Origin of the sequence: Streptomyces hydrogenans, assembly GCF_014656075.1 — a bacterium.
GTDB lineage: Bacteria > Actinomycetota > Actinomycetes > Streptomycetales > Streptomycetaceae > Streptomyces > Streptomyces hydrogenans.
In genome coordinates this window covers 1-42,013 of sequence record NZ_BNBS01000072.1, presented here as the reverse complement: position 1 = coordinate 42,013, position 42,013 = coordinate 1, and the positions used below count along the sequence as shown (strand labels likewise).

Annotated in this window: 34 protein-coding genes and 3 pseudogenes; 22 read left to right on the top strand and 15 right to left on the bottom strand. The window is 72.9% G+C overall.

Annotated elements, in window-relative coordinates:
- The 3 genes and pseudogenes from IE321_RS26520 to IE321_RS43235 form a co-directional block, all read left to right on the top strand.
- Positions 1-302 (top strand): integrase core domain-containing protein (locus IE321_RS26520; protein ID WP_190224804.1); only part of this gene is annotated, 302 nt, incomplete at its 5' end.
- 36 nt (positions 303-338) lie between these two features.
- Complete coding sequence (locus tag IE321_RS26515) at positions 339-524, top strand: hypothetical protein (RefSeq protein WP_190224803.1); 186 nt, start codon at positions 339-341, stop codon at positions 522-524.
- Between the two features lie 60 nt (positions 525-584).
- Positions 585-695: pseudogene (locus tag IE321_RS43235) on the top strand (IS5/IS1182 family transposase); the annotation flags it as partial.
- Between the two features lie 21 nt (positions 696-716).
- On the opposite strand, the pseudogene IE321_RS26505 reads toward IE321_RS43235, so the two are convergent.
- The 3 genes and pseudogenes from IE321_RS26505 to IE321_RS26495 form a co-directional block, all read right to left on the bottom strand.
- Positions 717-1,316 (bottom strand): annotated as a pseudogene (locus IE321_RS26505) (transposase); the annotation flags it as partial.
- An 83-nt stretch (positions 1,317-1,399) separates the two neighbouring features.
- Positions 1,400-4,165, bottom strand: coding sequence for a serine/threonine-protein kinase (locus tag IE321_RS26500; protein ID WP_190224802.1), 2,766 nt, complete (start codon positions 4,163-4,165; stop codon positions 1,400-1,402).
- Positions 4,166-4,501: 336 nt separating this feature from the next.
- Positions 4,502-4,699, bottom strand: coding sequence for a hypothetical protein (locus tag IE321_RS26495; protein ID WP_190224801.1), 198 nt, complete (start codon positions 4,697-4,699; stop codon positions 4,502-4,504).
- A gap of 91 nt (positions 4,700-4,790) precedes the next feature.
- Here IE321_RS26495 and IE321_RS26490 point away from each other — a divergent pair, with 91 nt between their 5' ends.
- Positions 4,791-7,664, top strand: a complete 2,874-nt coding sequence (locus tag IE321_RS26490) for an SEL1-like repeat protein (protein WP_190224800.1) — start codon at positions 4,791-4,793, stop codon at positions 7,662-7,664.
- Between the two features lie 107 nt (positions 7,665-7,771).
- Positions 7,772-8,122 (top strand): annotated as a pseudogene (locus IE321_RS26485) (MBL fold metallo-hydrolase); the annotation flags it as partial.
- A 163-nt stretch (positions 8,123-8,285) separates the two neighbouring features.
- On the opposite strand, the gene IE321_RS26480 reads toward IE321_RS26485, so the two are convergent.
- Positions 8,286-9,506: a metallophosphoesterase gene (locus IE321_RS26480; RefSeq protein WP_190224799.1), complete on the bottom strand. Its 1,221-nt coding sequence runs from the start codon at positions 9,504-9,506 to the stop codon at positions 8,286-8,288.
- Between the two features lie 230 nt (positions 9,507-9,736).
- Positions 9,737-10,588 (bottom strand): LysR family transcriptional regulator, encoded by an 852-nt coding sequence (locus tag IE321_RS26475; RefSeq protein WP_190224798.1) that lies wholly within the window; start codon positions 10,586-10,588, stop codon positions 9,737-9,739.
- A 95-nt stretch (positions 10,589-10,683) separates the two neighbouring features.
- On the opposite strand from IE321_RS26475, the gene IE321_RS26470 reads away from it, so the two are divergent.
- Together IE321_RS26470 and IE321_RS26465 are read left to right on the top strand one after the other, a co-directional pair.
- On the top strand, positions 10,684-11,415 hold the full coding sequence (locus IE321_RS26470) for an SDR family oxidoreductase (RefSeq protein WP_190224797.1): 732 nt from the start codon (positions 10,684-10,686) through the stop codon (positions 11,413-11,415).
- A gap of 592 nt (positions 11,416-12,007) precedes the next feature.
- Positions 12,008-12,478: an RICIN domain-containing protein gene (locus IE321_RS26465; RefSeq protein WP_051842850.1), complete on the top strand. Its 471-nt coding sequence runs from the start codon at positions 12,008-12,010 to the stop codon at positions 12,476-12,478.
- 76 nt (positions 12,479-12,554) lie between these two features.
- Here IE321_RS26465 and IE321_RS26460 read toward each other — a convergent pair whose 3' ends face one another.
- Positions 12,555-13,103 carry a hypothetical protein gene (locus tag IE321_RS26460; protein ID WP_190224796.1) on the bottom strand — a complete coding sequence of 183 codons (549 nt, stop codon included), beginning with the start codon at positions 13,101-13,103 and terminating at the stop codon, positions 12,555-12,557.
- Positions 13,104-13,408: 305 nt separating this feature from the next.
- Between IE321_RS26460 and IE321_RS26455 the strand changes: the two genes are divergently transcribed.
- From IE321_RS26455 to IE321_RS26445, 3 genes are all read left to right on the top strand, one after another.
- On the top strand, positions 13,409-14,386 hold the full coding sequence (locus tag IE321_RS26455; RefSeq protein WP_190224795.1) for an ROK family protein: 978 nt from the start codon (positions 13,409-13,411) through the stop codon (positions 14,384-14,386).
- A gap of 647 nt (positions 14,387-15,033) precedes the next feature.
- Positions 15,034-16,224: a mannose-6-phosphate isomerase, class I gene (gene manA, locus IE321_RS26450; protein WP_190224794.1), complete on the top strand. Its 1,191-nt coding sequence runs from the start codon at positions 15,034-15,036 to the stop codon at positions 16,222-16,224.
- A 527-nt stretch (positions 16,225-16,751) separates the two neighbouring features.
- Positions 16,752-17,357 (top strand): cadmium resistance transporter, encoded by a 606-nt coding sequence (locus IE321_RS26445; RefSeq protein ID WP_190224793.1) that lies wholly within the window; start codon positions 16,752-16,754, stop codon positions 17,355-17,357.
- 227 nt (positions 17,358-17,584) lie between these two features.
- On the opposite strand, the gene IE321_RS26440 is transcribed toward IE321_RS26445, so the two are convergent.
- Positions 17,585-18,640, bottom strand: coding sequence for a LacI family DNA-binding transcriptional regulator (locus IE321_RS26440; protein WP_043231415.1), 1,056 nt, complete (start codon positions 18,638-18,640; stop codon positions 17,585-17,587).
- A complete protein-coding gene (locus tag IE321_RS26435; protein ID WP_190224792.1) occupies positions 18,637-21,054 on the bottom strand; it encodes a glycoside hydrolase family 2 protein in 2,418 nt (805 codons plus the stop codon). Before IE321_RS26435 ends, IE321_RS26440 begins: the two co-directional genes overlap by 4 nt.
- A gap of 275 nt (positions 21,055-21,329) precedes the next feature.
- On the opposite strand from IE321_RS26435, the gene IE321_RS26430 reads away from it, so the two are divergent.
- From IE321_RS26430 to IE321_RS26420, 3 genes are all read left to right on the top strand, one after another.
- Positions 21,330-22,655 carry an ABC transporter substrate-binding protein gene (locus tag IE321_RS26430; protein ID WP_190224791.1) on the top strand — a complete coding sequence of 442 codons (1,326 nt, stop codon included), beginning with the start codon at positions 21,330-21,332 and terminating at the stop codon, positions 22,653-22,655.
- A 120-nt stretch (positions 22,656-22,775) separates the two neighbouring features.
- Entirely contained in the window at positions 22,776-23,750 is a 975-nt protein-coding gene (locus IE321_RS26425; RefSeq protein WP_372470302.1) for a carbohydrate ABC transporter permease, read from the top strand.
- Positions 23,747-24,625 (top strand): carbohydrate ABC transporter permease, encoded by an 879-nt coding sequence (locus IE321_RS26420; protein WP_190224789.1) that lies wholly within the window; start codon positions 23,747-23,749, stop codon positions 24,623-24,625. Before IE321_RS26425 ends, IE321_RS26420 begins: the two co-directional genes overlap by 4 nt.
- A 78-nt stretch (positions 24,626-24,703) precedes the next feature.
- Here IE321_RS26420 and IE321_RS26415 read toward each other — a convergent pair whose 3' ends face one another.
- Together IE321_RS26415 and IE321_RS26410 are read right to left on the bottom strand one after the other, a co-directional pair.
- Complete coding sequence (locus IE321_RS26415; RefSeq protein WP_043231423.1) at positions 24,704-25,735, bottom strand: LacI family DNA-binding transcriptional regulator; 1,032 nt, start codon at positions 25,733-25,735, stop codon at positions 24,704-24,706.
- 207 nt (positions 25,736-25,942) lie between these two features.
- A complete protein-coding gene (locus IE321_RS26410; RefSeq protein ID WP_190224788.1) occupies positions 25,943-27,241 on the bottom strand; it encodes a cellulase family glycosylhydrolase in 1,299 nt (432 codons plus the stop codon).
- A 588-nt stretch (positions 27,242-27,829) separates the two neighbouring features.
- On the opposite strand from IE321_RS26410, the gene IE321_RS26405 reads away from it, so the two are divergent.
- The 6 genes from IE321_RS26405 (at position 27,830) to IE321_RS26380 (ending at position 32,377) form a co-directional block, all read left to right on the top strand.
- The gene (locus IE321_RS26405) at positions 27,830-28,120 is read left to right on the top strand and encodes a hypothetical protein (protein ID WP_043231429.1); all 291 of its coding nucleotides are present in this window, start codon (positions 27,830-27,832) and stop codon (positions 28,118-28,120) included.
- Between the two features lie 181 nt (positions 28,121-28,301).
- Positions 28,302-29,195: an ABC transporter ATP-binding protein gene (locus IE321_RS26400; RefSeq protein ID WP_043231431.1), complete on the top strand. Its 894-nt coding sequence runs from the start codon at positions 28,302-28,304 to the stop codon at positions 29,193-29,195.
- Positions 29,196-29,287: 92 nt separating this feature from the next.
- Complete coding sequence (locus tag IE321_RS26395) at positions 29,288-30,049, top strand: ABC transporter permease (protein ID WP_190224787.1); 762 nt, start codon at positions 29,288-29,290, stop codon at positions 30,047-30,049.
- A 14-nt stretch (positions 30,050-30,063) separates the two neighbouring features.
- Positions 30,064-31,398 carry a sensor histidine kinase gene (locus IE321_RS26390; RefSeq protein WP_190224786.1) on the top strand — a complete coding sequence of 445 codons (1,335 nt, stop codon included), beginning with the start codon at positions 30,064-30,066 and terminating at the stop codon, positions 31,396-31,398.
- The gene (locus tag IE321_RS26385) at positions 31,391-32,032 is read left to right on the top strand and encodes a response regulator (protein ID WP_190224785.1); all 642 of its coding nucleotides are present in this window, start codon (positions 31,391-31,393) and stop codon (positions 32,030-32,032) included. Before IE321_RS26390 ends, IE321_RS26385 begins: the two co-directional genes overlap by 8 nt.
- Positions 32,033-32,206: 174 nt before the next feature.
- Positions 32,207-32,377, top strand: a complete 171-nt coding sequence (locus IE321_RS26380) for a hypothetical protein (protein ID WP_158983600.1) — start codon at positions 32,207-32,209, stop codon at positions 32,375-32,377.
- A gap of 16 nt (positions 32,378-32,393) precedes the next feature.
- Here the strand turns inward: IE321_RS26380 and IE321_RS26375 are convergent, their stop codons facing one another.
- Positions 32,394-32,906 (bottom strand): GNAT family N-acetyltransferase, encoded by a 513-nt coding sequence (locus IE321_RS26375; protein WP_190224784.1) that lies wholly within the window; start codon positions 32,904-32,906, stop codon positions 32,394-32,396.
- Positions 32,907-32,943: 37 nt separating this feature from the next.
- Positions 32,944-34,029 carry a mechanosensitive ion channel family protein gene (locus IE321_RS26370; RefSeq protein WP_190224783.1) on the bottom strand — a complete coding sequence of 362 codons (1,086 nt, stop codon included), beginning with the start codon at positions 34,027-34,029 and terminating at the stop codon, positions 32,944-32,946.
- Between the two features lie 240 nt (positions 34,030-34,269).
- On the opposite strand from IE321_RS26370, the gene IE321_RS26365 reads away from it, so the two are divergent.
- Both IE321_RS26365 and IE321_RS26360 read left to right on the top strand, forming a co-directional pair.
- Positions 34,270-35,922 carry an alpha/beta fold hydrolase gene (locus IE321_RS26365; protein WP_190224782.1) on the top strand — a complete coding sequence of 551 codons (1,653 nt, stop codon included), beginning with the start codon at positions 34,270-34,272 and terminating at the stop codon, positions 35,920-35,922.
- A 216-nt stretch (positions 35,923-36,138) separates the two neighbouring features.
- Positions 36,139-37,419: a serine hydrolase domain-containing protein gene (locus IE321_RS26360; RefSeq protein WP_229916548.1), complete on the top strand. Its 1,281-nt coding sequence runs from the start codon at positions 36,139-36,141 to the stop codon at positions 37,417-37,419.
- A 96-nt stretch (positions 37,420-37,515) separates the two neighbouring features.
- Here IE321_RS26360 and IE321_RS26355 read toward each other — a convergent pair whose 3' ends face one another.
- Genes IE321_RS26355 through IE321_RS26345 form a run of 3 tightly spaced genes read right to left on the bottom strand, consistent with a single transcriptional unit; the run spans position 37,516 to position 39,948 of the window.
- Complete coding sequence (locus IE321_RS26355; RefSeq protein WP_190224780.1) at positions 37,516-37,923, bottom strand: PIN domain-containing protein; 408 nt, start codon at positions 37,921-37,923, stop codon at positions 37,516-37,518.
- Between the two features lie 35 nt (positions 37,924-37,958).
- Positions 37,959-38,732, bottom strand: a complete 774-nt coding sequence (locus IE321_RS26350) for a hypothetical protein (RefSeq protein ID WP_190224779.1) — start codon at positions 38,730-38,732, stop codon at positions 37,959-37,961.
- A complete protein-coding gene (locus tag IE321_RS26345; protein ID WP_190224778.1) occupies positions 38,716-39,948 on the bottom strand; it encodes a hypothetical protein in 1,233 nt (410 codons plus the stop codon). The genes IE321_RS26350 and IE321_RS26345 overlap by 17 nt, the downstream gene beginning before the upstream one ends.
- 538 nt (positions 39,949-40,486) lie before the next feature.
- On the opposite strand from IE321_RS26345, the gene IE321_RS26340 reads away from it, so the two are divergent.
- Positions 40,487-42,013, top strand: a 1,527-nt coding sequence (locus tag IE321_RS26340) for a sensor histidine kinase (protein ID WP_190224777.1), incomplete at its 3' end; no start/stop codon positions are given.

Genomic DNA, 42,013 nt, shown 5'->3' with positions numbered 1-42,013 from the left:
ACAGAGGATCGCAATTTCGCTCCCGGAAACTCGTCCGGGCCCTCGGCCGCCACCAGATGGTCGGCTCCATAGGAAGAGTCGGGGCGGCCGGCGACAACGCGGCCATGGAGTCCTTCTTCAGCCTGCTGCAGAAGAACGTCCTCGACCGACGCACCTGGTCCACCCGCGAGGAACTGCGGATCGCGATCGTGACCTGGATCGAACGGACCTACCACCGACGCCGCAGACAAGCCGCCCTCGGCCGGCTGACCCCCGTCGAATACGAGACCGTCATGACCACACCGGCCCTACAGGCCGCGTGACTAAACCTGTCACCCAACGCTGCATCAGACCCTCTTGTGCATCCCAAGGAGACACAAGAGCCCGTCTACGGGGTCAAAGGACTGGTCACCGACGCCTGGCTCCTGACCCGCCACTACCTCGCGCTGTTGGTGCTCCGCTCGATCGGCTATCGCGGCTCCTACCAGGACCTCTCCAGGACCAACAGGTGGGTCGGTGAGACCGAGCCCGTCCCATGGGCGTGAGGTCGCAAGCCTTCAGGGGCCGACAGCGCTCTCTCCGGGCTTGGAGGCCCCTGCGGTCGTGGCTTCCGGCGTCTGCGCGTTCGCTGGGAACGACGCGACGACATCCACGAAGCCTTCCTCGGCCTCGCCACCTGCCTCATCACCCACCGACACGTCCAACGCCTTTGGTAGAGGTCGTTTTCGCCCGATTTTTCATCCCTTGATGGGGTGTTCTGTGGTGTTCTTCGGGTCGCGCCAGGAGATGGTGTTCTCGCTGGTGAGGCGGCGGGCCGTGAGGCCGGTCATCGCGAGGTGGATCATGGCTTCGGAGCGGGTGGGCAGGGTTTCGTAGTCGCGGGCCAGGCGCCGGTGGAGCATGAGCCAGCCGTAGGTCCTTTTCACCGTCCACCGCTTCGGGATCGGAGTGAAACCCCTGGTCCCGGGCTTGCGGGTGGTGATCTCCATGTTGATGCCGAGGGTGGCGGCATGCTCGACGAGGTGCTGTCGGTAGCCGCCGTCGACCCACACCTTGCGGACCCGGGGGTGGTCGGCGGCGACCTGGTCGAGCAGCGTGGTGCCGGCCACCGAGTCCTGCACGCCTGCCGCGGTGACCAGTACGGCGAGGAGGAGTCCGAGCGTGTCAGTGACGATGCTCCGCTTCCGACCGACGATCTTCTTGCCGGCATCGATGCCCTGGCTCGAGGCCGGAACGCTGGTGGAGGTCTTGACGCTCTGCGCGTCGATCACACACGCCGAAGGCTCGCCGTTCCGGCCCTCCTTCTCGCGCAGCAGTTGCCGCAGGAGGCCGTTGAGCAGTGCGGGGCCGGTCAGACCGATCAGTGTGTACAGGCAAGCGGCGATGGTCAGGGTGAGGGTCCGGCCGCGTGGGGGTGTGGTCAGTAGCCAATCGCCTGGTTGACGGCGTTGCGGATGGCCATGTCCACGGCGCGTTCGCCCGCGAGTTCGTAGTACGAGCGGGCGCTGTCGGGGTGGTCTCGCAGTACGCCGGCGACGATCCGGGCGGCTTGGCCGCGCAGTCTGCGCAGCCATTTGCGGTTCTCGATCTGCTGGTCGAACTCGTTGGAGGCCTCGTCCCAGGTGCACATGCCACGGGCGGCCTCTTCCAAGAGGTCCCACTGCTGGTCCTCGGCGGCGCGGCGGGCGACGCCGCGAAGCCAGGCGATGGCCCGCTTGCATTCGTTGTAGTGCGGCCAGCCGGTTCCGTCGCCCTGGACGTGCCCGGTCATTGCCTCCACCAGGGTGCGGGTCTGCTCGGGGTGGTCCAGCAGGAGCGGGGCAATCGTCTCCATGTCCAGGCCGGGCAGGACGTCCAGGTAGAGCTCGTAGTCGCCGTTGTGGTCGGCGACCAGGGCCAGCAGCCGGCGGGCGGCGTCGGTGTCCCCGTCCTGGGCGGCCGCCAGAAGTTGGTGGGCCCGTGCGACGGGCAGGCCGATCTGCGGTGTGGTCTCCTGCTCGACCAGGTCGAGGAAGTCGGCGATCGTCTGCGGCCGCTGTCGCGGGTCGCGGTAGGTGCACCTGCGGACGACACCTCGCCAGGGCCCGGGGGGCAGCAGCGGCACGTTCACCTCCGGGGTAAGGCCGGTGAGCAGCCAGCCGATGACCTTGCCCAGGCTGTAGATGTCGCTGGCGGGCGAGGCATTGTGCGGGTCGACAGACAGCTCGGGGGCGCCGAACTCGATGGTTCCGATCTTGGTGCCGGTGCGGTTGGGGTTGGTGGTCTGTCCGCGGGGACGGCGCACGATGCCCCAGTCTCCGAGGACCCAGCGGTCGTCGAGGAACAGGATGTTGGCGGGCTTGATGTCGCGGTGCAGGTAGTCCATGTGGTGGGCGTCGGCCAGGGCGGAGGCGACCGCGTCGACCAGGGCCCGCAGGGCGGTCGGGTCGCGCTGCAGCTCAGGCTGCAGGCGTTCGGCGGTGTTCTGGGCCATCGGCATGACGAACCACTCGGCGCGTGGGCTGAAGTCGAGGACCGGCATCACGTGGCGGTTGGTGCCGAGCTTCTGCGCCACCTCGATCTCGCGTAGCATCCGCGCGGTCAGGTTCTCGCGCAGCGAACGGGGCTTCTTGAAGGCGACAACGGTCCGGGTCGCCTTGTGCACGGCCTCGTGGACGATGCCCATGCCGCCGTTGCCGTCCGGCAGCGGGAACTTCTCCAGCGCGTAGTCGCTCCTGACGCCGGCGGCCAGGCGGCGCACCTCGGCGTAGGCGTCGGCGGACGGCGGCTCGGGGTCCGGGCCAGCCGACGAGGCGGCGGCCGCGTGACCGGTGACCTTTACCAGTACGGGGTGGACGGCGTCGGTGTCGTTCGTCGCCCGCACCCCCAGCAGGTACGCGGGGCCGCCTGCCGGGTTCTGAACGAGCCCGAGGACGTCGCCGAGCTGTACCTCGGCGACCGGGTCGCTGGTGCGGCCGGCCGTGTCGAGGGCGTGCAGTTCCACGCCGACGCCGGAGCCAGCCCGTCCTGCCGCCAGCACGGTGTCGCCGCCGCTGCGCGCGAGATGTCCCGGGTAGGACACCGGAGTGAGCATCCAGTCCTCACGTGTTCCGGCGCTGGTGCTGACGGCGAGGTCGACGACGGCGCTGTGTCCGCCGGCGGCGAGGAGGAAGCGACGCTCGCCGAGCCAGGCGGCCGAGCGGACCGCCGCGTCGAAGTCGAGGGCGAAGCGCTGCTGGTCGCCCACCTGCTCGTCGAGCCGCGTGAGCGCCAGGGTCGAGCCGGTTCGGGTGCCGAGCGTCGCTCCGGACCCGGACAGGACCCACACGCTGGAGTCGGGGCCGAGCAGCAGGCTGGCGTTCGCCTCGAATCCGCCGCCGACCGCCCGCAGCTCGCCGTCGCGCCATCTCACCACGGCCGGCCCGCACAGCACCCACACCGAGCCGTCCGCCGGCACCGCCGCATCGCCGTGGACGCCGGGCAGGGGCAGCCGCCATCTGGTCCCGCCCCGCTGCAGGTCCACTTCCGCGACACCCACCTCGGTGGTGATCAGCGCGCGCTCGGCGGACTCCCAGGCCATCCCGGACGGGCGCACCGGCCAGTACTCGCCGGTCAGGACGACGCAGAGGTCGATCCCCTCCGGCGTCCGGGACGGCACGCTCGACGTTCCGGACGGGCGGGCCGCCAGGGCCAGCACGGGGGCAGGCTCTGCGGGCTCGTGCAGCAGGAGCTCGTGCAGCGGGGTGTGCGGTGGCCGTGGCGGCCGGAAGGCCGAGCGGATCAAGGCGGTGAGCGGGGCGAGGTCGCAGACGGCGGCCTCGAGATGGTTCCGGTCCAGGAGGACGCCCTGCGTCCGCAGGACGGCGCTGACCTCGGCTCCGATCTCCTGGCCTGCGGCCCTCGCGCAAATCAGGACCCATCGCACTCCCGCCCCGAGTTCTCGCTCTCGGGCGGTCACCGCGACGCGGGCCGCGGTCGCTGCCTCCTCTCCCACTGCGGTCGTTACCGTGATCGCGTAGTCGCGTCCGTCGAGCTCGAAGAACACGGCCGGCTCGTAGGGCGAGCGGTAGACGAGCGTCGCATCGGGATCGGTACGCCGGATCAGCGCCGCCACCACGTCGACCAGGAGCCGGTGGCGGTCCGCCTCCGGCAGCTCGTCGCTGTGGACCTGGCCGTACTCGGCCAGCAGTTCCCGTACCTCTTGCATCGTCCCGCCCGTGCGTCGTGCCTGCCCGGGCGCCGTGCCCGCCGGGCGATTGTCCCGTACGACCCGGACTCGACGAGCGGGGACAGCCAAATCAGCGGACGCCCGGTTCCGTTGGGCCCGGAGCGGGTCTGTCAATCGAACGGTGTAACGAGGGTGGTTGGGGTTACTGACGGGCTGCGGAGAGCCGGCCGTCGAAGGTGATGTCGAAGGCGTTCAGGGCAGTTCTCAGCGCAGGGTCCAGCGGGTTTGAAATGGGGTCGACGCCGGTCCGCATCCGGGCCGCGTAGGGGTGGCCGTCGACCGTGAAGACCGACGGCACACGGCGGCGGCCGGGTTTCACAGCACCACGGACAGCGCTGCGGTGATTGCGGCCGCGAGCGTCAGCGTGCCGGCGAAGGCAACGGCGGCCCGGGTCAAAGCAGCAGGGTACGAGGCGCCATCAAGACGGGCGAGTTTGCCCGCGCCGACAGCAGTCAGCAGGGCAAGGATAAGGACCAGTGCGGTGACGAGCAGCACGACGAAAAGGCTGGACATGAGCGCAGCTCCCGGAGAACGGAGGGGCATTGACGTGTCCGAAGGTCGCGGAGGAGATGTTCGCCGTGGTTCAGGCGGTGGATGATGAACAATGTCGAACAAGCGGGGCGAAGGGACACGGCGGGTGGGGGACAGAAGTCGAGAGCGCGATGCCGCGCTCGCCGAGATGCGCAGGCGTCTGGCCAATGGCTTGGCGCGCGCTCGCCTGACGAAGGTTCAGCTTGCGGCCCGGACAGGGCTGGGACGCACTACGGTCCAGCAAGCATTCAACGCCAACGCACCGGTGCCCTCGGCCGACACAGTCGCGGCTCTCGCCCTGGCCCTGGATCTGCCGCTAACCGAGCTGTTGGACCTGCGCCGCACGGCTGCCGGGGAAACGCGTGAGCCTCAGGAGCCGGGCCATGCGCTGGGCAAACCGATCCGGGACTGGAATCCGCACGACCTTGAAGTCCACCCGGCCGGTCCCGAAACGGATGACCGCCACGTGCCCGCGCTCTCCGGCTACGTCTCTCGTGCCCACGACCGGATGTTGGCAGGCGCCGTCAACGCGGCCATGAACGGCCACAGCCGGATGATGGTGCTCGTCGGCGCGTCCTCGACGGGCAAGACCCGAGCGTGTTGGGAGGCTGTGCAGCCCCTGGCGGCGAAGGAGTGGCAGCTGTGGCATCCGTTCAACCCGACGCGGGCGGAAGCTGCGCGTGATGCGCTTGCCCAGGTGGGGCCGAGGACGGTCGTGTGGCTGAACGAGGCCCAGCATTATCTTGGCGACCCCACCCAGGGCGAGCCGATTGCGGCCGCCGTCCACGCGCTGCTCACCACCCCCGAGCGCGGGCCGGTTCTCGTACTGGGAACACTGTGGCCGGAGCACGCGCGCCGGTACACGGCTCCGCAAGCCCCCGGATCGCCGGACCCGCACAGTCAAGTGCGGGAGATTCTCGCCGGCCGACTGGTCACGGTCCCGGACTCCTTCGACGAAAAGGCGCTCAAGGACGCGAGTAAACTTGCGGAGGCAGGGGATTCTCTGCTGGCCGACTCGCTCACCCGATCACGCAACAGTGGGCGGGTGGCCCAGGACCTTGCCGGCGCCCCGGAACTCCTCCATCGCTATCGGACCGCAAGCCCCGGTGCCAAGGCCGTGCTGGAGGCAGCTATGGACGCCCGTCGCCTTGGCGTCGGCCTCCACTTGCCGCAGAAGTTCCTGACCGACGCCGCGATCGACTATCTCAGCGACGACGATTACGACTCGATTCAACAACTGGCTGGCTGGGAACAACAGGCGTTCTCTGAACTCGCGGAGCCGGTTCACGGCAAGCATGCGCCACTGCGCCCTGCGGCGTCCCGCCCGAAGAGTCGTCCGCCCGGCAGCCGACGCACTCTGCCTGTAGAGGAGGAAGCTGGGCAGGCCTTACGCCTCGCTGACTACCTTGAACAGCACGGCCTGAAGACTCGACACCGCTTGTGCCCGCCTGCCTCGTTTTGGAATGCGGCCCACACTCACATTTCCCGCACCGATGACTTGATGAGCCTGTCCAAGGCCGCAAAAGACCGATACCGACTCGAATGGGGCCATCACTTGCATCAACGCGCCATCAATTCCGAGTCTCCCGTTTCTGAAATACGCGGCGACAACAGCGAGCTTCCCGAAGAGGAAAATACCAACGACGCCTCGGACGTTCTCTTCGCATCCGGAATCGCCCGAAGCAAGTCCGGGGATGCGTCAGGCGCCGAGCAACTCTTTCAGCAGGCTGCCGATGCAGGGCACATCAGGTCTTTGGGGGTTCTGGCGCTCCTAAAAGAGGAAGCGGGACAGCATCAGGTCGCCGTGACTCTGGCACGCCGGGCCGCGGAAGCCGGGTATCCCAAACCTCTGCGCTTGCTGGCAAAGCGGCGGGACAAAGCAGGCGACCGGACAGGAGCCGAGGCCCTCGCGCGACAGCTCGCCGAAGCTGGCCATCCCGGGGCACTGTGGTTGATGGTGGAACAGCGCGAGAGGAATGGGGAGAGTGCGAACGCCGACGCCCTGGTGCAACAACTTGCCGACGCCGGATACGTGGATGCGCCGCGCCTACTGGATGAGCAGCGGGCGGACTTGGACGAATCGGCGAGTGCCGAGGCCCTCGCCCAGGCCGGCGCCGACGACGATCAGCGAGCCGACGGTTCCCACCCGAACACGGTGCCTGCTCAACAGGCCGTCGAAGAGGGCCGCCCTGTATCCCCGTGCAGCCAGGCAGTGTTGCGGTTGCGGGCCGGGGACACGAAGGGCGCCGAAGATCTCCTCCGGCTAGCCGTAGATGCTGGGGACGCCGACGCCCTGTGGGTCCTGGTCCTCTTGCAGGAACGGTCGGGCAACCACCTGAGCGCAGAGGAACTGGCACGACAAAGTGCCGCAGCCGGCCGCCCCCAAACCTTGTGCAACTTGGCGGTGTTGAGGGCGAAAGCGGGGGACGTCGCAAGCGCCGAGATCCTTTTCCGCCAGGCTGCCGACGCCGGATACCCCTACGCCCTGCGTGATCTTGCGCGGTGGCTGGACGAGACCGGGGACCGAGCTGGTGCAGAGGCCGTCTCTCGGCGGGCCACCGAAGTCGTTGGCTCACCTGACGGTCTGCGTGCCCTGGCTCGGTGGCGAGAGTGGAACGGCGACGAGAAGCGTGCTGTGTCGATGTACCGCAAGGCCGCAGAAGCCGGTGACAGCTACGCCTTGATGGACCATGCGGCATTGTGCGAGAAGGCGGGCCGGCACAGCGAAGCCGCTGAGCTGTACCGTGCGGCAGCCGACGCCGGGAGTGCCGAGGCTCTGCGCGTCCTCATTTCGCGCCAGGAAGCACAGGGGAACTCGCAGGACGTGGAAGCGCTCTACCGCGAGGTAGCAGACACCGGCCGCTCATGGCTCTTCCGCCTGGAGCTCGAGGCGCGGTGGCCCCATGGACTGGACGCGGATGGGATCCCCAGCGAATCCTGGAAGTGACTGCGTCCCCGGCACGTACCGGGGGCGAGCAGGGTGATCTCGCTAGGGGTGAAGACGCGGAGTGGCGGGCTTTTGGGCTTCTGTTGACTCCAAGAATCAAGAACGGCTTTTGGCCCGACATCCACATGACCCCCGAGGAGGGCGTCCGCGCCCACCTCGACCTCCAGGGCGGCGGCCCGGCCGGCGTGCTGCTGCCGATCCACTGGGGCACCTTCAACCTCGCCCCGCACCCGTGGGCGGAGCCCGGCGAGTGGACGCGCGACGCCGCGGCGGCGGCCGGCCAGGCGGTGGCGCTGCCCCGCCCCGGCCAGCCGTTCGAACCCGCGGGGAAGCTCCCCGTGGACGCCTGGTGGCAGGGGGTGTCCCGGCCCCTCGCCCACCCGTGGCGCCGCCCGGAGCCGGCGCAGCCCTTGGCCGAGACACCCGAGCACGATCTCGACCTGGCCGGCGACCGGTGACGTCGGGCGAGGACCGCGGGGTGCGCGTGACGGACCGCCCGTCCCGGAGGGAGCCTTCGTAGGGCGTCGGTGCCGCGGCGGCGGGCACCGGCTCCTCCGCTCTCTCCGGGGCGCGGGTCCTACGGCCCGCTCCGTCCCGTCGGACGGTCCGGCCCGTTCCGCGCTACGGGCAGGTGGGCGGCTGCGGGGAGCGGAGGACGAGCAGGGTGATCTCGCTGGGGGCGAAGACGCGGAACGGCGGGCCCCAGAAACCGGTGCCGCGGCTGGTGTAGAGCAGGGTGCGCACGCCGTGGCGGCTCAGGCCGGCGAGGGCGGGCTGGTCGATGCGGACCAGGTGGTGGAAGGGCCAGATCTGGCCGCCGTGGGTGTGGCCGGAGAGCTGGAGGTCGATGCCGGCGGCCGCCGCCTGATCGACGAACTTGGGCTGGTGCGCCAGGAGCAGCACGGGCAGGTCGGGGTCGGTGCCGTTCAGGGCTCCGGCGAGGTGGGCGCGGTGGCCCGCGAGACCGGAGGACTCGGCGGTGACGTCGTCCACGCCGGCGACCACGAGGGTGTCGCCTCCGTTTTCGAGCAGCAGGTGGCGGTTGCGGAGCGGCTGCCAGCCCAGCTCGTCCATCAGGTCGACCCAGCCCTGGGCCTCGCTGTAGTACTCGTGGTTGCCGGTGACGTACACCCGGGCCCGGGTCGCCCGCACGGTACCGAGCGGTGCGGCCTGGGCGCGGCGGCGTTCGGCCGTGCCGTCCGCGATGTCACCGGTGTGGCAGACCAGATCGGCCTCCAAGGCGTTCACCGTCTCGCACACCCGTGCCGACCAGCGGGCTCGGTCCAGCGGGCCGTAGTGGGTGTCGGTGACGAGGACGACGCGGAAGCCGTCCAGGCCGGGACCCAGCCGTGGGAGTCGCACCTCGACCCGGCGCACGCGGGGCACGCGGCGCGCCTCGGCGTACCCCCAGCCGAGCAGCACGGCGGTGACGCCGAGGACGGCCCAGGCGACGATCCGGGCCCGGTCCTGGCTCTCGCCGACGCCGGCCGCCGTCAGGACGAGCCGCAGGACGACGCCGAGCAGGACGGACCAGGTGAACAGGACCCAGCTCGCGCCCAGCAGGGTGTCGCCGATGATCGCCGCCCGGTCCTGCTGACGCCGTCCGTGGCCGCGCGCCATCGCGAACGGCATCCCGACGAGCCCGAGGACGAACAGGGCGGTGCCGAGCAGGGTGGCGGGCAGCGGCCAGTTCTGGCCGCCGTACAGGAGCACCCAGCAGGGCACGGCGAACAGGAGGACCGGGGCGATCAGGGGGACGTAACGCATCAGGCGCTGCAGCCGGCTCTGCCGCCGCGCGTCCGCTGGGTCCTCGACGGGATGGGTGTCGCTGGTGTCGGTCACGCTTGCCTCCCCGACCGGGCCGCTGTCTCGCGCACTGTATCCGGTCGTCTCGCGACGGGTCGGACGGGCGTTCACGGGAGTGCGCCCAGGGCGGGGGAGCGCAACGGTGGAGCGGTACGCGCCGACGGGCCATGGGGCCTTTGGTGACTTCGAGCATCGAGAACGGCGTAGGGCCCGGCATCCACGTCACCCCCGGTGCGGCAGACCTACGGGAACCCGGCGCGGCGGATCTACGGGAGTCGGGTCGCCGTGCGGACGAGGTCGGCGACGGCTCGGGACCGGCTGTGCGGGGGCCAGGCGATCACGGTGGTGACGGGCGGCGCGTCCAGCACGGGCACGGCGGCCAGGTCGCCGTGCAGGCGGGTCCGGGAGGAGGCCGGGGAGACCGCGCAGGCCCGGCCGAGCGCCACGAGCTGCAGCAACTGCGCGTGGTCGCGGACCCGCGGCCCGGGGCCGGGCGGGTAGGTGCCGTCGGGGTCGGGCCAGCGGGGCAGGGGCAGGCCCGGCAGCCCGGCGAGGTCGGCCATCGACACGTGGGCCCGGGCGGTGAGCGGATGGCCGGCGGGCAGGACCGCCACCTGGCCCTCCGTGCCGAGCTCCTCGGTGTGCAGCCCGGCCGTCGAGTCGAACGGCCGGTGCAGCAGCGCCACATCGGCCCGGCCCTCGCGCAGGAGCCGCGCCTGCTCGGCCGGGCCGCACAGGATGACGTCGACGGGGACCGCGCCGGGTTCGGCGGCGTACGCGTCGAGGAGCCGCGCCAGCAGGTCGCTGGACGCGCCGGCCTTGGTGACCAGGACGACGCCGGGTCGGCCGGCCGCGGCAAGGGCGGCGCGGCGGGTACGGCGCTCGGCGGCGTCGACCGCGTCCAGGGCCGCCGGGCCCTCGGCCAGCAGCACCGAGCCGGCCGCGGTCAGCGCGACGACGCGGCCGCTCCGGTCCAACAGCGTGGCCCCGAGGCGGCGTTCGAGCTGACGGATCGCCCGCGACAGCGGCGGCTGCGCGATCCCGAGGCGCTGCGCGGCCCGCCCGAAGTGCAACTCCTCGGCGACGGCGACGAAGTAGCGCAGTTCCCGGGTCTCCATCCGGCCACGCTACTCCGGATCGATACCCCAGAGGTATCGGCGCCCACCCAACCGGTCTTGGACGCCCGGCGGCGTCCGGCGGCAGCATGATCCGCATGACGGAACGAACGATCGCGCTGGTCACCGGCGCGAACAAGGGGATCGGCCACGAGATCGCCGCGGGCCTGGGCGCCCTCGGCTGGAGCGTCGGCGTCGGCGCCCGCGACGCCCGGCGCCGGGAGGACGCGGTGGAGAAGCTGCGGGCCGCCGGCGTCGACGCGTTCGGCGTACCGCTGGACGTGACCGACGACGCGAGCGTGGCCGCCGCCGCCCGCCTGGTCGAGGAGCGGGCCGGGCGCCTCGACGTCCTCGTCAACAACGCCGCCGTCGCGGGCGACATGCCTCAGGAGCCCACTCTCACCGACCCCGCCACGGTCCGCGCGGTCGTGGAGACCAACGTGATCGGCGTCATCCGCGTCACCAACGCGATGCTGCCGCTGCTGAGGCGCTCCGCCGCGCCGAGGATCGTGAACATGTCCAGCAGCGTCGGCTCCCTCGCCCGGCAGTCGGCCCCTGACGCCGAGCGGACGGCGGGCCCGGTGGCGGTGGCGTACGCGCCCTCGAAGACGTTCCTGAACGCCGTCACCCTCCAGTACGCCCGCGAACTGAGCGGCACGAAGGTCCTGATCAACGCGGGCTGCCCCGGCTACGTCGCGACCGACCTCAACGGCTTCCGCGGCGTGCGCACCCCCGGACAGGGCGCGGCGATCGCCATCAGGCTGGCCACCCTCCCCGACGACGGCCCGACCGGCGGGTTCTTCGACGACGCGGGCACCGTGCCCTGGTGACGTCGGAGTGCGCGGGCCTCGCTTCCTCGGTGCCGGGTGGCCGGGGGCCGAGCCACCGGGGGAGGCGGGCGCGTGCGGCGCGCCGGTGCGAACCAAGCCGTGACCGGGGTGGTGGCCGCACATCGCAGAGGCGGCCGATCGGCCAGGAGGCCGACCGGAGCACGAGGGACTGGGGGCGTGGATGTGGGCGCGGGTGTCGTCGAAGGCGTTGCCGCCGGGGGAGCGGTTCGACTGGTTCGAGGAGCTCCTCTCCCGGGAGGTGATCCCCACCGACCTGCGGACGGTGCCCGCCGGGACTCCTTCCCGGCGGGCACCGCCGTGTTCCCGTCGTGGTGCTCAAGGGCGGCACACGTACGGACACGTCGGGGCCGGCGGCGTCTCCCGGCCGGGAAGGGTCCCCCGCGGAGGGAGAACGGAACGCGGCGACCGAGCACGACCACCCCACCCGGGCCCGCTGTCACTCCGGATGGTTCCGGGTGCCCCGCCCCCTCCCTCGGCTCCTAGCTTGTGTCCCAGCCAGTCCCACGGACACGTGCGGACGGCCTGCGCACACCCACGGACACGCACGGACGCGAAGGAGACGACGGATCACATGCGCGCCGCGACAACGCTTCTGCTCGGCGGGGCCCTTGCCCTCGCCTCCCTCACCCCGGCGACCGGCGCCCTGGCCGCCACCTCCGGCTCCGCCGGCCCGGCCGGGACGTACGACGCCGTCCAGTCCTTCCGGAACCAGTCCACGAACCGGTGCATGGACGACACCACCAACGGCTTCCGCACCTGGAGCTGCAACGGCTCGAATCCGCAGCTGTGGAACGTGCGCGTCTGGGGCGACGGGACGCGCGAGTTGAGGAACATCAACACCGGCCGCTGCATCGAGGACACCGACAGCGGCTTCCGCACCGCGGTCTGCAACGCCGGCCAGGAGCAGAGCTGGTGGATCACGGTCTGGAACGACGGCACCGTCCGCTTCAAGAACCAGCACACCTCGCGCTGCATCGACGACAGCTCCCTGGGCTTCCGCACCTGGGCGTGCAACAGCCTTCCGTACCAGAGCTGGTTCTGACCCCGCCCGGGGCGACGGGCGTCGAGGGGGCAGGCAGGGGGCGCGGTCGCCGAGGAGGGAGGCGGACGCGCTCCGGCTACGGCGTGTGCACGGTGTCGTCGCAGCCGGGATGAACGCGCCGGGGGTTCTGGTGGGCGATGGCGTCCTTCCAGCGCTTCCGCGCGGCGTCGAGCCGCGCACCGTCGGCACCGGTGGCGAAGAACGCCCAGCGACCCGGGGCCACCGAGCCGTCCTCGGCATGCGCGTCGGGAACGCCGAGGACGTACCGGTGCCCGGGGACGAGCGGCTGCTGCTCGACCTCGGGGCGCGCCGCGTCCCCTGGGGTCTGGTCGATGGGCAGGGTCTCGGGCAGGGAGCCCTTCAGCACCTCCTCGACCTCGACCCGTACGGTGACCCGCAGCTCGCCGTCACCGCCCCGGGTGGGCCCGGACCGCTCCCCTGCGGTCACCACGGCCACGTGGTCGGCGATGCCGGCCTTGTCCCGATCGGTGTCCGTGATCGGCACGCAGACGGCCGAGACGGTGACGTCGCCGTCCTGGAGGACGATGGCGGCAGTGGTCGCGGACGCGGCGAGCACGAGGGCCCCGGCGAGCGCGAACCGTACGCGCGGCGGACAGGTCGTCATCTGCGTCTCCTTCAAGGGGCCGAGGGCAGGACGGTACGGGCACCCCGGAGGCCGGCCGGGCCCAGGAGGGGCCGATGTCACCCGCTCAGGGCCCGGCGCGAAGGAGCGGACGGGGCGGACGGGGCGCCGTCGAGGGGCGCGCACCCAGGGGCACGCCCCTCGATGCCGGGACGGAACGGGTGTCCGAAGGAGCCGACCTGTCGCCGGCTGGGGCTTAACCGGGTCCGTTCATCGCTGGACAACGTTGTCATCGCTCGGCAGAGTGGTGTCCCGCACGGTTCGGAAGTTCTGGAGAGGCTGGGTGGATGGTGTACGGAGCGCTGGACATCGGTGGTACGAAGATCGCCGGGGCGCTGGTCGACGCCGAGGGGCGCGTGGTGGCGCGGGCGCAGCGGCCCACGCCCGCGCGGGAGTCCGCCGAGGTGATGATGGCGGCGGTCACCTCGGTCGTGGACGAGCTGGCCGCCCGTCCCGAGTGGGCCTCGCTGTCCTGCCTGGGGATCGGGAGCGCCGGGCCCGTCCACACCTTCGCCGGCACGGTGAGCCCCGTGAACATCCCGGCCTGGCGTTCGTTCCCCCTGGTCGATCGGGTGCGGAGCCATCCCGCCGTCCCGGTGGGCGTCGAGCCGGTGCTCGTCGGCGACGCGGTCGCGATGGCGGCGGCGGAACACTGGATCGGCGCGGCGAAGGGCGTGGCGAACGTCCTGTGCATGGTCGTCTCGACCGGGGTCGGGGGCGGCCTGGTCCTGGGCGGCTCCGTGCACGCCGGAACGACCGGGAACGCCGGCCACATCGGGCACATCACCGTCGACCAGAACGGCCCCCTGTGCCCCTGCGGCGCCCTGGGCTGCGTCGAGCGCTACGCCAGCGGCACGGCGATCGCGGCCCACGCCCTGGAATCCGGGTGGGCGCCTCCGGCCGGCCTGCCCGCCACGGCTCGCGAGGTCGAGCTGTCCGCCCGTGCCGGTGACCCGAGGGCGCTCGCCGCGTTCGACCGGGCCGGTCGCGCCCTGGCCGCCGCCATCGCGGCGACCGCCGCGCTCGTCGAACTCGACCTGGTCGTGGTCGGAGGCGGCGTCTCCCAGGCCGGCGAGACGCTGTTCGCGCCGCTGCGGCGCCATCTGGAGTCGTACGCCGTCCTCGACTTCACCCGTGGCGTCCCGGTCGTGCCCGCCGCGCTGGCCCTCGACGCGGGGCTGATCGGCGCGGCCGCCGCCGGCGCCGCCGCCTCCGGGCTGATCCGCGAGGGGACGGGTGCGAGGGGACGGGCGGCCACCACCTGACGTCCGCTGTCCGCCGGACGCGAGCGCGACACGTTCCTCGTGCCCGAACCCGAGACGTCACGTCGGGCTTCGCTCGGGTGCGGGGGCTCTTCCCGTGCCCGTCCGGGCGTCCGTCCTGCGGTGGGTGCGGGTGGAGCCTCCTCTCGTACCCGTCCGTGCGTCCGTTCTTCCGGCGGGTCCGGGCGGGGGAGGTCCTCGTGCCGGCCTCTGCCGTCCTCGGGCTCCGACGGGCAGTCGGCGGGAGCCTCGCCTTGTGTCCGCCCCTGACGCGTCGGGCCCGGGGCGGAGCCGTCCCGCCGTGCCCGCCTCCGGTGTCAGGCCTTCGCCTGGATGTCGGCGGGGGCTTCCCCTCGTGTCCGACCCGGCACGTCCGGCCTGAGCCGGATCCGCGGCGGAGGCGTCCCCACGTGCCTGCCGTCCGCCCTTCGGCGGACGCCGGCTGGAGCCCCCTCCACGTGCCCGGCCTTTTTCGTCCGACCCGCGCCGGATCCGCGGCGAAGCCGTTGTTCGCCGCCCGCCCCTGACGTCCCTCCTCCGCCAGACATGGGCGGGGGCCTTCCTCGTACCCGAAGGCGCACGACGCGTGAGCCTCCAGGACCGCCACCGCCCGCCCCTCCCCTTCGTCGCACACACTCCGGGAAGCGAACATGGACCTCCTCCGCACCACAGTCCAGTCCTACGACTGGGGCTCCCGCACCCTGTTGCCGGAACTCCTGGGTGTGCCGCCCACCGGCAGCCCCCAGGCGGAGCTGTGGATGGGCGCCCATCCGGCGGCGCCTTCCCGGATTTCGAGAGGTGGCGTCCTGGCGCCGCTGGACCGGGTCATCGCCGAGGATCCGGAGAGGGAGCTCGGGGCCGTCACCGCGCGCAGGTTCGGGGCTCGACTTCCGTTCCTGCTCAAGCTTCTGGCGGCCGAGGCGCCGCTCTCCCTCCAGGTGCATCCCGACCTCGCCCAGGCGCAGGCCGGCTTCGCCCGGGAGAACGCGCTGGGTGTGCCCCTGGACGCGGCCCACCGGAACTACCGCGACGACCAGCACAAACCGGAGATGATCGTCGCCCTCACGCCGTTCCGGGGGCTGTGCGGCTTTCGGGGTGCGGCGGGCACCGCCGACCTGCTCGACTCCCTGGACGTGCCCGCTCTGCGGCCGTACGTCGAGAGCCTGCGGGCCGGGCCCGAGCGGCAGGCCCTCGCGGAGGTGTTCCGGGCCTTCCTCCGGCCGCCTGAGGGGCTGCTCGACGCCGTCGTCCGCGCGTTGGCGGTGGCGGCGAAGGGGGCGGCCGAGGCGCGCGTCGTCGCCTACGACCGCATGGCGCAGGCTCATCCGGGCGACGCCGGGCTGCTGTCCGCCCTGATGCTCCGGTACGTCGAACTGAACCCCGGGGAGGCGCTGTTCCTCGGCGCCGGAGTTCCGCACGCGTACCTCTCCGGGCTCGGCGTGGAGGTCATGGCGAGTTCCGACAATGTCCTGCGGTGCGGGTTGACCTCCAAGCACGTCGACGTGGAGGAGCTGACGAGGGTCGTCCGTTTCGACGCTCCGCCGGCCCGGGTCCTGGCTCCCAGGGAGGAGGCGGGCGAGGAGGTGTATCCGGCACCGGTGGACGACTTCCGCCTGTCGCGGTACGTCCTCCGGGCCGGGGTGCCCCCGTGGCGCGCGACGCTGGACGCCCCGCAGATCCTCCTGTGCACCGCGGGGGCCCTGACCCTCGCCTCCTCCGGGAAGTCCCTCGCCATCCGTCCCGGCCAGGCCGTGTACGTGCCCGCGGGCGCCGGGGTCGGAGTGGAAGGCGCCGGGACGGCCTTCCGGGCCACGACGGGCACCGCCGAGCGTCTCGGGTGACGGGGGGAGCGTGAGGGGTGAAGAGGGGGAGTGCAGTCCGCCGATAACTTAACCGGTTATGTTTGAACCCTTGTTATCGATCGGCACGCCCTCTACCCTCAACTCGGCTTTCAGGAATCCGCAGGAGAATGCGTTGATCCGTCAAGACGGCGTCCTGAACCGTTCCTTCGGTTAATCCCCACCACCCGGAATCGAGCCGCAGCGGATCTCCGGGCAGTGGGACCCGGCGCAGGTCCGACCGCCACGCGTGGGCCCGCCCGCCTCGGTGTCCGTCACCGTGCAGGATGCCGAGCAGGGTCCGATGGCTTCCGCGCCGGGTAAGGGCGCCAAGTCCACCTCCTCAACAGGGACTTCGTTCTCCGTGGCGTCGAGCGCCCCGACCTCGCCACCGACGGCATCCGTCGCAGCTCCCGGGGGTCGGCGTCCACCGACGCGGCGGCAGCGCGGGGCGAGGGCCCCGTGCGGGAGGTGCGGGTGCGCGGTAGCGTCGCCGGGATCATCCGTACCGCACCAGAGGGCGCCTACTCGTGGACCTGGGCATCATCGGGCAGGCCGCAGGGCTGTTCGCCGTCACCAACATCGACGACATCCTGATCCTGGCGCTGTTCTTCTCCCAGGGCGCCGGGGACCCGGGCTCCGCACGGCGCGTCGTCCTGGGCCAGTACCTGGGCTTCGCCGCGATCCTGGCCGTGGCGGTGGCCGCCGCCTTCGGGGCCACCTTCCTGCCCGCCTCGGTCCTTCCCTACCTCGGCCTGCTGCCCCTCGCGCTCGGCCTCAAGGCCGCCTGGCAGGCATGGAAGGACCACCGCGACGGCGGTCCCGAAGACGAGGAGGCGCGGACCGAGGACGGCGGCCCCGGCCCGCTGGAGGTCGCAGCGGTCACCTTCGCCAACGGCGGCGACAACATCGGCGTCTACGTACCCGTCTTCGCCACCGCCGGCGCCGGCGGGATGGCCGTCTACGCGGTGGTGTTCCTCGTCCTGGTCGCGGTGTGGTGCTTCGCCGGACGGTTCTTCGCCACCCGCCCCGTCGTCGCCCGGGCCCTCGCCCGCTGGGGCCACATCCTGCTGCCCCTGGTCCTCATCGCCGTCGGCCTCCTCATCCTCGTCGAAGGCGGCGCCTTCGGCCTGTGAGCCGGCCGGGCTCCGTCCCGGGTCGGCGGGGCCCCGCCAAGGGCTGACCCACGTGCCGCACCCGACGGACGCAATGGATCAGGGCGCCGCCTACCCTGCGGAAAGCCCTCTGCGGAAAGCCCCTGCGGAAAGCCCCTGCGGAAAGCCCCTGCGGGAAGCCCCTGCGGGAAGCCCCTGCGGGGAGGCCCCCTGCGGGGAGGCCCCCCAACCCCGTCCCCCGACCCCGCCTACACCCGCCCCGGCGACCCCGGCGGCCCCGTCGACCCCCGTGGGGTCAGGGACGGGGTGGGGACCTGGTGGGTGCCGGTGCGGGTGCCCTCGATCACGTCGAAGAGGGTTCGGGCGACCTCCTCGCCGAAGTGGTGGACGTCGTGGCTCATCGCCGACAGCGGTGGGTGGGTCAGGCGGCACAGCTGGGAGTCGTCCCAGGCCAGCAGGGAGAGGTCGTCGGGGACCGAGAGGCCCATCTCCGCCGCCACGGCCGCCCCGGCCACGGCCATGATGTCGTTGTCGTACACGATGGCCGTCGGACGGTCCGGGGACATGAGGAGGCCGCGGGTGGCCCGGGCGCCCTCCTCCCCGACGAAGCCGGTCGCCACCTGCCGGCCTCCGTCCAGGCCCAGTTCGGCCATGGTCGCCTCGAAGGCGGCGGCGCGGATGCCGCTGTGGCCGAGGCCGGAGGGACCGCCGACGCGGGCGATGCGCCGGTGTCCGAGCGCCGCCAGGTAGCGCACCGCCTCCGCGGCCGCCGAGGCGTCGTCCGTCCACACCGAGGGGAACCCGCCGGTCAGCGACGGGTGTCCGACGGCCACCACGGGCATGCCGAGGGCCCTCAGGGGCGGGATCCGCGGGTCGTCCCGGTGGAAGTCGACCAGGATCGCCCCGCCGACGGTCCTGCCGCGCCACCACTCCTGGTAGAGGGCGGTCTCCTCGTCCAGGTCGCGGACGAGCCGGAGGAGGAGGGAGCAGGAGCGTTCGGCGAGGACGTCCTCGATGCCGGAGATGAACTCCATGTAGAAGGGTTCGAGGCCGAGGAGGCGGGCGGGCCGGCAGATCGCCAGGCCGACGATGCCGGCCCGCCGGCCGGAGAGGTTGCGCGCGGTCTGGTTCGGGCTCCAGCCGAGTTCCCCGGCCGCCGCGAAGATGCGCTCCCGGGTCGTGGGTGACACCCCCGGACGGTTGTTGAAGGCGAGGGACACCGCCCCCTTGGACACCCCGGCCAGCGCGGCCACGTCGTTGATCGTGACCCGCCGGCCGGGGACGCGCGAGGCTGGGGCGCTCACGCCGCTCCCACGCTGAACAGGGCCGCCCGTACGTCCTCCGGGTCGCCGCCCGCCCAGCCGCGCACCGCGATCCGGACCTCCTCGCCCGGCAGGAGGGTGACCAGGCCGCGGTCGGCGCGGGCGCCCGGGGCCAGCCGGTCCGCCTGGAGCAGCAGGTCCCGTACGAGGGTGCGGGCGGTGACGGTCACGACCGAGTCGCCGTCGCCGGACGGTTCGACCCGGACGTCGTACGCGGCCGCCGGGTACGCGAACTCCTTCTCGCACACCGGCAGGTGGACCGACCGGAGGCCGTCCGCATCGGCGACAAGCAGTTCCTTGCCGGAGTCGGCCGCCGGCAGGAGGGACGCCGGGACGACCATCCGCACCACCGTCCGGGCCGCCGCCTCCAGCTCCAGCGCGGCCTCCTTCAGCACGGTGCCGTCGGCGGCGACGCGGCGCAGGGTGACGGTGGTGCGCCAGGTCGTGCCGGACTGGTTGTCGAGGGCCAGCACCGGGCCCTCCTCCGCGGGGACGAGGCCGAGGAGGCGGTCGGCGTAGACGCGGCGCAGTTCGTGGTAGAGGGGCTTGAGGTGTCCGTCGCCGTCGATGGCCGCCCAACTGCTCACCGGCCAGCAGTCGTTGAGCTGCCAGACGACGGTGCCGGCGCAGACCGGCCAGTGGGAGCGCCAGTGTTCGATGCCGGCGGCGACGGCGCGGGCCTGGACGACCTGGGCGAGGTAGTGCCAGCGGTCGAAGTCGCCGTCGGGGAGGCCGAAGTGGCGCTCGATGCCGCGGTTCAGCTTGCCGTTGCCGTCCTCGGCCTTCTGGTGGTGCAGCATCCCGGGGGAGTCGGGGGCGAGGTCCTCGCCGGGCAGGGCGCGCCGCAGGGTGCTGATCGCGGGCGGGGCCTGCCAGCCGAACTCGGCGCAGAAGCGGGGCACGTCGGCGCGGTATTCGGCGTAGTCCTGCCGGTTCCAGACCTCCCACGAGTGGTGGGTGCCGTGCCGGGGGTCGTTGGGGTGGTGGTCCCAGGAGCCGGACCAGGGGCTGCCGGCGGTGTAGGGGCGGGTGGGGTCGAGTTCGGCGACGATCCGGGGGAGGATCCCGAGGTAGTAGCCCTCGCCCCAGGAGTCGCCGGCGAGCGGCTCCTCCCAGTCCCAGTCGCGGAAGCCCCACAGGTTCTCGTTGTTGCCGTTCCAGAGCACAAGGCTGGCGTGCGGCATCAGGCGGACAACGTTGTCGCGCGCCTCGGCCTCCACCTCTCCGCGCAGCGGCTGCTCCTCGGGGTAGGCGGCGCAGGCGAAGAGGAAGTCCTGCCAGACCATGAGGCCCAGCTCGTCGCAGACGTCGTAGAAGGCGTCGTCCTCGTAGATCCCGCCGCCCCAGATCCTGACCAGGTCGACGTTGGCGTCGGCGGCCTGGGTGAGGCGGGCGCGGTAGCGCTCGGGCGTGACCCGGGAGGGCAGGACGTCGTCGGGGATCCAGTTGACGCCGCGGGCGAAGATCCGCACGCCGTTGACGACGAAGGTGAAGCCGGTGCCGTGGGCGTCCTCGGAGCGGTCGACGGTGACGGTACGGAAGCCGATCCGCCGCGACCAGGAGTCGAGCGGCGTGCCGTCCTCGTCCAGGAGCTCGACGTCGAGGGCGTACAGCGGCTGGGAACCGTACCCGCGCGGCCACCACGGCTCCGGCTCGGGCACCTCCAGGCGCAGTGCGGTCTCCCCGTCCTCGAAGACCGTCTCGGCGGCGGCGCCGGCCACCGTCGCGCGGATCATCAGCGGGCGGCCCGCGCCGCTCTCGGTGCGGGTGGTCCTGATCCGGAGGTCGACCCGTCCGGTGGTGCCGTCGACGGTGACCAGCGGGCGGACCTCGGCGAGCCGGGCGACCGACCAGCGCTCGATCCGCACCGGGCGCCACATGCCGGCGGTGACCACGGTGGGCCCCCAGTCCCAGCCGAAGGAGCAGGCCATCTTGCGGATGTACTGGAACGGTTCGGGATAGACGTTGGGCCGGTCGCCGGTGAGCGCCCGGACCCGCTCGGCCTCGTCGTACGCGGAGTCGAAGCGCACCTCCAACGGCCCCGACCGGCCCGTGACGTCGAAGCGGTGGACGCGGTGCATGTTCCGCGTCGTACCGAGCGACTCCCCGCCGACGAAGACCTCCGCGGCGGTGTCCAGACCCTCGAAGACCAGCTCGGAGCGCTCGTGGCCGCCGCCGGCGGCGTGACCGGCGTCATCGGCGTCGAGTTCCCTCACGTACGACCACGCCCGGCGCCCGACCCAGGCGGTCCCGGTCTCGTTCAGCCCGAGGAACGGGTCCGGTATCACCCCGGCGGCGAGCAGATCGGTGTGGACACAGCCGGGCACCTGCGCCGGGAGAAGTGCGCCCTCGTGGCGCAGGCTCCACCCTTCGTGCAGCTGGGTGACGTCCTTCATGATGTGCGGCTCCAATCGCCTGGCGGTGGGCGGGATGCGGGTACGGGCCGACAAGTTAGCCCCCTCTTTACTTAACTGTCCATGAACCGGTGAAGCCAAGTCTCACGCGGTGCGGGGAACAGGGCATCTGCGGGGCCCGGGAAGGGGAACGGCAGCCCGTCCCGGTAACGATTAAGCATCACGCGGGAAATCAGCACTTTACCGGTTCACGACTGGCTGACATAGTGCCGTCATCCCACCGATGACCTGAGCCGTGACTTTGAAGGAGTTGGGCCATGGGGAACAAGAAGACGACCGCGCTCTCGGGCGCTGTGCTGGCCGGCGTGATGCTCGCGCTGTCGGCGTGCGGCGGCGGGGGCGGCGGTGCCACCGGGGAGGTGGCCGCTCCTCCGGCGGACCCGAAGGAGGTGTCCGGCGAGATCAAGGTCCTGACCCAGCGCACCGACCTGGTGCAGAACGGGACCCTCCGGAGGTACGCGGCCGAGTTCAACAAGACCTACCCGAAGGTCAAGGTCACGTTCGACGGCATCACCGACTACGAGGGCGAGGTGAAGATCCGCATGAACACCCGCGAGTACGGTGACGTGCTCTTCATCCCCGGTGCCGTGGCCAAGAACGACTACCCCACGTTCTTCGCCCCCCTCGGCACCACCGCCGAACTGTCGAAGTACCGCTTCAGCGACAAGACCGAGGTGGACGGGAAGGTCTACGGCATCGCCCAGTTCGGCACCGCCAACGGCTTCGTCTACAACAAGAGGCTGTGGGAGCGGGCGGGCGTCACCGCCTGGCCGAAGACGACGGAGGAGTTCCTGGCCGGCCTGGAGGCGGTCAAGGAGAAGACCGGCGCCACTCCGTACTACACCAACTTCAAGGACGGCTGGCCGCTGGTCCAGTGGACCAACAACCTCGGTGTCGTCGGCTGCGACGCCCAGGCGGGCAACGCCCTCGCGGGCGCGGTCTCGCCGTGGAAGCCGGGGAGCGAGCTGAACGCCACCGACGGGCTGCTGTACGAGATCGTGAAGCGGGGCCTGTCGGAGAAGGACCCGACCACCACCAACTGGGAGACGTCCAAGGCGCTCCTCGGCGAGGGCAGGATCGCCACGATGATGCTGGGCTCCTGGTCGATCACGCAGATGCAGGACGCGGCGAAGCGGGCCGGCGGCTCGGCGGACGACATCGGCTTCATGCCCTTCCCGGTCCAGAAGGACGGCAAGCACTGCGCGGCCCTGGTCTCCGACTACCAGCAGGCCGTCAGCGTCCACTCGCACAACAAGCCGGCCGCGCGTGCCTGGGTGGACTGGTTCACCGAGAAGTCCGGCTTCGCGGAGAAGGAGGGCGTCGTGTCCGCGGTCAAGTCCGCCCCCATGCCCGCCACTCTCAAGGACTTCGTTGACAACGATGTCACCTTCTTCGACCGCTCCGAGGCGAAGACCGCGGCGGTCAATGACATCGACGAGGCGGCCGAGATCGGCCTGAACAAGCAGGACTACCGCCAGAAGCTGATCGACACGGCCCGCGGGGTCGCGAAGGGCAGCCTGGACGACTTCTTCGCCGACCTGGACAAGAGGTGGGACGAGGCGGCGAAGACCGCCGGCAGCTGACACCGGCGGAGTGGGCCCCGGCCGTACGACACCGGCCGGGGCCCCCTGGACCTTCCGCACCGGCGGACACGAAAGGCCGACATGACCCAGACCACCGACACCGCACCCGAGGGCCCCGCCATGACAGGGCGATCCAGCACGGACGAGAAGACAGGAACGGGCCACGGCCGTCCGCGTCCACCGGGGCGCCGACGCGGCCCCACCACCGCACGGGCCCGGTCCTGGCGCGACGCCCCGCTGCGGCGGATCACGCCCTGGCTCTTCCTGGCGGTCCCGCTCGCCCTGCTGATCACGTTCACCTACGTGCCGGTCGCGAGCATGATCTCGTACAGCTTCACCGACTGGGACGGCGTGAGCCCGCGCCGCGAGAACGTGGGGTTCGACAACTACGTCCGGATCTTCACCCGGCCCGAGCTCTTCCGGGTGTTCTTCGTCAGCGGCTACTACCTCGCGGCGTCCGTGGTGCAGATCGTGGTCGCGCTGTACTTCGCGGTGATCCTCAGCTTCAACCTGCGGTTCCGGAACTTCTTCAAGGGGATCCTGTTCTTCCCCTACCTGATCAACGGCGTCGCGATCGGCTTCGTGTTCCTGTACTTCTTCCAGGACGGCGGCACCCTCGACTCGGTGCTCGCCTGGCTGGGCGTGTCCACCGACCACCCCTGGCTGGGCGACCCGACCTCCGCGAACGTCTCCCTCGCCGGCGTCTCCGTCTGGCGCTTCACCGGACTGAACTTCGTCCTCTTCCTCGGCGCGATCCAGTCCATCCCGGGCGAGCTGTACGAGGCGGCGGAGCTGGACGGGGCGGGGAAGTGGAAGCAGTTCCGGCACATCATCGCGCCCAGCATCAAACCGGTGATCAGCCTGAGCGTCATCCTGGCGATCTCCGGCTCGCTGTCGGTCTTCGAGATCCCCTACATCATGACCGGCGGCGCGACCGGCACCCAGACCTTCGTCATCCAGACGGTCAAGCTCGCGTTCCAGTTCAACAAGACCGGCCTGGCCTCGGCCGCGGCCGTGGTGCTGCTCCTGATCATCCTGCTGGTCACCTGGATCCAGCGCCGGCTCGTGCCCGACGACAAGGTGGACCTCGTATGACCTCCCCCGACCTCACCACCGCCACTGTGAAGGGGCCCCGCGCCACCCGCCGCCGGCTGCCCGTGGGGAACGCACTGGCCTACCTGTCGCTGCTCGTGGCGTCCGCGGTCGTCCTGATCCCGCTGGTGGTCGTCTTCCTGACCTCGCTCAAGACCTCGGAGGAGGTCGGCGACGGCAGCGCGCTCTCCCTGCCGGGGAACTGGTTCAACGTCGACAACTACGTCACGGCGTTCCACGACGGCAAGATGCTGACGGCCTTCGGGAACACCGCCTTCATCCTGGTCTTCTCGATCGGCGGCACGGTGGTCATCGGCTCGATGACCGCCTACGCCGTCGACCGCTTCGACTTCCGCGGCAAGAAGCTCGTCATGGCCGGCTTCCTCGTCGCCACGCTCGTGCCCAGTGTCACCACCCAGGTGGCGACCTTCCAGGTGATCAACGGCTTCGGCCTGATCGACACCCGCTGGGCGCCGATCCTGCTCTACATGGGCACCGACATCGTCTCGGTCTACATCTTCCTGCAGTTCATCCGCGGCATCCCGGTCTCCCTCGACGAGGCGGCCCGGCTCGACGGGGCCAACGCCTTCACGATCTACCGGAAGATCATCTTCCCGCTGCTCAAGCCCGCCGTCGCCACCGTCGTCATCATCAAGGGGATCACCACCTACAACGACTTCTACATCCCCTTCCTCTACATGCACTCCGAGGACCTGGGCACGATCTCCACCGCGCTCTTCCGCTTCAAGGGCCCCTTCGGAGCCCACTGGGAGGCCATCTCGGCCGGCGCGATCCTCGTCATCGTCCCGACGCTGATCGTCTTCCTGCTGCTCCAGCGGTGGATCTACAACGGCTTCGCCCAGGGAGCCACCAAGTAGGGGGGACACGACGCGGGGCCGGGCCGTACGAGCGACGGCCCGGCCCCGCGCCGTGCGTCCGTGGACGGGCCGGCCGCGTCAGCGCGGTGCGGGGTCCGGCGGCGGGGGAGCCGTGCTGCCCCGGGGCACGAAGTGCGCGTAGCCCTCGCGGACGTCGCCGACGTCCTCCCCGCCGATCAGGGCGAGCAGCGCGGTCGCGGCGGTGGCGCCGTACCCCGGGATGTCGCGGGTGACGGCCGACAGCATCGGGCGGACGACCTGCGTCAGCGGCGACTCGTCCCAGGCCACGACCGACACGTCGGCGGGGATCGACAGCCCCAGCTCCTGCGCCACCGACAGCGCGGCCACCGCCATGATGTCGTTGTCGAAGACGAGCGCCGTCGGCCGGGCGGGAGCGATCAGCAGCGCCCGCGCGGCCCGCGCGCCCGCGTCGCCGGTGTAGTCGGTGTGCACCACCGTCGCCTCGGGGATCCCGGCCTCCCGGCACGCCTCCGCGAGCGCGGCGTCGCGGACCGCCGTGTGCGCGAACGCGGCCGGGCCCGCCACCCGCGCGATCCGCCGGTGCCCCAGCGCCGCCAGGTACCGCACGATCTCGTGGACGCTCTCGCCGTCGTCGGACCAGATCGCCGGCAGGCCCCCGGCCACCTCGGGAGGGCCGATCGCCACCGCGGGCAGGCCGGTGTCGCGCAGGGCCTCGACCCTCGCGTCGTCCGTCTGCAGGTCCATGAGGAAGACGCCGTCGACGCGCCGCTCGCCCCACCAGCGCCGGCAGACCTCGACCTCCTGCGCCTGGTCCGCGACCATCTGGAGCATCAGCGCGTACGAACGCTCGGCGAGCACGGTCTCCACGCCGCTGATGAACTCCATGAAGAACGGCTCCACGCCGAGCGTCCGCGCCGGCCGCCGCACGACCAGCCCGACCGCCTGCGCCCGGCCCCCGGTCAGCGCCCGGGCCGCGCTGTTCGGCCGCCAGCCCAGCTCCTCGGCGATGTTCTTGATCGAGGCGCGGGTGGCCTCCGACACTCCGGGCTGGTCGTTGAGCGCGTACGAGACCGCCACCTTCGACACGCCCGCCCGACGCGCGATGTCCGCCATCGTCGGCCGCTTCACTGCCACCCCAGCTCCATCCTGAACCTCGATGCCCCGACCCTACCGCCCAGGAGACCGGCCGCCGCCGGCCTGGCCCGACGGGGCGAGGGGCGGCCCCGGGGAGCCGCCGCGCACGGCCCGGACGGGGCGTCGGCCACGCGCCCCCCGGGCGGGAAAGGGAGATGCCCTCCCCCTCCCGCGGACGGGAGGGGGAGGGCACCCCGGTGCTCAGCGGTCGGCGGCGCTGCCGCGGACGACGCAGGAGCGGTTGTCCTCCCAGCCCCAGCCGTCGCCGTCGGGGTCGGAGGCGCTGCCGTGCGCGCAGTACGGGTAGCCGTTGGGCGCCGTACCGCCGGAGCCGGAGCCGGAGCCGGTGTCGGCGGCGCTGCCGCGGACGACGCAGGAGCGGTTGTCCTCCCAGCCCCAGCCGTCGCCGTCGGGGTCGGAGGCGCTGCCGTGCGCGCAGTACGGGTAGCCGTTGGGCGCCGTGCCGCCGGTGCCGCCGCCACCGTCGCCGCCGAAGACGGTCGCCCGCTTCGAGGTGGCGGAGATGCCGTCGGCGCCGTTGAAGAGGCGGTCGCCCCAGGCGGTCAGGGAGCCCGGGTCGAAGCCGTCGACCATGTCGAGGTACTCGACGCCGCTGCCGTTGCCGCTCCAGGACCAGCCGAGGTAGCCGACGCGGAGCGAGCGGGCGGTGGCCATGATGGCGTTCTCGTCGGGGTTGCCGTCGCTGTGGTTGTCACCGAACTCGCCTACGACGACGGGCAGTCCGTTGTCCACGAAGTGGTTCAGGTAGTCCTGGACCTCGGCGGCGGTGTCGTACACCCCGTACATGTGGATCGAGAAGATCGTGTTGCGGCGCGGGTCGGCGGCGAAGACCGAGGCGGCGTTGTCGCGCATGGTGTGCGACCAGTCCTGGCCCCAGTTGGGGGCGTCGACCATGAGCGCGTTCTCGATGCCGGCGTTCCGCAGCCTGCCGATCGCGCTCTTGGTGGCGCCGGTCCAGGCGGTGTAACCGCTGTTGCCGAAGGGCTCGTTGCCGATGTTGACGACGACGTGGTCCTCCTGGCCCTGGAGGGCGCTCTTGACGCCCACCCAGTAGTCGGCCGCCTGGTCGAGGGTGGCGGCGGCGCCGTCCTCGCCGTAGCCGGTGGTGTCGTGCACCTCCAGGACGCAGATGACCTTGTTCGCCTTGCAGTCGTCGATGATCGACGACACGTCCGAGGCGCTGGTCTCCGTCCAGCGGTCGCCGCTGGAGAGGACGACGCGGACGGTGTTGGCGCCCTTGGCGGCGATGTCGGCGATGGCGTCGGTCTCGCCGGGGTACCAGGCGTGCGCGTGGTTCACCCCGCGCATCACGAACTCGTTGCCGTTGGCCTCGTGGACGCGTCCGTTGCTGACGTGGATGCCGCCGTCGGCGGCCTGGGCGGCTCCGGCGGCGCCGAAGACGGGAAGCAGCAGCCCGGCGACGCCGGCGAGAGCGCTGCCGGCGGCCGTGCGCCACGTCCTGCGCGATGACTTGGTCATGCCTCTCCTCGTACAGGGAAGGGGAAGGGGGGAACGAGCCCCGTTCGCGCGGAACTCCGGAACGTGGACAACGTTGTCAGAGTGCGGCGACCGAGCCGCGGGTCCGCATGGCCGGGGTGTGCGCACCATGAGGCACCCGTGGTCGGATCCGTGTCAAGCACGAAGGGCCGGTTTACCGGGGCCGGTCGCGGGGGTGTGGTCGGTTCAGTGAACTCGCCTGAAACGTACGGTCGTTCGTGTGGTTCGGGCGATGCCGATCGGCCGCTCGTCCACTGAACCGCGGTGCGCCGGCCTGAACCGCCGTGACGGGTCGGGCGCGTCCGCGCGCGGGCTCGCCGCCGCGGGAGGTGTCCGGTGAGCGAGACGACTTGTCCGGGGAATGGTGATCCGTGGGAGACTCGCGGCATGCAGCGGCGGCTCATTATTCGCGCCCGCGTGCCGGCACCGAGCTGACCCGGAGGCGATCCCTCCCGGCCCGCTCCACCGCCCGCACGCCGACCTCTCGTGATTCCACGAGGGGTCTTTTCGTTTCCCGGAACCCCTGACACCACGGCCCACCCGGCCGACAGACCTGGACAGGAACACCTCATGGCAGACGCCGGCTCCCCCCGCCCCGGTACGACGCTCCCCGACGCGTCCCCCGCCGACACGTGCACGATGGTCGTCACGCTGCGGGACACCCCCGGGGCGCTGGCCAGGATCGCCGCCACCCTCGGCAGCACGCCCGTCCTGGCCCTGGCGTACGTGGTCACCGGCTCGGCCCGGGCCCTCGCCGAGATCAGGCTGCCGCGCGCGCACGCGACGCGCGCCCGCAACAAGCTGAACCGGATGGTGGACACCTTGTCCGTGGCGGAGGCGGGACCCACCCCGTCGGCCTGACCCCCGGCGACGCGGGCCGACCCCAAGCCCCCGACCTCCGTGCCCGGACCCCGCCTCCCGCCCCCCCCCGCGCCGGACTCGCCGCAGCCGGACGTCGTACCCGTATCGTCCGATCGGTTGACGGCAGGTCGAGCGGGACGGGGGATGCCGGGAGGGGAGCCGCGGGGGCGATCGTGGGGGCATGCCGATGATCGAAGTGCGGGACCTGCGCAAGGCGTACGGGGAGCGGAAGGCCGTCGACGGCGTCTCCTTCTCCGTGGACGAGGGGGAGATCTTCGGGATCCTCGGGCCCAACGGCGCCGGCAAGACCACCACCGTCGAATGCGTGGCCGGACTCCGGACCGCCGACTCCGGTGTGGTGCGGGTGGCGGGGCTGGACCCCGTCGCCGAGCACGACCGGGTCACCCGGCTGCTCGGGGTCCAGCTCCAGCAGAGCGAACTCCAGGCGAAGCTCACCGTGGGGGAGGCGCTGGAGCTGTACGCCTCCTTCTACGAGCGGCCGGCCGACCGGCACGCGCTGGCCGCCCGACTCGGTCTCGAAGCCCACCTGGGCGTGCGGTTCGGGAAGCTGTCCGGGGGGCAGAAGCAGCGGCTGTTCATCGCCCTCGCGCTGATCGGCGACCCCCGCGCCGTCGTCCTCGACGAACTCACCACCGGGCTCGACCCCCGGGCCCGCCGGGACACCTGGGACCTCGTCGAGTCCATCCGGGCCGACGGCGTCACCGTCCTCCTCGTCACCCACGTCATGGAGGAGGCCCAGCGCCTCTGCGACCGGATCGCCGTGATCGACCGCGGCCGGGTCACGGCCCTCGACACCCCGGCCGGTCTCATCGGCCGCACCGCCACCGCCCGGGTGATCTCCTTCGCCGCCGACAGCCCCCTGGAAACCGCCGAACTGCGGGCCCTGCCCGGCGCCGCCGACGTCGTCGCCCGCGACGGCCGGACCGTCGTGACCGGCACCGACGCGACCGTCGACGCCTTCGTGTCGCTGCTCGCCCGCCGCGCGGTCACCGCCCGCGGACTGCGCATCACCGACACCACCCTCGACGACGCCTACCTCGACCTCACCTCCTGAACGCCACCGCCCGCACGCCCCGGCGCCCGCGGGCCACCCCGCCCCCGCCGCCCCACGTCCGGCCACCCGCCTCCCCCGACAGGAGCAGCCCCATGGCCAGCACCACCGCACCGGTCTCCGCCACCCGCGCGGTCCTCAGGACCGAGGCACGCCTCTTCGCCCGCGAACCGGCCGCCCTGTTCTGGGTGATGGTCTCGCCGACCGTCCTCCTGGTGATCCTCGGGCTCGTCCCGTCCATGCGGGAGGCGTCCCCCGACCTCGGCGGCCGCCGGGTGATCGACCTGTACGTCCCCGTCGCCGTGCTCTTCGCCCTGATCATGGCCGGCCTCCAGGCCATGCCGCCGGTCCTCGCCGGCTACCGCGAGCGCGGCATCCTGCGCCGGATGTCCGCCACCCCCGTCCGTCCGGCCGCGCTGCTCACCGCCCAGCTCGTGCTGCACGCCGGCGCCGCGCTGGTCTCCGCCCTGCTGGTGATCGTGGTCGGCCGGGCCGCGTTCGGCGTCGCGCTCCCCGGCAACCTCCTCGGGTACGCGGCCGCGCTGCTGCTCGCCACCGGCGGCGCCCTGGCCCTCGGCGCGGCCGTCTGCGCGCTGTCCCGCACCCAGAAGGTCGCCACCGCGGTCGGGACGGCGGTCTTCTTCCCGACCATGTTCACGGCCGGCGTCTGGGTGCCGGTCCAGGCGATGCCGGATACGCTGCGCCGGATCGTCGAGTTCGCGCCCTACGGGGCCGCCTCGCGGGCCCTCGACGAGGCGGCGCGCGGCGGCTGGCCGAGCGCGGTCGCGGTCGCGGTGATGGTCTTCTGGGCGGTCGTGCTGACGGCGGTGGCGGTCCGGCGCTTCCGCTGGGAGTGACGTATGGAGGGGCGGTGACGGTGGAGGGGGAGGCGTCGGTGGAGGTGTCCGAGGGGACGGCGACGACGCTCGAGGAACGCTGGTCGCAGTTCTTCCGCTGGGGGCCGTACGTGCTCCTCGGCATCGCCACGGTCCTCGCGGGCGCCACCGCGAGCGAGCTGATGAGCGGTCCGGAGACGGTGGCCGCGGGCGGCCTGGTCGCCGCCGTCCTCGCCCTCCAGCTGGGCTGGCACACGCGCCGGCCGCCCGCGTCCCCGCCGGAGGCGGTGGACGGAGGCCGCGCGGTCGTGCTCGTCCCGGGCGCGCCCGGCCCCGGCTCCGCCGCCTACTTCGCGCTGCGGACGGCGCTCGCCTTCGCCCTGACCTGGCTCAACCCCTTCTTCGCCGTCTTCGCCTGCGTCGGCTACTTCGACGCCGTCCAACTCCTGCCGCCGCGACCGGTGTTCGTCCGGGCCGGACTCCTCGCCGTCGCGCTCACCATGGCCGGTTCCCAGTCCGGCGGGCTGCCGCCGGCGAGCGCGCTGAACTGGGTCGCCTTCGGCGGACTGTTCCTGCTCAACGCGAGCCTCGCCGTCGGCCTCGCGCACCTCGACGCCAAGGAGGCCGAGAAGGCCGCCGAACGCTCCGCGACCATCGCCCAGCTGGCCCGGACCAACGCCCGTCTGGAGCAGGCGCTCGCCGAGAACGCCACCCTCCAGGCGCAGCTCGTCCTCCAGGCGCGGGAGGCCGGCGTCGCGGACGAACGCCGCCGGCTCGCCGCGGAGATCCACGACACCCTCGCCCAGGGGCTCACCGGCATCATCGCCCAGCTCCAGGCCGCCGACACCGCCGCCCCCGGCCAGGCCCGCGTCCACCACCAGCGGGCCGCCGCCCTCGCCCGGCACAGCCTCGGCGAGGCCCGCCGCTCCGTGCAGGACCTCAGTCCGGTCGCCCTGGAGCACGACACCCTGCCCGAGGCGCTCGGCAAGACCGTCGACGCGTGGGCCGAACGCACCGGCATCAGCGGGCGGTTCACGGCCACCGGCACCCCGCACCCGCTCCACGAGGAGGTCGCCGCCACCCTGCTCCGCATCGCCCAGGAGGCGCTGGCCAACGCCGAGCGCCACTCCGGGGCCACCCGCGCCGGCATCACGCTCTCGTACATGGGCGACGAGGTCGTCCTCGACATCCGTGACGACGGACGGGGCTTCGACCCGTCGGCCCCGTCCGCCCGCGGCTCCCACGGCGGCTTCGGCCTGGACGGCATGCGGGCCCGCGCCGAACGCCTCGCCGGGGAGGTCGGGATCGAGTCGGCGGCGGGGGAGGGCACCGCCGTCTCCGTTCGCGTACCGTTGGCCCGCCATGACTGAGATCACCCTGCTCGTCGTCGACGACCACCCCGTCGTACGGGACGGCCTGCGCGGCATGTTCGACGCCGACCCCGGGTTCCGGGTCCTCGGCGAGGCGTCCGGCGGCGTCGAGGCCGTCGAGCTGGCCCTCCGTCTCGACCCGGACGTCGTCCTCATGGACCTGCGGATGCCGGCGGGCGGCGGCGTCGACGCCATCGCCGCCCTCGCGCGGCACGGCGCCCGGGCCCGGGTCCTGGTGCTCACCACGTACGACACGGACACCGACACCCTCACCGCCATCGAGGCGGGCGCGACCGGCTACCTCCTCAAGGACGCGCCCCGCGAGGAGCTGTTCGCCGCCGTCCGGGCCGCCGCCGAGGGGCGCACCGTCCTCTCCCCGGCCGTCGCCACCCGTCTCGTCAGCGCCGTGCGCCGGCCCGCCGAGCCGGTCGACGACACCCTCTCTGCCCGCGAGCGGGAGATCCTCGTCCTGGTCGCCCGGGGCACCTCCAACCGCGAGATCGCCGCCGAACTCTTCATCAGCGAGGCCACGGTGAAGACCCACCTCACCCACATCTACGCCAAACTCGCCGTCAAGGACCGGGCGGCGGCCGTCGCCGCCGGCTACGACCGGGGGATCCTCGGCCGCGGCTGATCCGCGCGGGACGGCCGGGCGGCGACGGACCGCCGGCCCCCCGTGGTGCGGCCGAGCCGCGTGGGACGCGCGCCCCGAGTCCACCGGGGTCCGGGCCCCCGCGTGCGCTCGGGTGTGCGACGGAACGGGTATACCCGCCGTGAGCCGTCGCGGGACGGCGGGGGAGGGGACACCGTGGCGGACTTCCTGGGACTCGTGGTCATCGTGGTCGTCGTCTGGGCCCTCATCAGCGCCTTCGGGGACAGCGGCGGCGGAGGGGGCAGCGGCGGAAGCGGCGGCTCCGGCGGCGCCGGGGGCGACGGTGGCGGCTGCGGCGGAGGGTGCGGCGGCTGCGGCGGCGACTGAACGCGGTGAGCGCCGCTCAGCGCACCAGCTCCGACGCCAGCAGGTCCATCAGCAGGCCGTCGTGCCAGGTGCCGTCCGCGCCGCGCTCGTACTGGCGCATCACCCCGACGGGGCGGAAGCCGGCCTTCTCGTAGCAGCGGATCGCCGCCGCGTTGTCGGCGGCCGGATCGATGACCAGCCGGTGGAAGCCGTGGTCGTCGACGAGATGGCGGGCGAGGGTGCGGACGGCGTCCGTGCCCAGGCCCCGGCCGTGCACCGACGGGTCGAGGAACAGGTCGATGCCGGCGTGCCGGTAGTCCGGCTCGTCCTCCGCGTACCACTGGATCATGCCGACGATCCGGCCGTGGTGCCGGACCGTCAGACAGCGGGTGTCGGGGTCCTCCAGGTCGGCGGCGACCTCCTCGACCAGGTCGTCCCCGCCGCGCCAGCGGGCCCGCACCTCGGGCGTGGCCCGGACGGCGGCCAGGGCGGGGACGTCCCCGGGGACGGAGGGGCGCAGGACGACGGCGGCGCCGTGCAGGTCGCTCATCCCCCCAGCCTGCCCCATGCCGCCGCCGGACGGGAGATCAGCCGCCGGACGGCCCGCCGCCGGGGCGCGGCACCGGCGCGCCGGGCGGGTTCGGGGGCGGGGCGGTGACGACCTTCGGCAGCGCCGCAGGGTGCTTCTCGGTCAGCCAGCGGACCAGTTCCTCGCGGACCGCGCAGCGGACGGTCCACAGTTCGTCGGGGTCCTTGGCCGTGACCAGGGCGCGGACGGTGATGCCGGTCGGGGAGGTGTCCGTCACCGAGAGGTCCCAGCCGCGCCGGTCCCAGCCGGGGCAGTCGTCGAGGAAGCCGCGCAGGTGGTCCCGCAGGAGCGGCACCGGCGTGGCGTGGTCGCAGTGGAGGAACACCGTGCCCGTCATCTCGGCGCCGCCCCGGGACCAGTTCTCGAAGGGACGCGAGGTGAAGTAGGAGACGGGCAGCGTGACCCGCCGCTCGTCCCAGGTGCGCACGGTGAGGAAGGTCAGGGTGATCTCCTCGACGAGACCCCACTCGCCGTCCACGACGACGGTGTCGCCGATGCGGACCATGTCGCCGAAGGCGATCTGGAAGCCGGCGAAGAGGTTGCCGAGGGTCGACTGCGCCGCCACGCCCGCCACGATGCCGATGATGCCGGCGGAGGCGAGCAGCGAGGTGCCGAGCGCGCGGAACGACGGGAAGGTCACGAGGGCCACCGCGCAGGCGATCACCCCGACGCCGACCGACACGACCCGGGTGATCAGGGTGACCTGGGTCCGCACCCGGCGCACCCGGGCCCGGTCGTGCGTGCGCCCGGCGTAGCGCGCGTACGAGGACTCGACCAGCGCGGAGGCGAAGCGGACCGTCAGCCAGGCCCCGCTGCCGATCAGGCACAGCACCCGGATCCGGTCGACGAGCCCGGCGTGGTCCCGCGCCGGGGTCCAGCCGGTGGCGCGCACCGCCCAGCCGAACAGGGCCGTGAAGAGGACGACGAACAGGGGCGTACGACACCGGCGCAGCAGCGCCCACAGGGGCGTCCCGGGGCGCCGGGCGTCCGCGCGCCGGGTCGCCAGGTCCGCCGCCCGCACGACGGCGTACGCGGCCAGTGCCGAGCCGCCCAGGGCGATCATCAGCAACAGCGAGTTCTCCATGGGCTTCGCCTCACCGCCGGCGGCCCGGTCAAACCGTCCCGGGGACCATTCTTCCGGCGGCGTCTCCTCCTCGGGACGTACATGGTCCGGACCTGAGCGGGATTCCCGTCCGGGGCGCCGTGCGCGAGGGTGCTGCGGACCGATCACCCCGCACCCCGAAGGAACTGACGCCCTGTGCGAAGCCGAGACCGGAACCGAAGCCGCGCCCACAGCCGCACCCGCGGCAGGTGGGCCGCCGTCGTGGCGGCCACCGCCGTCGCGGCCCTCCTGCCCGCGTTCACGCCCGCCCTCGCCGCCCCGCCGGAGCCTGCCCCCACCGCACCCGCCGCCGCGCCCTCCGGTTCCGCCGCGTTAGCGGAGTACACCCGGCAGCGGCCGCGCTGGGCGCCCTGCGACCCGCAGGGGCCCGCCGAGTTCGAGTGCGCCACCATCGAGGTCCCCCTCGACTACGGCCGTCCGGCCGGCCGGAGGCTCGACCTCGCGATCTCCCGGATCAGGGCCACCAGCCCCCGGGACCGGCACGGCGTCCTGCTCATCAACCCCGGCGGGCCCGGCGGCCAGGGGCTGGACATGCCCCTGTACCTGCGGTCGGAGCTCCCGGAGGACGTGCCGCGGCGGTTCGACCTCATCGGCTTCGACCCGCGCGGCGTCGGCCGGAGCTCCCCGGTCGGCTGCGGCCTCACCGACGACGAGCTGAACTGGCAGCGCCCGTACAGGCCGGCGTCGTTCGCCGCGGACGTGCGCTGGGCGCGGACCGTCGCGGAGAAGTGCCGGACGGCGAACGGGGCCGTCCTGCCCCACCTCACCACCCGCAACACCGCCCGGGACATGGACCTCGTCCGCGCCGTGCTCGGCGAGCGGAGGATCTCGTACCTCGGCTACTCCTACGGCACCTATCTCGGCGCCGTGTACACCCAGTTGTTCCCCCGTCGCGCCGACCGTTTCGTCCTCGACAGCGCCGTCGACCCGGCGCGGATCTGGCGCGGGATGATCCAGGTGTGGGCGGAGGGCGCGGAACCCGCCTTCGACCGCTGGGCCGACTGGACGGCGGCCCGGCACGCCGCGTACGGGCTCGGCGCCACCCCGGACGAGGTCCGCGCGACCTTCTGGGGCCTGGTCGCCCGGGCGGACCGCACCCCGATCGAGATCGACGGCCTGCGACTGACCGGCGACGACATCAGGATCGCCGCCCGCGCCGCCTTCTTCTCCCCCCGGCCCGCCGCCGAGTCCGTCGTCCGGCTCAAGGAGGCGGCCGAGGGCGGCGCCCCGACGGTCGCCCCGTCGCGGCGGGCCACGCCGCCCCGGCCCGTCCCGCCGTCCTTCGCGCGCACGGTCGCCGGGGCCTTCGCGGCGCCCGAGGTCCGCGCCGGCTCCGAGGGCCCGGCGGGTCCCGAGGTCCCGGCCGACAACATGGACGCCGCCTTCTGGTCCGTCGTCTGCGCCGACACCCGCGCCTGGCCGCGCGACCCGGAGCGGTACCGCCGTGACGCGGTCCGCGACGGGGCCGCGTACCCGCTCTACGGCGACGTCGCGTCCCACATCAAGCCGTGCGCCTTCTGGCAGCCCGGCTCCGAGCCCGCCACCCGGATCGGCAACGGGGTCGGCGCGCTGATCCTGCAGAACGAGTGGGACTCCCAGACGCCGCTGGTCAGCGGCCAGGGCCTGCGCCGGGTCATGAAGGGCGCCCGCATGGTCACCGTCCTCGGCGGGGAGGGCCACGGCGTGTACGGCTCCGGGTCCTGCGCCGAGGCGACCGCCACCGCGTACCTGACGACGGGCCGGCTGCCCGCGGGCGACACCACCTGCCGGGCCACGCCGCGGGAGGCGGCGGAGGCGGCCCGGCTGCCGGTGCCGGCGCCGCAGGGCCTCCCGGCCGGGCGACCGGCCTTCTGACGGCCCGCCCCCGCCCGAGGGCGGGGGCGGATCGCGCCGTCCGCCACGGCGGGCGGCGCGATCCGGCAGGGCGCGCCTGGAACCTTTCGGCGCCGTGGCCCCTCATGATCGATGGGCGGGGGAACACGGTCGGCACCGACGACGCGTGGCCCCGGCCCCGCGGCCACGGATGGCGTGGGCCGCGTCGAACACCACGTGAGCAGCCGAGGATTCACCGTGCCCCTGACGTCCCACCGACGCCTGACCGCCGGCGCCGCCGTCACCCTCGTCGCCGCCCTCGCGGCCGGACTGGCCCCCGCCACGACCGCCTCCCCCGCCCCCGCCCCCGCGTCCGCGTCCGCCGCGCCGGCCGTCGCCGAGGCCCCCGCGCCGGACGTGGACGGCATCGTCGCCGCCCTGAACTCGGCGATGGCCAACGGCGCTCCGGGCGCGATGGCCCGCTTCACCGGACCCGACGGGGTCGAGAGCCTGACCGCCGGCGTCCGCGACCGCGCCACGGGCGCGCCCATGGACATCCACGCCCGCTTCCGGATCGGCAGCGTCAGCAAGACGTTCTCCGCCGTGGTGCTGCTGCAACTGGTGGACGAGGGACGGCTGGAGCTCGACCAGCCGGTCAACCGCTACCTCCCCGGACTGCTGCCCGACGACCGCATCACCGTCCGGCACCTGCTCACCCACCGCAGCGGCCTCGCCGACTACACCAACGCGATGTTCGCCGACACCGTGCCGGGCTTCGAGGCCGTGCGGAACCGGGTCTTCACGTACCAGGAACTGGTCGACCTCTCGCTGAGCGAGCCGCGCACCACCGAGCCCGGCGTGGCGTACCGCTACTCCAACGCGAACTTCGTGGTCGTCGGCATGCTCATCGAGAAGCTCACCGGCCGGCCGGTGGAGCGCGCCTACGAGCGCCGGATCTTCAAGCCGCTCAAGCTGCGCGACACCTCCTACGTCCACCCCGACACCCGCATCAAGGGCCTGCCGGTGCGCGGCTACCTGCACCCCGACGCGGCCGGCGAACCGCTGGTGGACTCCACCGAACAGACCGTCTCCTGGGCGCAGTCCGCGGGCGCCGTCATCTCCAGCCCCGCCGACCTGAACACCTTCACCAGCGCGCTGATGCGCGGCCGGCTGCTCTCCCCGGAGACGCTGGAGGCCATGACGACCGTCACCCCGACGGACACCACCGGCACCCGCTTCTACGGGCTGGGCCTGCGCCGGTACGACCTGTCCTGCGGCGCCCAGGTGTACGGCCACACCGGCACCGTGCAGGGCTTCTACACGTACGCCTTCTCGACCCGCGACGGCCGCCGCAGCCTCTCGGCGGTCGCCAACACCTCCAACCACGGCGCCGCGAACACGGCGCTCGGCGGCACCCTGGAAGCGGCCTTCTGCGGCCCGAAGCCGGCGGCCGCGGCGTCCGCCCGCACCGCGTCCGGCGCGGCGACCTCCGACGCGGCGCGGCTGCCCGCCGAGCGGGACCTGGCCGAGCGCCACTGATCCGCGCCCCGCGACCGGCCGCCCCGGGGCCTGTCCGACAATTCCCGTCGGGTCCGGGCCGCCCGGCCTGATCCGACGCCCATCGCCGGACGGGCCCTAGCGGCTCCGGCCGGTCGCCCCGGGGAGGCTGCGCGGTCCCGCGCAGCGGGCGCCCGTCTCCTCCACCCGGCGGCGCAGCTCGCGGTCGGACGTGATCACCAGACACGGCCGGCCGCGGGCCCCGTCGGCGAGCGCGGCGATGAGGTCGTCGCCGCTGCCGGTCGCCTCGGCCACGCGCACGCCCGGCACGGACGCGACACCACGGGCCCGCCCCTCGACCACGAGCACGATCTCGTACGGCCCCGGGTACGGCCCCTCGGCCGGTCCGCCGTGCGCGGCCAGCCGGTCCCGCAGCCGCTCGGCGGCCCCGCGCCGGTCGCGCCACCAGCCGTCCGGGACGGAGCCCACGACATTGGCGCCGTCCACGACGAGCAGCGGGAGCGGCGCGGGCTCTTCGGTGTCCATGGCACCAGGATGGCAGGACGGCGCCCGGGCCGGTGTCAGGCGGGCGGCAGCAGATCGCTCCCGCTGACCGTGTACGTGAGCGGCGGGTAGACGAAGTCCGTCGTCTCGTTCTCCAGGCGCCGCAGCCGGTAGAACGCGCTCCGCTGCTCGTCGTCGGCCGCGGTGAGGCGGGCACCGCCGGGCAGGCGGGCGTGTCCGTCGCGGAACCGGACGGGCGTCTTCGACGTGCGGAAGGTGAACCCCAGCCACCGGTTGTCCGCCGTCGTGCCGGGCGCGTCCAGGACGATCCGGTGCCGGAGCAGCCGGTTCGAGGCGACCGAGAACGCGACGATCCCGTGGTGGGCGAGCGGGACCTCGAACCGCTGCTCGCCGTCCGGATCCTTCGACGCGAGGACCAGCTTCCTGGGCGGGCCCGCCTCGGGGTGCTCGTAGCAGGAGAAGACGGCGATGAACGAGTCGTCGGCCAGGTCGAGGGCCTGGTCGGAGTGGGCGCCCATGGTCCGGTAGGCGTTCGTGTACGTCTCCACGAGGGCGTTGTCGAACGCGACCGGGAGCCCCGCGTGCTCCTGGACCCGCCGCGCCAGCCGTTCGTGGACCGGCCGGAAGCGCTGTGCCGGATTCGCGTACCGGGTGGTCGTCCGGACGAGCGGTACCGCGCCCGTCGCGTCGACCCGGGTGAGCACGGCGCCGCGGCGGCCCTTCCCGACGTCCTCCCAGCGGATCGACGCGGACAGCTCCGCGAAGGGGTTCTCCTCGCACGGCAGCGTGGACGCGCGGACCAGGTCCGCGATCCTAGACGCGGGGGGCAAGGTAGTCCCCCGTGTTCATGCTGAAGCGGAACCGGTCGCCGTAGTCGACGAACGACGTGGTCCTGTTCTCCTCGGCGTACAGCCCGCGCAGCTCGTCCATGCCCTCCGGTGTCGGCGCCCCCAGCTCCACGGCCTCCCCGGCGACCTTGAGGAAGGTGCGCCCGTCCTTGTGCACGGCCTCGGTGCCGGAGCAGCGCACCACGTAGCCCAGCCGGGTCGGGAGCAGCTCCGCGTCGAGGCCCGAGGGCCGGATCTCGTGGGTGTACAGGCGGTTGGTGGACAGCGGCATGAAGAACACGGAGCCGGGGTGCAGCGTCACGGTGAACCGGTCCGGGAGCGCCGCCCCTTCGTCCGCCCCGGCGGACGTCTCCTTGCGCCGGAAGCACAGCCGGGTCAGCCCGCTGGTCCCCTTCACGCCGTGGTCGAACGGGTCGTCGGCCGACGGCCGCAGCCGGTCGAGCCCGTCGTAGAACGTGCAGAAGGCCATGACGCCGTCGGCGGGCATGTCCTTGGTCTTGTCGGCGTGGGCCGAGATCCTGGCCTTCGACTGCCTGCGCTCCGGCGTGGCGAGGGTGTTGTGGTAGACCTGCGCGAGGACGTGGTTGAGCGGCGCGTGGTCCCGGAAGACGGTGGCCGCCTCGCGGTTCAGGGCCCCCACGATCTCCGTGTCGGTCGGGCCGAAGTCCTCGGTCGGCCCCGACAGGTTGGTGGAGCAGCGGAGCAGCCGGAAGCGCAGTTCGTCGCCGTCGCGCGTGACGGGCGTCAGGTAGATGCCGCTGCGGAGCGCGGTGCCGGGCTTGGTGGACTCCGTGAGGGACTGGAAGGCGTGCTCGGCGCGGATCCGGCCGAAGTGGCCGGCGTCGGGATCGAAGAAGCGGCGGTAGTGCACCCCGGCGCCGTGCACGCGGAGCGGGACCCGGCCGAGTCCGACGGGGGTCCAGGGCCGGCCGTCGCTCTCCTCGTGGCCCCGCGCGAACTCCCGGACGACGAACACCCGCTCGGCCGACCGCAGCTGACGAGCGCTCACGCCGGAGACGTCGCCGCACAGGTAGACGCTCCTCCCCGCGAGGTCCGGCGTCCCGGAGGCGAACTCCTCCGGCGTGACGACGGATCCGAAGAAGTCCCCGCCCAGGTCCTCGGTCCGCAGGGTCGCGGGCGCGACCAGGAGGTTGCCCGCGTCATCGAGGCGGGCCTCCGCCCGCCGTGTCGTGTCCATCAGCGGTACCCGTCCTTCGCGGAGCTCGGTGGCGTGCGCAAAGCGCCGATGCTCTCACGGGCCCCGGCGGCGGGCAACGGACTTCCGGGGAGCCCTCCGGAAGCGTTCACGCTCCGTGATGAGAAGGGTGGTGGCGGCCGGATCCGACCCCCTTCGGGGATTCCGGTCGGCGGTGGGACGCCCCGCGTTTCCGCAGGGGAGGGAGGTCAATTGGCGTCTCCGCCCTCTTTCGTACGGTTCCGCTCCCGACAACTCTCGCGCCACGCTGGCGACTTTCGGCCAATCGATCTCGGCCTGCCGTGAGGGCGGCGCCAGCAGACTTCGCAGGTCTACGGGCAAGTTTGCCAACTGCACAACGCACGTGAACGGTTGACGACTACAGTGAGTGGTCGGTGATCATCGGTAGGCTCATCGCACCTGACGTCCCCTCCCCGCACCCCATCGCGCCACTCCACCCCCCACTCCGCACCCCCCGGCCCACGAGTACTTTCCGTACCCCTCAGTACGCCGATTTCCCGGGCACGTACCAAGGACACCCATGTCACAACTTCGCGCACCCGCCCCGCGGTCCGACCGCCGCGAGGGCGGGCGGCACGGCCGTTCGGGCGCCCGCACCTCGACCACCGGCACCGGACCGGCCAGGGCCACGACGGCCGCTCCCGCCGAAGTCCGCATACGCCCCCAGCTGTTGCGCACCTCGGTCCTCCCCGCCGTCGCCGTCGCCCTCGGCGGCGCCGCCGCCGTGCTCTTCACCCTCCGCTCCACCGGCACCGCCCCGACCCCCGGACTGTGGGCCGCCCTCACCGGCGCCGCCGCCCTCACCGTCGCCTCGGTGACCGCCGCGGCACTCGGCGCCGACCGCGCCGCCCGGGCCGTCCTCGACCGGGTCGCCGCCCTGCGCCGCGACGGCGCCGAGGACCAGGGCGAACTGCGCACGCTCGTCGAACAGCTGCGCCGCGGCGAGGACCCGGCCCCCCGGCCCGCCCTCCCCGACGCCACCGGCGGCGACGCGTTCGACCGCCTCGGCGCCGAGCTGACCCGCTCCCACGAGGCCGCCGTCGCCGCCGTGGTCCAGGCGTCCCGGCTCTCCAGCAGCGTCGGCAACGAGCAGAAGGTCGAGGTCTTCGTGAACCTCGCCCGCCGGCTCCAGTCCCTCGTCCACCGCGAGATCCAGCTCCTCGACGAACTGGAGAACGAGGTCGAGGACCCCGATCTGCTCAAGGGCCTCTTCCAGGTCGACCACCTGGCCACCCGCATCCGCCGCCACGCCGAGAACCTCGCCGTCCTCGGCGGCGCGATCTCCCGCCGCCAGTGGTCCAACCCGGTCACCATGACCGAGGTGCTCCGCTCCTCCATCGCCGAGGTCGAGCAGTACCCCCGGGTCAAGCTCGTCCCGCCGATCGACGGCACCCTGCGCGGCCACGCCGTCGCCGACGTCATCCACCTCCTCGCCGAACTCGTCGAGAACGCCACGGTGTTCTCCGCCCCGCACACCACCGTGCTGCTGCGCGCCCAGTACGTCACCGCCGGCCTCGCCATCGAGGTCGAGGACCGCGGACTCGGCATGCCCGTCGGCGAGCAGAACAAGATGAACGCCCTGCTCGCCGACCCCGACCAGGTCAACGTCGCCCATCTCCTCCAGGACGGCCGGATCGGCCTCTTCGTCGTCTCCGCGCTGGCCCGGCGCCACGGCATCGCCGTCCGCCTCCAGACGAACATCTACGGCGGCGTCCAGGCGGTCCTCGTCCTCCCGCAGGGCCTGCTCGGCGCCGACCCGGAGGGCCTCGCCCAGCACGAGCGGCAGACCGCCGCGGTCACCGGCTCCACCCCGTTGCCGCCCCAGCAGCCGCAGCAGCCCCAGGTCCCGGTCCAGCACGACCGGCCGCAGCACCCCCTGGGCGGAGCCCCCTCCGCGCCCCTCCCGCCGGTCGAGACCCCGGCCCCCGCCCCCGTACGGACGGCGCCCCCGGCCCCCGCGCCCGCGGCGGCCCCGGCCCCCTACGCCTACCAGCCCCCCGCCCCCGTCGCGCCGGCCGCACCCCCCCCGCCCGCCGCCCCGCCGGGG

Coding starts and splice junctions, on each gene's coding strand:
- IE321_RS26500 (WP_190224802.1), bottom strand. CDS start 4,165: ATGCAAGAGGTACGGGAACTGCTGGCCGAGTACGGCCAGGTCCACAGC.
- IE321_RS26495 (WP_190224801.1), bottom strand. CDS start 4,699: ATGTCCAGCCTTTTCGTCGTGCTGCTCGTCACCGCACTGGTCCTTATC.
- IE321_RS26490 (WP_190224800.1), top strand. CDS start 4,791: ATGTCGAACAAGCGGGGCGAAGGGACACGGCGGGTGGGGGACAGAAGT.
- IE321_RS26475 (WP_190224798.1), bottom strand. CDS start 10,588: ATGGAGACCCGGGAACTGCGCTACTTCGTCGCCGTCGCCGAGGAGTTG.
- IE321_RS26470 (WP_190224797.1), top strand. CDS start 10,684: ATGACGGAACGAACGATCGCGCTGGTCACCGGCGCGAACAAGGGGATC.
- IE321_RS26465 (WP_051842850.1), top strand. CDS start 12,008: ATGCGCGCCGCGACAACGCTTCTGCTCGGCGGGGCCCTTGCCCTCGCC.
- IE321_RS26460 (WP_190224796.1), bottom strand. CDS start 13,103: ATGACGACCTGTCCGCCGCGCGTACGGTTCGCGCTCGCCGGGGCCCTC.
- IE321_RS26455 (WP_190224795.1), top strand. CDS start 13,409: ATGGTGTACGGAGCGCTGGACATCGGTGGTACGAAGATCGCCGGGGCG.
- manA (WP_190224794.1), top strand. CDS start 15,034: ATGGACCTCCTCCGCACCACAGTCCAGTCCTACGACTGGGGCTCCCGC.
- IE321_RS26435 (WP_190224792.1), bottom strand. CDS start 21,054: ATGAAGGACGTCACCCAGCTGCACGAAGGGTGGAGCCTGCGCCACGAG.
- IE321_RS26430 (WP_190224791.1), top strand. CDS start 21,330: ATGGGGAACAAGAAGACGACCGCGCTCTCGGGCGCTGTGCTGGCCGGC.
- IE321_RS26425 (WP_372470302.1), top strand. CDS start 22,776: ATGACAGGGCGATCCAGCACGGACGAGAAGACAGGAACGGGCCACGGC.
- IE321_RS26420 (WP_190224789.1), top strand. CDS start 23,747: ATGACCTCCCCCGACCTCACCACCGCCACTGTGAAGGGGCCCCGCGCC.
- IE321_RS26410 (WP_190224788.1), bottom strand. CDS start 27,241: ATGACCAAGTCATCGCGCAGGACGTGGCGCACGGCCGCCGGCAGCGCT.
- IE321_RS26405 (WP_043231429.1), top strand. CDS start 27,830: ATGGCAGACGCCGGCTCCCCCCGCCCCGGTACGACGCTCCCCGACGCG.
- IE321_RS26400 (WP_043231431.1), top strand. CDS start 28,302: ATGCCGATGATCGAAGTGCGGGACCTGCGCAAGGCGTACGGGGAGCGG.
- IE321_RS26395 (WP_190224787.1), top strand. CDS start 29,288: ATGGCCAGCACCACCGCACCGGTCTCCGCCACCCGCGCGGTCCTCAGG.
- IE321_RS26385 (WP_190224785.1), top strand. CDS start 31,391: ATGACTGAGATCACCCTGCTCGTCGTCGACGACCACCCCGTCGTACGG.
- IE321_RS26375 (WP_190224784.1), bottom strand. CDS start 32,906: ATGAGCGACCTGCACGGCGCCGCCGTCGTCCTGCGCCCCTCCGTCCCC.
- IE321_RS26370 (WP_190224783.1), bottom strand. CDS start 34,029: ATGGAGAACTCGCTGTTGCTGATGATCGCCCTGGGCGGCTCGGCACTG.
- IE321_RS26355 (WP_190224780.1), bottom strand. CDS start 37,923: ATGGACACCGAAGAGCCCGCGCCGCTCCCGCTGCTCGTCGTGGACGGC.
- IE321_RS26345 (WP_190224778.1), bottom strand. CDS start 39,948: ATGGACACGACACGGCGGGCGGAGGCCCGCCTCGATGACGCGGGCAAC.